The organism is Acinetobacter sp. AG3, assembly GCF_022343575.1.
GTDB lineage: Bacteria > Pseudomonadota > Gammaproteobacteria > Pseudomonadales > Moraxellaceae > Acinetobacter > Acinetobacter guillouiae.
Genome location: NZ_JAKQZD010000001.1, coordinates 922,747 through 980,417, shown reverse-complemented (window position 1 = coordinate 980,417; position 57,671 = coordinate 922,747). Strand labels below are relative to the sequence as shown.

At 37.2% G+C, this 57,671-nt stretch carries 51 protein-coding genes and 1 other RNA gene (1 of these 52 running past the window's edge); 20 read left to right on the top strand and 32 right to left on the bottom strand.

What is annotated here, in order from left to right:
- Nucleotides 1-141: 141 nt before the first annotated feature.
- Both aspT and L3V46_RS04740 read left to right on the top strand, forming a co-directional pair.
- Nucleotides 142-1,827 (top strand): aspartate-alanine antiporter, encoded by a 1,686-nt coding sequence (gene aspT / locus L3V46_RS04745; protein ID WP_004817270.1) that lies wholly within the window; start codon nucleotides 142-144, stop codon nucleotides 1,825-1,827.
- 54 nt (nucleotides 1,828-1,881) lie between these two features.
- A complete protein-coding gene (locus L3V46_RS04740) occupies nucleotides 1,882-3,483 on the top strand; it encodes a bifunctional aspartate transaminase/aspartate 4-decarboxylase (protein WP_096734966.1) in 1,602 nt (533 codons plus the stop codon).
- Nucleotides 3,484-3,613: 130 nt separating this feature from the next.
- Here L3V46_RS04740 and L3V46_RS04735 read toward each other — a convergent pair whose 3' ends face one another.
- The 13 genes from L3V46_RS04735 to paaA all read right to left on the bottom strand — a co-directional run bounded on the left by L3V46_RS04735 (nucleotide 3,614) and on the right by paaA (nucleotide 15,544).
- Nucleotides 3,614-4,072, bottom strand: a complete 459-nt coding sequence (locus L3V46_RS04735; protein ID WP_239045054.1) for a hypothetical protein — start codon at nucleotides 4,070-4,072, stop codon at nucleotides 3,614-3,616.
- 391 nt (nucleotides 4,073-4,463) lie between these two features.
- Nucleotides 4,464-5,051: a gamma carbonic anhydrase family protein gene (locus L3V46_RS04730; protein WP_239045053.1), complete on the bottom strand. Its 588-nt coding sequence runs from the start codon at nucleotides 5,049-5,051 to the stop codon at nucleotides 4,464-4,466.
- A gap of 60 nt (nucleotides 5,052-5,111) precedes the next feature.
- Nucleotides 5,112-6,053: a PaaX family transcriptional regulator C-terminal domain-containing protein gene (locus L3V46_RS04725; protein ID WP_239045052.1), complete on the bottom strand. Its 942-nt coding sequence runs from the start codon at nucleotides 6,051-6,053 to the stop codon at nucleotides 5,112-5,114.
- Nucleotides 6,054-6,102: 49 nt separating this feature from the next.
- On the bottom strand, nucleotides 6,103-7,431 hold the full coding sequence (gene paaK / locus L3V46_RS04720; protein ID WP_239045051.1) for a phenylacetate--CoA ligase PaaK: 1,329 nt from the start codon (nucleotides 7,429-7,431) through the stop codon (nucleotides 6,103-6,105).
- Between the two features lie 69 nt (nucleotides 7,432-7,500).
- Entirely contained in the window at nucleotides 7,501-8,715 is a 1,215-nt protein-coding gene (pcaF, locus tag L3V46_RS04715; protein ID WP_239045050.1) for a 3-oxoadipyl-CoA thiolase, read from the bottom strand.
- Nucleotides 8,716-8,725: 10 nt separating this feature from the next.
- Complete coding sequence (locus L3V46_RS04710) at nucleotides 8,726-10,279, bottom strand: 3-hydroxyacyl-CoA dehydrogenase (RefSeq protein WP_209827582.1); 1,554 nt, start codon at nucleotides 10,277-10,279, stop codon at nucleotides 8,726-8,728.
- A gap of 2 nt (nucleotides 10,280-10,281) precedes the next feature.
- Nucleotides 10,282-11,073 (bottom strand): 2-(1,2-epoxy-1,2-dihydrophenyl)acetyl-CoA isomerase PaaG, encoded by a 792-nt coding sequence (paaG, locus tag L3V46_RS04705; protein ID WP_209827584.1) that lies wholly within the window; start codon nucleotides 11,071-11,073, stop codon nucleotides 10,282-10,284.
- Nucleotides 11,073-11,843 carry an enoyl-CoA hydratase-related protein gene (locus L3V46_RS04700; protein ID WP_209827585.1) on the bottom strand — a complete coding sequence of 257 codons (771 nt, stop codon included), beginning with the start codon at nucleotides 11,841-11,843 and terminating at the stop codon, nucleotides 11,073-11,075. Before L3V46_RS04700 ends, paaG begins: the two co-directional genes overlap by 1 nt.
- A gap of 25 nt (nucleotides 11,844-11,868) precedes the next feature.
- Nucleotides 11,869-12,927, bottom strand: coding sequence for a 2Fe-2S iron-sulfur cluster-binding protein (locus L3V46_RS04695; protein ID WP_096734974.1), 1,059 nt, complete (start codon nucleotides 12,925-12,927; stop codon nucleotides 11,869-11,871).
- A gap of 52 nt (nucleotides 12,928-12,979) precedes the next feature.
- Nucleotides 12,980-13,480 (bottom strand): 1,2-phenylacetyl-CoA epoxidase subunit PaaD, encoded by a 501-nt coding sequence (gene paaD / locus L3V46_RS04690; RefSeq protein WP_151957653.1) that lies wholly within the window; start codon nucleotides 13,478-13,480, stop codon nucleotides 12,980-12,982.
- A 28-nt stretch (nucleotides 13,481-13,508) separates the two neighbouring features.
- On the bottom strand, nucleotides 13,509-14,264 hold the full coding sequence (gene paaC / locus L3V46_RS04685; RefSeq protein WP_096734976.1) for a 1,2-phenylacetyl-CoA epoxidase subunit PaaC: 756 nt from the start codon (nucleotides 14,262-14,264) through the stop codon (nucleotides 13,509-13,511).
- 11 nt (nucleotides 14,265-14,275) lie between these two features.
- The gene (gene paaB / locus L3V46_RS04680; protein ID WP_004817294.1) at nucleotides 14,276-14,566 is read right to left on the bottom strand and encodes a 1,2-phenylacetyl-CoA epoxidase subunit PaaB; all 291 of its coding nucleotides are present in this window, start codon (nucleotides 14,564-14,566) and stop codon (nucleotides 14,276-14,278) included.
- 36 nt (nucleotides 14,567-14,602) lie between these two features.
- The gene (gene paaA / locus L3V46_RS04675; protein ID WP_239045049.1) at nucleotides 14,603-15,544 is read right to left on the bottom strand and encodes a 1,2-phenylacetyl-CoA epoxidase subunit PaaA; all 942 of its coding nucleotides are present in this window, start codon (nucleotides 15,542-15,544) and stop codon (nucleotides 14,603-14,605) included.
- Between the two features lie 304 nt (nucleotides 15,545-15,848).
- Here paaA and paaZ point away from each other — a divergent pair, with 304 nt between their 5' ends.
- From paaZ to L3V46_RS04660, 3 genes are all read left to right on the top strand, one after another.
- Nucleotides 15,849-17,918 (top strand): phenylacetic acid degradation bifunctional protein PaaZ, encoded by a 2,070-nt coding sequence (paaZ, locus tag L3V46_RS04670; protein WP_239046749.1) that lies wholly within the window; start codon nucleotides 15,849-15,851, stop codon nucleotides 17,916-17,918.
- A 783-nt stretch (nucleotides 17,919-18,701) separates the two neighbouring features.
- The gene (locus tag L3V46_RS04665) at nucleotides 18,702-20,078 is read left to right on the top strand and encodes an MFS transporter (protein WP_096734980.1); all 1,377 of its coding nucleotides are present in this window, start codon (nucleotides 18,702-18,704) and stop codon (nucleotides 20,076-20,078) included.
- Nucleotides 20,079-20,098: 20 nt separating this feature from the next.
- Nucleotides 20,099-21,340 (top strand): OprD family outer membrane porin, encoded by a 1,242-nt coding sequence (locus tag L3V46_RS04660; RefSeq protein WP_239045048.1) that lies wholly within the window; start codon nucleotides 20,099-20,101, stop codon nucleotides 21,338-21,340.
- 326 nt (nucleotides 21,341-21,666) lie between these two features.
- Here the strand turns inward: L3V46_RS04660 and L3V46_RS04655 are convergent, their stop codons facing one another.
- Together L3V46_RS04655 and L3V46_RS04650 are read right to left on the bottom strand one after the other, a co-directional pair.
- Entirely contained in the window at nucleotides 21,667-22,416 is a 750-nt protein-coding gene (locus tag L3V46_RS04655; RefSeq protein WP_239045047.1) for an IclR family transcriptional regulator C-terminal domain-containing protein, read from the bottom strand.
- Between the two features lie 12 nt (nucleotides 22,417-22,428).
- Nucleotides 22,429-22,974 carry a VOC family protein gene (locus L3V46_RS04650; RefSeq protein WP_239045046.1) on the bottom strand — a complete coding sequence of 182 codons (546 nt, stop codon included), beginning with the start codon at nucleotides 22,972-22,974 and terminating at the stop codon, nucleotides 22,429-22,431.
- 123 nt (nucleotides 22,975-23,097) lie between these two features.
- Between L3V46_RS04650 and L3V46_RS04645 the strand changes: the two genes are divergently transcribed.
- The 6 genes from L3V46_RS04645 to L3V46_RS04620 all read left to right on the top strand — a co-directional run bounded on the left by L3V46_RS04645 (nucleotide 23,098) and on the right by L3V46_RS04620 (nucleotide 29,622).
- Nucleotides 23,098-23,949: a fumarylacetoacetate hydrolase family protein gene (locus L3V46_RS04645; RefSeq protein WP_239045045.1), complete on the top strand. Its 852-nt coding sequence runs from the start codon at nucleotides 23,098-23,100 to the stop codon at nucleotides 23,947-23,949.
- 47 nt (nucleotides 23,950-23,996) lie between these two features.
- On the top strand, nucleotides 23,997-25,484 hold the full coding sequence (locus tag L3V46_RS04640) for a bifunctional 3-(3-hydroxy-phenyl)propionate/3-hydroxycinnamic acid hydroxylase (protein ID WP_239045044.1): 1,488 nt from the start codon (nucleotides 23,997-23,999) through the stop codon (nucleotides 25,482-25,484).
- Between the two features lie 55 nt (nucleotides 25,485-25,539).
- Nucleotides 25,540-26,934: an MFS transporter gene (locus L3V46_RS04635; RefSeq protein ID WP_239045043.1), complete on the top strand. Its 1,395-nt coding sequence runs from the start codon at nucleotides 25,540-25,542 to the stop codon at nucleotides 26,932-26,934.
- Nucleotide 26,935: 1 nt separating this feature from the next.
- On the top strand, nucleotides 26,936-27,604 hold the full coding sequence (locus L3V46_RS04630) for a 3-oxoacid CoA-transferase subunit A (RefSeq protein WP_239045042.1): 669 nt from the start codon (nucleotides 26,936-26,938) through the stop codon (nucleotides 27,602-27,604).
- An 18-nt stretch (nucleotides 27,605-27,622) separates the two neighbouring features.
- On the top strand, nucleotides 27,623-28,282 hold the full coding sequence (locus L3V46_RS04625; protein ID WP_239045041.1) for a 3-oxoacid CoA-transferase subunit B: 660 nt from the start codon (nucleotides 27,623-27,625) through the stop codon (nucleotides 28,280-28,282).
- Nucleotides 28,283-28,398: 116 nt separating this feature from the next.
- Nucleotides 28,399-29,622 carry an OprD family outer membrane porin gene (locus tag L3V46_RS04620; RefSeq protein WP_239045040.1) on the top strand — a complete coding sequence of 408 codons (1,224 nt, stop codon included), beginning with the start codon at nucleotides 28,399-28,401 and terminating at the stop codon, nucleotides 29,620-29,622.
- Between the two features lie 400 nt (nucleotides 29,623-30,022).
- On the opposite strand, the gene L3V46_RS04615 is transcribed toward L3V46_RS04620, so the two are convergent.
- The 3 genes from L3V46_RS04615 to L3V46_RS04605 form a co-directional block, all read right to left on the bottom strand.
- Nucleotides 30,023-30,466: a hypothetical protein gene (locus tag L3V46_RS04615; protein ID WP_166781925.1), complete on the bottom strand. Its 444-nt coding sequence runs from the start codon at nucleotides 30,464-30,466 to the stop codon at nucleotides 30,023-30,025.
- Nucleotides 30,467-30,477: 11 nt separating this feature from the next.
- Complete coding sequence (locus L3V46_RS04610; RefSeq protein ID WP_239045039.1) at nucleotides 30,478-30,777, bottom strand: hypothetical protein; 300 nt, start codon at nucleotides 30,775-30,777, stop codon at nucleotides 30,478-30,480.
- Between the two features lie 260 nt (nucleotides 30,778-31,037).
- Nucleotides 31,038-31,619 (bottom strand): DUF4189 domain-containing protein, encoded by a 582-nt coding sequence (locus L3V46_RS04605; RefSeq protein WP_239045038.1) that lies wholly within the window; start codon nucleotides 31,617-31,619, stop codon nucleotides 31,038-31,040.
- 446 nt (nucleotides 31,620-32,065) lie between these two features.
- On the opposite strand from L3V46_RS04605, the gene L3V46_RS04600 reads away from it, so the two are divergent.
- The gene (locus L3V46_RS04600) at nucleotides 32,066-32,536 is read left to right on the top strand and encodes a hypothetical protein (RefSeq protein ID WP_239045037.1); all 471 of its coding nucleotides are present in this window, start codon (nucleotides 32,066-32,068) and stop codon (nucleotides 32,534-32,536) included.
- Nucleotides 32,537-32,805: 269 nt separating this feature from the next.
- Nucleotides 32,806-33,252, top strand: coding sequence for a GNAT family N-acetyltransferase (locus L3V46_RS04595; RefSeq protein ID WP_239045036.1), 447 nt, complete (start codon nucleotides 32,806-32,808; stop codon nucleotides 33,250-33,252).
- Nucleotides 33,253-33,477: 225 nt separating this feature from the next.
- Here the strand turns inward: L3V46_RS04595 and L3V46_RS04590 are convergent, their stop codons facing one another.
- Both L3V46_RS04590 and L3V46_RS04585 read right to left on the bottom strand, forming a co-directional pair.
- Nucleotides 33,478-33,939, bottom strand: a complete 462-nt coding sequence (locus L3V46_RS04590) for a hypothetical protein (RefSeq protein WP_239045035.1) — start codon at nucleotides 33,937-33,939, stop codon at nucleotides 33,478-33,480.
- 164 nt (nucleotides 33,940-34,103) lie between these two features.
- Entirely contained in the window at nucleotides 34,104-35,294 is a 1,191-nt protein-coding gene (locus L3V46_RS04585; protein ID WP_239045034.1) for a Fic family protein, read from the bottom strand.
- A 684-nt stretch (nucleotides 35,295-35,978) separates the two neighbouring features.
- On the opposite strand from L3V46_RS04585, the gene L3V46_RS04580 reads away from it, so the two are divergent.
- Nucleotides 35,979-36,866: a LysR family transcriptional regulator gene (locus tag L3V46_RS04580; RefSeq protein WP_239045033.1), complete on the top strand. Its 888-nt coding sequence runs from the start codon at nucleotides 35,979-35,981 to the stop codon at nucleotides 36,864-36,866.
- A gap of 55 nt (nucleotides 36,867-36,921) precedes the next feature.
- Here L3V46_RS04580 and L3V46_RS04575 read toward each other — a convergent pair whose 3' ends face one another.
- From L3V46_RS04575 to ssrA, 8 genes are all read right to left on the bottom strand, one after another.
- Entirely contained in the window at nucleotides 36,922-38,184 is a 1,263-nt protein-coding gene (locus tag L3V46_RS04575) for an OprD family outer membrane porin (protein WP_239045032.1), read from the bottom strand.
- A gap of 87 nt (nucleotides 38,185-38,271) precedes the next feature.
- The gene (locus L3V46_RS04570; RefSeq protein ID WP_239045031.1) at nucleotides 38,272-39,618 is read right to left on the bottom strand and encodes an aromatic acid/H+ symport family MFS transporter; all 1,347 of its coding nucleotides are present in this window, start codon (nucleotides 39,616-39,618) and stop codon (nucleotides 38,272-38,274) included.
- A 63-nt stretch (nucleotides 39,619-39,681) separates the two neighbouring features.
- Nucleotides 39,682-40,665, bottom strand: coding sequence for an amidohydrolase family protein (locus L3V46_RS04565; protein WP_239045030.1), 984 nt, complete (start codon nucleotides 40,663-40,665; stop codon nucleotides 39,682-39,684).
- A 937-nt stretch (nucleotides 40,666-41,602) separates the two neighbouring features.
- The gene (locus L3V46_RS04560) at nucleotides 41,603-43,825 is read right to left on the bottom strand and encodes a YfjI family protein (protein ID WP_239045029.1); all 2,223 of its coding nucleotides are present in this window, start codon (nucleotides 43,823-43,825) and stop codon (nucleotides 41,603-41,605) included.
- A 104-nt stretch (nucleotides 43,826-43,929) separates the two neighbouring features.
- Nucleotides 43,930-44,157: a transcriptional regulator gene (locus L3V46_RS04555; RefSeq protein ID WP_239045028.1), complete on the bottom strand. Its 228-nt coding sequence runs from the start codon at nucleotides 44,155-44,157 to the stop codon at nucleotides 43,930-43,932.
- A gap of 134 nt (nucleotides 44,158-44,291) precedes the next feature.
- Nucleotides 44,292-45,332 carry a hypothetical protein gene (locus L3V46_RS04550; RefSeq protein WP_239045027.1) on the bottom strand — a complete coding sequence of 347 codons (1,041 nt, stop codon included), beginning with the start codon at nucleotides 45,330-45,332 and terminating at the stop codon, nucleotides 44,292-44,294.
- A gap of 127 nt (nucleotides 45,333-45,459) precedes the next feature.
- Nucleotides 45,460-46,689, bottom strand: coding sequence for a tyrosine-type recombinase/integrase (locus tag L3V46_RS04545; protein ID WP_239045026.1), 1,230 nt, complete (start codon nucleotides 46,687-46,689; stop codon nucleotides 45,460-45,462).
- Nucleotides 46,690-46,868: 179 nt separating this feature from the next.
- Nucleotides 46,869-47,227: a transfer-messenger RNA gene (gene ssrA / locus L3V46_RS04540) on the bottom strand.
- A 130-nt stretch (nucleotides 47,228-47,357) separates the two neighbouring features.
- On the opposite strand from ssrA, the gene glpK reads away from it, so the two are divergent.
- Nucleotides 47,358-48,839 (top strand): glycerol kinase GlpK, encoded by a 1,482-nt coding sequence (gene glpK, locus L3V46_RS04535; protein ID WP_239045025.1) that lies wholly within the window; start codon nucleotides 47,358-47,360, stop codon nucleotides 48,837-48,839.
- An 88-nt stretch (nucleotides 48,840-48,927) separates the two neighbouring features.
- On the opposite strand, the gene def is transcribed toward glpK, so the two are convergent.
- Nucleotides 48,928-49,407 (bottom strand): peptide deformylase, encoded by a 480-nt coding sequence (gene def, locus L3V46_RS04530; protein WP_004723626.1) that lies wholly within the window; start codon nucleotides 49,405-49,407, stop codon nucleotides 48,928-48,930.
- A gap of 204 nt (nucleotides 49,408-49,611) precedes the next feature.
- Between def and L3V46_RS04525 the strand changes: the two genes are divergently transcribed.
- Together L3V46_RS04525 and L3V46_RS04520 are read left to right on the top strand one after the other, a co-directional pair.
- Entirely contained in the window at nucleotides 49,612-49,815 is a 204-nt protein-coding gene (locus L3V46_RS04525) for an amino acid transport protein (protein WP_239045024.1), read from the top strand.
- A 194-nt stretch (nucleotides 49,816-50,009) separates the two neighbouring features.
- Nucleotides 50,010-51,284: an MFS transporter gene (locus L3V46_RS04520; protein ID WP_239045023.1), complete on the top strand. Its 1,275-nt coding sequence runs from the start codon at nucleotides 50,010-50,012 to the stop codon at nucleotides 51,282-51,284.
- Here the strand turns inward: L3V46_RS04520 and L3V46_RS04515 are convergent.
- From L3V46_RS04515 to pnuC, 3 genes are all read right to left on the bottom strand, one after another.
- Entirely contained in the window at nucleotides 51,281-52,423 is a 1,143-nt protein-coding gene (locus L3V46_RS04515; RefSeq protein ID WP_239046748.1) for a GGDEF domain-containing protein, read from the bottom strand. The genes L3V46_RS04520 and L3V46_RS04515 overlap by 4 nt on opposite strands.
- A 748-nt stretch (nucleotides 52,424-53,171) precedes the next feature.
- Nucleotides 53,172-53,468, bottom strand: coding sequence for a hypothetical protein (locus L3V46_RS04510; protein WP_034614068.1), 297 nt, complete (start codon nucleotides 53,466-53,468; stop codon nucleotides 53,172-53,174).
- Between the two features lie 22 nt (nucleotides 53,469-53,490).
- Nucleotides 53,491-54,075, bottom strand: a complete 585-nt coding sequence (gene pnuC / locus L3V46_RS04505) for a nicotinamide riboside transporter PnuC (protein WP_034614071.1) — start codon at nucleotides 54,073-54,075, stop codon at nucleotides 53,491-53,493.
- A gap of 964 nt (nucleotides 54,076-55,039) precedes the next feature.
- Here pnuC and L3V46_RS04500 point away from each other — a divergent pair.
- The 3 genes from L3V46_RS04500 to L3V46_RS04490 form a co-directional block, all read left to right on the top strand.
- Nucleotides 55,040-55,684 (top strand): YqiJ family protein, encoded by a 645-nt coding sequence (locus L3V46_RS04500; protein WP_004817527.1) that lies wholly within the window; start codon nucleotides 55,040-55,042, stop codon nucleotides 55,682-55,684.
- Nucleotides 55,685-55,714: 30 nt separating this feature from the next.
- Nucleotides 55,715-57,421: a flotillin family protein gene (locus tag L3V46_RS04495; protein ID WP_034614075.1), complete on the top strand. Its 1,707-nt coding sequence runs from the start codon at nucleotides 55,715-55,717 to the stop codon at nucleotides 57,419-57,421.
- Nucleotides 57,422-57,667: 246 nt separating this feature from the next.
- Nucleotides 57,668-57,671: the start of a sulfite exporter TauE/SafE family protein gene (locus L3V46_RS04490; RefSeq protein ID WP_239045022.1), read on the top strand. 728 nt of this gene lie beyond the right edge of the window; 4 of the gene's 732 nt are visible here — the first part of the coding sequence; its start codon is at nucleotides 57,668-57,670; its stop codon lies beyond the right edge, outside the window.

The following is a 57,671-nucleotide window of genomic DNA, read 5'->3' as shown; positions in this document are numbered from 1 at the left end:
AAAAAAACCATGAAATAATATATTTCAAATATGGATATTTTACACAACCTCGACTGATATAGTATTTTCCATTGAACGTAAAAAAATGAACACTCTATTCATAATCAAATATAGATTAAATAATAAAGGTGGGGCCGCAAAATGATTGAATGGCTACAAGGTGAATTAAAACATAGTCCTGAAATCCTATTATTTTTATCCTTAGCAATAGGGTTTTGGATCGGTCAGTTTCAATTTGGAAAGTTTCAATTTGGTGGTGTTGCAGGATCACTACTTGTCGCTGTTATTCTAAGTCTTATTGGCGTACCAATCGACAATGGTGTAAAAGCGATTCTTTTTGCTTTATTTATTTACGCAGTCGGTTTTGAAAGTGGCCCACAGTTTTTTAAATCGCTTGGGCCACAATCCATTAAAGAAATTTTGCTGGCTATTTTTATGGCTGTATGTGGACTCATTACAGTCTTAGTCATGGCAAAAATCTTTAATCTAGATAAAGGCTTAGCCGCAGGTTTGGCTGCAGGTGGGATGACCCAGTCTGCGATTATTGGTACGGCGGGCGATGCGATTTCTCGCCTAGACTTACCACTTGCAGAAATTCAGAAACTTCAAGCCAATGTTGCGATTGGATATGCCGTGACCTATATCTTTGGTTCTCTAGGCGCAATTATTGTTTGTGTGAATATCTTGCCAAAATTTATGGGACGAGAAATTCATGATGATGCTTTGAAAGCGCAAGCAGAGCAGTTAAAAGGTGCATTTGAACTGGCACCTGGTCAAGAATTGGCTATGCCTGAAATTGTTGGTCGTATTTACAAAGTCAAACAAGCATCAGGACACACCATTGCCGAACTCGAAACACAAGTACCGAGCGTCACTATTGAACGATTAAAACGCAAAGATCAATTTATTGATGTTGCGCCAGAAATTACCTTAGAGAAAGATGATGTTGTTCTGGTCGTTGGTCGCAGGGCTAGTATCGTTTCCATTGCTGAGTTTATTGGATCTGAGTTGCAATCCTCACAAGGCATGGAAATGATCATGGACACCACAGATGTCATATTACGAAACTCAAAATATGCCAACCGTACCCTTGGAGATATCAAAGCCAATACCCCAGATTACTTAAAGCATGGCATTTATGTGCTGGCAATTAAACGTAACAGTGAAGCGCAAGCTTTAAGTGATGATACAGTCCTACGTCAAGGCGATGTGGTCACCGTATATGGAACTAAAAGTGATCTTGAACGCCTAGTCAAAGAAGCGGGTAAAGCTTTACCCGAAAGCTTAAAAACAGACTGGATTTTCCATGGTGCAGGTTTAGTTGTTGGTTTAGTCATTGGCCTCTTTGTTGTCCGTATTGGTGATGTTCCTTTAACCCTTGGTGCAGGTGGCGGTGCGCTGTTATCAGGTCTGTTATTTGGTTGGCTACGCAGCCGAAACCAAGTCCACGGCAATATGCCTTTAGCCGCTTCACAACTTCTCAAAGATTTAGGTCTTGCTGGTTTTGTTGCTGCTGTCGGTTTGCAATCAGGTTTACAGGCCATTCAAACCATTAAAGAAAGTGGCTTGTCCCTGTTTATGATTGGAGTGGTGGTCACGCTAGTACCGCTAATTCTTTCAATGCTGTTTGCCCGTTATGTACTCCGTTATAACAATGTCGCCGTAATGGCTGGAGCATTAACTGGCTCACGCAGTGCAAATCCCGCTTTTGGTGGCGTACTCGACAAAGCTGGCAATTCAATTCCGACCGTCCCATTTGCAATTACCTATGCACTCGCAAATGTATTTTTAACCTTGCTTGGCCCTCTGATTGTCGGTTTAGCATAAATAATTTTATAAATTTCACACTCATTCACTTCAAGATAATTAAGGAGACTTCCCATGGGGAACGTTGATTATTCAAAATACGCAAAACTGAGCCCATTTGAACTCAAAGATGAATTGATTGCTTTAGCACAAAGCCATACCGACCGTATGATGCTCAATGCGGGACGAGGAAATCCAAACTTTCTTGCAACTGTTCCACGGCGTGCCTTTTTCCAATTGGGTTTATTTTCTGCCACTGAATCAGAATTTTCTTTTTCCTATATGCCAGAAGGACTTGGTGGATTTCCTCGTGCGGAAGGATTGCAATCACGCTTTGACCACTTCATCCTAGAAAATCGTGACAAGCCAGGTGTTGTTTTTCTGGGTAAAGCAATTTCTTATGTTCGTGACCAATTGGGACTCGATCCTGATGCATTCTTACTCGAAATGGTCGAAGGTATACTTGGCTGTAATTATCCTGTCCCAGATCGAATGCTAAGAGTCAGCGAAAAGATTATTAAAGAATATGTTTTACGTGAAATGGGCGTACAAGGTATGCCGAAAGAGGAACTCGATTTATTTGCAGTGGAAGGTGGTACAGCTGCAATGGCTTATATTTTTAATTCATTAAAAGAAAATAAAATTATTTCACATGGTGATCGTATTGCCATAGGTTCGCCTATTTTTACCCCTTATCTCGAAATTCCAAAACTTAACGATTATCAGCTCGAAGAAGTACTCATCAAGGCTGATCCTAATCTTGGTTGGCAATACCCAGAATCAGAATTACGCAAATTAGAAGATCCATCGATTAAAGCATTTTTCTTGGTGAATCCAAGCAATCCACCTTCGGTTAAAATGAGTGATGAAGGTTTAGCGATTTTGGCTGATATTGTTAAAAAACGTCCTGACCTGATTATTCTAACAGATGATGTTTATGGCACATTTGCAGATAACTTTAAATCCTTGTTTGCAATTTGCCCTGACAATACCATTCTGGTTTATTCTTTCTCTAAATATTTCGGTGCAACTGGTTGGAGACTTGGGGTCATTGCCTTGAGTAATCATAATATTTTAGATAAAAAAATTGCGGCGCTTTCTAAAAAAGACAAGAAAGAACTCGAAGAACGTTACTCATCCCTCACCACAGATCCATCTAGTATTAAGTTTATTGATCGCCTTGTTGCCGATAGCCGTAATGTTGCTTTAAATCACACGGCTGGATTATCCACACCTCAACAAGTACAAATGGTTCTTTTTGCTTTATTTAATATGATGGATTCTCGTCAAAGCTATAAAAAAGCAGTGAAATCTGTGGTTCGAGAACGCGATGCTGCGCTTTATAGACAGCTTGGGGTTGAAGTTCCACAAGATCCGAATGCCGTTGATTACTATACCTTGGTCAATTTAGAAAATACCTCACGAAAACTATATGGTGATGCGTTTGCTGATTGGGTGATGAAAAATAAGAATCCAACAGAATTACTTTTCCGAGTTGCTGATGAAACAGGTGTCGTACTCCTTCCGGGTTCAGGTTTTGGTGTTCAACACCCTTCTGCACGCGCCTCGCTTGCCAACTTAAATGAATTCCAATATGCTGCAATCGGGACTTCATTACGAAAATTTGCTGAAGAAGCCTATCTGGAATATAAAAAAGTCAGCAAAAAGAATAAATAAGCATGAATAGCTTAGTATCAGTTTAAAAAAAAGATCGCATTAATGCGATCTTTTTTGTTTGCGAATGGATAGCCAAGTTAAGCTCTATTTACCTGTGGCGATCAAATCTCATCACAGTATTCAAACAGTCTTAATTCTGCACTTTACATTTTATTGCTTTTGCAGGAGTAATATTGGTCGCTGAAACTAATTGAGTTGAATCAAAACCTTCAGTTTCCTCTATAAATAAATGATAGTCTTTAATTTGAATCGTTGCCTGTCCTTCATATTGGCAATACCCTTTTTTAATATTGTCTGGTAACTTAAAAGTCTTTTTTGCTGCATCAAAGTTGCTAAAGCAAAACCATACATCTCGTGTATCACCTTTTGGACGCGGAATGAGTGCAGCTGATGTTTTGTTGGGTTCAAAGCAAATACCATCGCCCATATAATCCAAATATTCAGGGTCTAAATTACGTGAAAATTTTCCTGTTAAAGTGGCTAGTCCCTGATAATTTTTAAAACCAGACGCGGTGTTTTTGTATTTGAAGCTTTGTGCTTGTGCAAATACTGGCAATATCCCTAAGGCAATCACTAAAATTTTGTTCATCATCATCCTAATCTACATTTTATAAAGTGCTAAATTTGCAGTAATTTTACCCAATCTTAGCAAATAAAAGAACCACTGAGATATCTATGACAACAGCCTTTTACTCAACAGCTTGGCCTGTTCACTTTGTTGCGTGGTCACCATAAGCTTTGGATAATCGTCAGTAAGAGGATATTTTTCCTGATTTTAAGAGATTGGCGAAAAATGATATGTGTGGAAAAGCAAGAACCGAATTCATTGCTTAACTTGGTTCTCAATGAAATATTGTTAAACTATTTTAGGACAAGACAAAAACAATGTGTTGAACCTATTTTCTGATTGTAAATTCAGTACGCATTGATCCAATTCACAATATTGTGATACTCGCCATCAATGAAGATTAAGCCACAAATTAGTACAACTTATGCTCAGCTTTAAAGTTTGTAAAATCCAACCGATTCTCTAAAGAAATCAAAGGTTCTACCTCTCTTAATGAGCTTATACAACGCTGTGCAAGATGAATATATTCATTTGTTCCATTTCGCTTCCATTCAATTTCTTGTTCTAGTAAATCACGAACGACTTTTGCAGGACTTCCAAGAGCGAGCACATTTGCGGGTATAACAGCCTTGGCTTTAACTGTGCTATTGGCACCAATAATGGTATTTTCACCGATTTCAGCTTCATCAAGAATGACACTATTCATGCCAACCAAAACATTTTTGCCAATCGTACAGCCATGTAAAATAGCAGCATGACCGATATGCCCATACTCTTCGATTAAGGTAATACTTTTCGGAAAGCCATGAATCACACAGTTATCTTGTACATTGGAATTTTTACAGACATGAATCTGTCCAAAATCAGCACGTAACGAAGCAAAAGGGCCAATATAAACGCCCTCTTCAAGAATAACATCACCAATTAATACAGCAGTTGGATGTACAAAGGCGTTAGGGTGTACGACTGGAATTACATTATCAATGGCATAACAAGGCATGTGAATAATCCATATTTTTCAAAGCTCAATTCATTTAAATAATTAAATGCGTTGGTGGGTTTAAGCGTCCATTTCCTCAACTTTTAAACCACCAAATCGCTTATAAAACATAGGATGTAAAGGTGGCATAAAACCTTCTGATGTGCGAGCAAACTGCATAAAGTACTCTTCCCCTGCAAAAACAACCAGTTGATAGAGGTTACTACTTAAGTTTCTCGCATTCAGCGATAACCAGTTTGAAGGTAATAATTCAAATGGTAAATTTGGGTCTTTTAATAAAATTCGGCGGAATTGATGAATAAGCAAAATACGGATTTGAAATGCTTGTGCGGCATCCATATCATCTGAATTTTCCACAAGATTTAAAAACTCTCGAAAATCATGGATAAATTTTTCATAACGTGAATGTAACTCAAGAATTGGCCAATTAACTTCCACCATTCGTTTTACCGTTGGATAAGATTCTTGCCACAGTTGCAAAGTTTCAGCTTTAAAAATCACCACTTGATCTGTCATGTTCTGACTGAGCAATAAATTCTGTAATTTCAATTTATCGCAACTTGGATAAGCCATTACATTACTTGCAATACTGGCAAAACCCAGCCACTCCAATTCTTTCTTTAAAATTTGTTTATTATCAATATCTAATGAACTGAGTAAGACCAAATCCCAACTTTGATCCCATTCTTTATGATTAAAATTATAAATTTTAGTATCTGCCAGTGTAAAACCGTTGAGACTACTTTCAGTCACACGGTAATAACTTGTACGACCAATCTTTTCAGACACTAACCAGCCATTTTGTACCAGTCTAAATACAGCAGTCCGTACCGAACGCTCATTGAGTCCAAAAACACTCATTAACTGAATCAAACTTGCAAGACTGATAATCCCACCGTGATGATGCACACAGTCACCAAAAACCGTCATGATCAGTGAAGTTCCACTTAACATTTCTTTGGTAATAAAATCATCTATAGCAAGTTTTAATTTTGAATTCATAATGTTCGATAGGACCTTAATTTAACAATCTCAAATAACAACACTCAAATTAACCAAGGCTAAGCGTACTTGATGGATGTGTAACATGATTATTGTTGCGCAAATCAAATACACGCTGAGCCTTACCTTCTGAACGTGGCAATGCCCCTTCTGTCAAAATTTCAATGCTTACTGTAATTCCAACCATCGTTTTGATCTTAGTTTTGAGCTGAGTACACAGTTGTGCGTGTATTTCCTGATGTATATCTTGACGCATTTCTGTACGGATGTGCAATCCATCCAGATGACCTTGTTTACAAATTTGAATCTCATAATTAGGAACCAATTCAGGGATTTGTAAAATTTGTTCTTCAATTTGAGATGGAAACACATTTACACCACGAATAATCATCATATCATCACTTCGCCCAACAATTTTATCCATACGGCGCATTGTTCTTGCTGTGCCTGGCAATAAACGAGTCAAATCTCGGGTTCGGTAACGAATGACAGGCATGCCTTCTTTGGTAATCGTGGTAAAAACTAATTCGCCCAATTCACCATCAGCCAATACCTCCCCTGTTTCTGGGTTGATAATTTCAGGATAAAAATGATCTTCCCAAATGGTTAAACCATCTTTAGTCTCTAGACACTCCATCGCCACACCGGGTCCCATCACTTCAGATAGGCCATAGATATCCAGTGCATCAATCCTTAAACGATCTTCAATTTCTTTACGCATCTCATTGGTCCACGGTTCCGCACCAAATATTCCGGTTTTAATGGAGCACTCTTTGGCAGTACCAAATCTTTTTTCCAATGCTTCAATGATATTTAAGCAATAGGATGGTGTCACCATAATTGCCGTGGGTTTAAAGTCATGTATCAATTGTACTTGCTTTTCAGTTTGACCACCTGACATAGGAATGACCGTTGCGCCTAAGCGCTCAACACCATAGTGCGCACCTAGACCACCAGTGAATAGTCCATAGCCATAAGACACTTGAATAATATCTTGATTACTTAAACCTGCAGCACGTAATGAACGCGCCACAACATCAGACCAAACTTGAATATCTTTTTGGGTATATCCCACAACAGTGGGTTGCCCCGTTGTGCCTGACGAGGCATGTACTCTGACTATTTGCTGTTGTGGAACTGCGAACATGCCAAATGGATAATTTTCGCGTAAATCTTTTTTAGAGGTAAATGGAAATTTAGCTAGATCTGCTAAAGTTTTAAAATCATCAGGATGTACCCCAACTTCATCAAATTTCTGACGATAGACGGCACTATTTTGATAAGCATGTTGCAATGTTTGTTTTATACGTTCGAATTGAACATTGCGTAACTCATCAACCGATGCTTTTTCTAAATGTTCCAATGTATTGTTATTCATATTGTTACTCCCTGAACAGCCATCCTTTGGCTGTTTCTTAAAATCCTTGGTTTGGTCTTGCAGTGGCTGTTATGCGTCAAAATTTTCCAAAATAAGCGCAACACCTTGCCCAACACCCACACACATCGTACATAGTGCATATTTTCCATTACGGCGTTTCAACTCTTTCATTGCCGTGATCACCAAACGTGTACCACTCATACCCAATGGATGACCTAAGGCAATTGCTCCGCCATTGGGATTGACCCGTGCATCATCATCGTCCAGACCTAGTTCACGCATTACTGCAAGTGATTGTGCTGCAAATGCTTCATTCAGCTCAATGACATCCATTTGATCCAGACTTAAACCTGTCTGTTTCAGCAGTTTTTGTACTGCTGGTACTGGACCAATTCCCATATATTTTGCTTCAACGCCTGCACTTGCCATCGCAATGACTTTGGCAAGTGGTTTCAACTGATTTGCCGTTGCAAAGCCTTCACTGGTCAATAACACACAAGCGGCACCATCATTTACCCCCGATGCATTTCCTGCTGTGACAGAACCATCTTGTTTGCGGAACGGCGCTTTTAATTTTGCCAAACTTTCCAGTGAGGTATCTGCGCGGGGATGTTCGTCTTCAGTTATACGTGTCAGATTCTTTTTACGATCGATTATTTCTACAGCACATATTTCTTCTGCAAACACGCCATTAAGTTGCGCAGTTGCCGTTTTTTTCTGACTATTGAAAGCAAATAAATCCTGATCTTCACGGCTAATCTGATACTTTTCAGCAACGTTTTCTGCGGTTTCAGGCATGCTGTCCACCCCAAAATTTGCTTTAAATTTTGGATTGATAAAGCGCCAACCAATAGTTGTATCATAAATACTTGGTGTTCGGCTAAAAGCGGTTTCTGGCTTGGACTGTACAAATGGCGCACGACTCATTGACTCAACACCACCTGCCAATACAAATTGTGCTTCACCTGACTTAATAGCACGTGCAGCCAAACCAATCGCATCTAATCCCGAAGCACATAAACGGTTTACCGTAATCGCAGGTACTGAATCTGGTAGTCCTGCAAGTAATGATGCCATTCGAGCGACGTTACGATTATCCTCACCGGCTTGGTTGGCACAACCAAGGATAAGCTCATCTAACTGATCCCAAGCCAACGTTGGATGTTGTTGTTTTAAATATTGAATCGGCAAAGCAGCCAAATCATCTGTACGAATACTACTTAAAGCTCCTGCATAACGACCAATTGGAGTACGAATAGCATCACAAATAAACACTTGTTCCATTTTTTACGCCTTATCCTGCTTGTTTTAATTGTTGTGTTTGCTTTACGGGTAAAGCTGAAGCTGCAACTTTTTTTCTTAAATACAGACTTGGGCGATAGCGTTCTTCACCATAAACTTGATGTAAATTTTCTAAAATCATCAAAATCTGTTGTGCACCCAGTTGCGTCATCCATTGGAATGGACCTTGCGGATAATTCACTCCAAATCTCATGGCAGCATCAATATCGTGTTCTGTCGCGACATCATGCAAAACCGCCTCGCAAGCTTCATTGACTAACATTGCAATGCTTCGCATTACATATAACCCAGGATGATCTTTTGTCCAAATTACATGAACACCAATTGCAGCAAAGAATTGTGTCATTTTATCTTGATCTGCTTGGCAACATGCTGGAGATGCAGTCGCTGCAATTGCTTTAGCTTTATTCCAATCCGCATGCCAATCCATCAGTACAACTTTTTGATGTGTATAAACAATATCGGCAGATTCGCCTTGCGTGAGTCGGAGATCAATATCATCAATTTGAATATAATTTTGTTGAGACACAACTTTGTTGATATTGAATGTCGTTTGATTTTTTAGGCGCTGAATAAAATCAGCTTGATTGGCCCATTCACCATGGATACTCACATTCATGTTCTGTGAGCTATCCTGAGTCATTTCAGGTAAGCGATATACTGGTGTTGGTTGTTCTTGATGATAATTATAGAAGCCTTGTTTATTTTTACGGCCCAAACAGCCTGCATCTACCAGTTGTTTTTGAATAAGAGAGGGGCGATAACGCGGCTCGTAAAAAAATTCCTGATAAACGCTCTGTGTCACTGAAAAATTCACATCTTGACCAATTAAATCCGTCAATTCACATGGTCCCATCGCAAAGCGACCACATTCACGTAAAATGAAATCTAACTGTTCAGGCATCATCACATTTTCCTGTAAAGCACGGAAAGCTTCAGCATAATACGGACGAGCCACGCGGTTCACAATAAAACCGGGCGTAGATTTGGCTAAAACCGGTACTTTGTTCCATGTCTGCATCAGATTAAACAAAGCATCTGCATTCACTTTGGCAGTTTTTAAGCCTTGTACAATTTCAACTAGTTTCATTACTGGTGCAGGGTTAAAAAAGTGTAATCCAATCACACGTTCAGGTTGTGGAATCACAGACGCTATTGCAGTTATTGAAATGGAGGAGGTATTAGAAGCAAAAATAGTCTGTTCAGAGCAAATCGCTGCAAGTTGTTGAAAAATGCTTTGTTTCACTTGTTTATTTTCCACTACAGCTTCAATAATTAATCCTGCTGCCGCAAGCTGCTGAATATCATCCACCACAATTAAATTTGCCAATGTACTGTCCACAAGGGCTTGTGTTATTTTTCCAGCTTGGACACGTTTATTCAGTTGTACTGTTAGCTGTGCAAGTGATGCCTTGGCTGTATTGAGATCAAGGTCAAAGAGCAGCGTTTGATGACCATTCATCGCAGCCAGTTGGGCAATCCCGATGCCCATCGTTCCTGCACCAATAACAGCGACATTTGCTTGCTGTAAATTGAATTGTTGCATGATTAGCATCCTTTAAATTCAGGGCTACGTTTTTGCATAAATGCTTGTACGCCTTCTTTATAATCGCTGGAACGACCGGCTAAACGCTGTAAGTCACACTCTAAAATCAATTGATCATCAAGGCTATTGTCAGCAGCAGCATGGATTGCTTTTTTAATTAAAGACAAGCCATAGGTGGGTTGTGTTGCCAAATGCTCAGCCAATTTTTCTGCTTCAGCTTTGAGTTGTTCATCTGCAACACTTTGCCAAATCATGCCCAGTTGCTCTGCCTTTTCAGCAGGAATTTTATCGCCCAGCATTGCCAAACCCATTGCCTGTGCGCGTCCAACCAAACGGGGTAAAAACCAAGTGCCTCCTGAGTCAGGCACCAAACCTAAGCGACAAAAGGCTTGAATAAATGATGCAGATTTTGCGGCAAGAACAATGTCACAGGCCAAGGCAATATTTGCACCTGCTCCAGCCGCCACACCATTTACTGCACAAATCACGGGTTTCTGCATTTCTGTAATCAGTTTGATTAATGGGTTGTAATATTTTTCAATCGATATCCCCAAATCCGGTGCGTCTGCATTGGGATCAACCACTCGATCAGCTAAATCCTGCCCTGCACAAAAACCACGACCTTCGGCTGAAATCACCACCGCGCGAATATTTGAATCTTTGGCCCAGGCCTTTAACGTTTGTGATACTTCTTGATGCATCGTTTCATTAAAACTATTCAGTTGCTTTGGGCGGTTAAAAGTTAAATAGCCAACTGCATTTTTTTCTTCAACAATTATGGTTTGGTAATCCATTACACACCTCTAAATTCTGGTTTTCTTTTTTCAAAAAATGCATCAATGCCTTCCTTACGGTCTTGAGTTGCCGTAAGCCAGACAAAATGCTGACGTTCTTGCTTCAAGCCTTGGCTTAAAGTCACTTCATGGATGGATTTCAACGATTGTTTAATGACACGGATTGCCAATGGCGCTTGTTTGGCAATTTTTTCAGCCAGTTCAATTGCATATTGCACCGTCAGTGCGCTTGGGCAAATTTGGCTACTAATGCCATGTTGTAATGCAAGCGCTGCAGAAATACGTTCCCCTGTCATTGCCCAACGCATGGCCAATTGCTGTCCGACCAAACGTGCTAAACGCTGTGTACCACCTGCACCAGGCAACATACCCAAACCGATTTCGGGTAAGGCAAATTGTGCATTTTCACCAGTCAGCACAATATCGCCATGCAAGGCGAGCTCAAAGCCTGCACCAAAGGCAAAGCCATTGATCGCCATAATGATTGGTTTTGAAAACTCATCAATGTTTTTCCATAGTAACGGACGTTGATCTTGCTGGATTGTCACCACATCAAGGGCTGCCAATTCTTTTAGATCAGCACCCGCTGCAAAACATGTTTCATTACCGGTAATCACTACGGTTTTAATACTTTGGTCCCGCTCTAAATCTTGCAGCACATCCACAAGTTGTTTTAAGGTGGCATTATTTAGCGCATTATGTTTTTCTGGGCGATTTAACTCGATAAGCATCACGCCTGTTTTCACTAAACTGGTTTTTAAGAAATCCATCTCTCTGCTCCAATGTTATTCCGTTTTATTCATCAAAACTCAAACGCACATTTGGAGTCGTTGGCAATGCTTGACAGCTGAGTACATAACCTTTTGCAAGTTCTTCAGGTTCAAGACTATAGTTAATTGCCATCTCGACCTTGCCTTCAAGTACTTTGCATTTACAGGTTGCGCACACGCCACCTTTGCATGCATAAGGTAAATCAGCACCGGCACGTAATGCAGCATCTAGAATACTGTCATCTTCTTTGGCGACTTCAATGATCAACTCGCGCCCATCCAGCACAATATTGACTTTTTCTTCATTACGATTGCCAATATGCTGCGCTGTGGCTTTTTTCACAGCCCCAGTATTAAAACGTTCAGTATGAATTTTGCTGCGTTCAATACCAAATTCAGGTAAAACCGTTTCGACGGCCTCCATCATTTCATTGGGACCACAGGCAAAACAATGATCAAATTCAGCATGAATCAGATTTGCTTTAAATAACAATTGCAGTTTTTCAGCATCAATCCGACCATTAAACAAAGCACTGTCATTCATTTCACGAGAGAAGACATTGATCAATTGAAAACGCTCTTTAAAACGATCTTTTAAATCCATGATTTGCTCAGCAAACATGGTTTGTTTCCAAGTACGATTGCCATAAATCAGAGTAAAACTGGCAGCTTGTTGCTGTAATAACACTGTTTTTATAATGGACAAAATTGGGGTAATTCCACTGCCTGCGGCAAATCCTAAGTAGTTTTTTCCTCCAGTTTTGGCAACTTTTTGAAAAAAAATCCCTTGCGGTGGCATTACTTCAAGTTGATCACCGGCTTTTAAATTGTCATTTGCCCAAGTTGAAAATTGACCTTGATCAATTTTTTTAATCGCAATACTCATGTCTTCTTGAACATCACTACAAATCGAATAGCAACGACGGATTTCACCACTTTCTGTTAAATGGCGAATGGTTAAATGTTGCCCTGGTTGATACTGAAAGCGCTGTTGTTGTTCTGGGGTAAGATCAAACGCAATACAAATCGCCTGCTCAGTTTGAGGCGTAATTGATTTTATGGTTAATGGTACAAATTGACTCATGTGAAAATCCCTCTTTCATTTTAACTTTTCAAACTGTTGAACAATGTTCAACTTAAATGCATTTGAAATAGTCAAATGGTTCTAAGCAGTCTTGGCATTGATATAAGGCTTTACATGCAGTAGAACTAAATTCGCTTAATAATTTGCTGTGTATGCTGTGGCAATGTGGACATTCAATCCCATCGGTTAATGCGACATGTGTACCACAACTGTGTGCCTCGCCTTTTGGAGGTGCGATACCATATTGTTTCAGCTTGTCTTTGCCATTTTGGCTCATCCAATCAGTGGTCCAAGCTTCAGATAAATCCACCACAACTTGGATCGGTGTGAAACCTTTTGCAGTAAACGCGTGTACGATTTCATCTTTGAGCACGTCTGTTGCAGGGCAACCGCTATAGGTAGGTGTAAGTCGAACCACAATATTATTGTCCTGATTCAACTCCACCCCACGAATCATGCCTAAATCCACAACCGATAACACTGGAATTTCAGGATCAGAAATCTGTTGTAAAATATCCCAGCAATCATCGCTAAATTGTCGAATTAAATTCATGTGCTTCACTCCTTGTGAAAAGCTGAACTTACCAACTCATATTGGGATAAGTGCGTTGCATATATTGCAATTCAGCCAAAACGAAACCTAAATGTTCGGTATGCAGGCCTTGTTTTGCACCACTACGATAAGCCCCTGTTTCAGGTAAACTAAGCTCAAAACGTTGCAGTTCAACTGTTACGACATCCAGCCATTGCGCTTTTAAAGGTTCAATATTTGGAATTAAGCCTTCAGTCACCAAGCCTTGTTCTTCGGTGGTTAAGACAAATAATTCTTTGCTAAAACGCCACAATTCGTTTAAACCTAATTGGGTTTTTGCATGTGCTTCGCTTGTCCCTAAACTTAAACGTTCCATCCAAGCGGTAGAAAAACGTAAGTGATATTTCACTTCACGTAATGATTTCAGCGCAAATGCAGCTAACGCTTTGTGTTGGCTATGGCTTAATGCAGCAAATAACAAATGATGATAATGATCCATTAACCACTGGCGTACCATGGTTTGTGCAAAGTCACCATTGGGTTGTTCACATAACAATAAATTGCGATATTCACGTTCGTTACGGAAAAATGCCAATTGATCTTCGTCACGACCTAAGCCTTCCTCTTCACCGGCAAGACTTAACAATGTTCTGGCTTGACCTAGCAAATCCAAACCAATATTGGCTAATGCAATATCCAGCTCTAGCTCAGGCGCATGACCACACCATTCGGCCAAACGATGCGATAAAATCAGTTGGCTATCACCCAAATGCAATAGGAACTGTGCAAATACTGAATGACTCATCTTCGTCCCCCTTACATATGCTCAATGCCATCTGGAATATGGTAAAACGTCGGATGACGATATACCTTGTCTAATGCTGGATCAAAAAATTCATTTTTTTCATTAGGTTGAGATGAAGTAATCCATTCAGATTTCACCACCCAAATACTGATCCCTTCATTGCGACGGGTATAAACATCACGGGCATTCTGGAGTGCAATTTCTGCATCTGGCGCACGTAAACTGCCCACATGACGATGGCTTAAACCTTGTTTACTTCGTACAAAAACTTCAAATAGCGACCAGTTATTTTTATTGTCCATCATAAAATCCTTATTAAATTTAACTAAAACGCTGAACTAAGCAACTTTGGTAGTAGCTTGTTGTTGCTTTTTTTGTGCATAGACCACAGCGGTATCTCGTACCCATTTGCCACCTTCCCACGCTTTACGGCGTGCTTCGATACGTTCGTGATTACATGGGCCTTTACCTGCAAGAATGTCAAAAAATTCGTCCCAATTAATTTCACCAGACTGGTAATGTCCTGTTGCTTCATTAAAACGTAAGTCAGGATCTGGCACAGTCAAACCCAGCTGTAAAACTTGCGGTACCGTGTTATCCACAAATTTTTGACGGAGTGCGTCATTACTAAAGAGTTTAATTTTCCATTGCATGCTTTGCGCGCTGTTTGGAGAATTATCATCACTCGGACCAAACATCATTTGTGCAGGCCACCAAAAACGATTCACTGCATCTTGTGCCAATTGTTTTTGCTCAGGTGTCCCATTTGCCAACTGCATCATGGCTTCAAAGCCTTGGCGTTGATGGAAACTTTCTTCTTTACATACACGCACCATGGCACGTGCATAGGGGCCATAAGAGGTACGACATAACGCAACTTGATTGACAATTGCAGCACCATCAACCAACCAGCCAATAGCAGCAACATCGGCCCAAGTTAAGGTTGGATAATTAAAAATTGATGAGTACTTCATCTGCCCAGCAATGAGTTTATCCATCATGTCATCACGATCGGCACCCAAAGTTTCAGCCGCACTATATAAATACAATGCATGCCCTGCTTCATCTTGAACTTTAGCAAGTAAAACAGCTTTACGTTTTAAGCTTGGTGCACGCGTGATCCAATTGCCCTCAGGTAACATTCCCACAACTTCTGAGTGTGCATGTTGTCCAATCTGGCGAATTAAAGTTTTACGATATGCATCTGGCATCCAATCTTTAGGCTCAATCGAAATATCCTTTTCGAGAGATTGATCGAAATCTTGTTGATGATTATTCATTGTGTCCTCACTTATCCCAAGTGTTATGCTATTTAAATTAAAACGATACAAATAAAAAATCAATAAATATTTTTATGTATCATAATTATTTTAAAATTTACTTTTCCAAATAACTGTTTTAATTAAAATTATTTTTATTATATTTTTAATATCACAATATTCAGCTAAAAAAATTTGACATTTTAAAATTTAAAAGACAAATTATGAGTCATTAAAAATAGAAAACCATCTAAAACGTATCACAAAAGGAGTTTGAGTAATGCTTGATTTAGATACGGCAATACCCCATACGGAACCCGATGAAATGACCACAAAATCAACCACGCAGCCTGCGATTAAAACATTAAGCTCTTTGGTTTATGGACAAGAATATATCGCTCAACAAGACTTCCGTACTGTCTATCATGCGATAACAGGTGAAGCCATTTATCAAGTGAGTAGTCAAGGAATCAACACGCAAGCCATTGTTGATTATGCAAAACAAAAAGGTGCTGCACTGGCATCACTGACTTTTCATCAACGTGCCAATGCATTAAAACAAGTCGCTCAATATTTGCTGGAACGCAAAGAAAGCTATTATGAACTTGCCAAAGCAACAGGTTGTACCCGTAAAGATGCTTGGATTGATATCGAGGGTGGGATCGGAACTTTATTCGCCTATTCGAGTTTAGTTCGTCGTGAACTCAGCGATGAAACCGCCTTGATTGAAGATGCTTGGATTCCGCTGTCTAAAAACGGTACCTTTGGCGCAAAGCATATTCTTAGCCCAAAGGCTGGTGTCGCTGTGCATATTGATGCTTTTAATTTTCCAATTTGGGGAATGTTAGAAAAAATTGCTCCAACATTATTGGCGGGTGTGCCGTGTATCGTTAAACCGGCCACGGAAGGTGCAGAATTGACCCACGCTGTTGTCAAAGACATTTTGGCTAGCGGCATCTTAGCAGAAGGTGCATTACAGCTTATCTGTGGTCAAACTTATGATTTATTCGAACATTTAAACCCTCAAGATACAGTAACGTTTACAGGTTCTGCATCCACTGGGCAAAAATTACGTGCAACGCCGCATTTAAATCATTATTCAATTCCATTTACCATGGAAGCAGATTCTGTCAATAGTGCTATTTTGACTCAACACGCATCTACGGAAACAACCGATCTATTTGTACGAGAAGTCTTTCGTGAAATGACCACAAAAGCCGGGCAAAAATGTACTGCAATTCGTCGAGCCTTTGTTCCCGTAGAGTTACTTGAAACAGTACAAACACGGTTAATCGCAAAATTAAAAAATGTGGTCGTGGGTAATCCTGAACGTGAAAATGTCACCATGGGGGCATTAGCCAGTGTAAAACAAAAACATGATGTGGCTGAAAAAGTAGAGCAACTCAATCAAGAGGCTGAAATTGTATTTGGTAGCCACCTCCGTCAAGATTTCACCATTCAAGCTGAAAATCCTGAACAAGGTGCATTTTATCCACCGACTGTTTTAGTCTGTAAAAATCCAAGCCAAGCCACGACCATTCATCAAATAGAAGCTTTTGGTCCAGTTGTTACTTTAATGCCTTATGAAAACCTTCAAGAGCTGGCTGATTTAGTTGCATGGGGTGAAGGTAGTTTAGTTGCTTCTGTGGTGCGCAATGCGGATGAAAATGTAGAGCAGATCATTGCCAAAATTGCACCTTGGCATGGTCGTGTACATATCCTAGATAGTGAAAATGCCAAAGAAAGTACAGGTCATGGTTCGCCTCTTCCTTACTTAGTTCATGGTGGTCCAGGTCGTGCTGGTGGTGGTGAGGAATTAGGTGGTTTACGTGCAGTAAAACATTATATGCAACGCACAGCAATCCAAGGTTCACCCAAAGCCATGACACAAATTGGTCATAGTTGGACCATTGGTTCAGAGGTTTTTGAAGATCGAGTTCATCCCTTTAAAAAATCATTTGATGAATTACGTATCGGTGAACGCCTATTGACTGCTCGCCGTACTGTGACAGAAGCTGATATTGTCAATTTTGCTGGCTTAAGTGGAGATCACTTCTATGCACATATGGACAAAATTGCTGCAGCTGACTCAATATTTGGTGATCGTGTTGCGCATGGCTATTTTATCGTATCCGCTGCTGCGGGGTTATTTGTAGATGCAGCACCAGGTCCAGTGATTGCAAACTATGGGATGGACAATTTACGTTTTGTAGAGCCTGTTAAAATCGGAGATACCATTCAAGTCGAATTAACCTGTAAACAAAAAACCCCGAAACCTTTACAAGACCCAAGCCAAAAAGCCCACGGCGTTGTTGTTTGGGACATTAAAGTAAAAAACCAGCGTCATGAATTAGTTGCCACTTACGATATTTTAACCTTAGTCAATCGCGACTAATTAAGCGTTTGTTTAAAACTAATTTTTATTGAATCAGCTCCCCTAAATTTCCAAAGTTAGCCTTAGTCATTGTGTGGCAATCAAGCTAGGCTTTAGGGGAGTTTTTCAAACATATCCTAAAATAAATTACCCCAGAATAAATACTGAACAGATGCAATTTCAGTTAGCGATCTCGGCATTAATAAATCACATTGTTGGTCGTGATGATGTATTTGCCTAAATAAAGATGAAATTCATGGAATTAAACACGACCAAAATAACTTTAGATGAGGGCATTACTCACACGAATACAACGTTGATTGATAACACGACAGCACACATTACAGCTGAATCGATTGGATGACTGAGTGAAGACATAACTTATAAGGGTTTATACAAAACCTGATTCAACTTCGTCTGCAAAATCATATTTACCCAAATCAGTTTATTTGGGTTTTCTTGTTGCAAAAGACTTAATAAAAGACATTAAAAAGATACCAAAAATTGTAATTTAATTAATTTTAGTATCAAATTACAAATAAAAATTAAAACCAATACATCGATAAAAATTACAATCATTTGATTTAAAATATTTTAATATCATTATTTAAAATTAAAAACATTACCAATTTAAATTAAAAAGATACCATTTTTATTTTATTTTAAAAATAGTGTATCCATTTAAAAAATATTCAAGCATAATTATTCGATTGATTCATAATGAGTCAATACGACAAGGATTTTGTTTCAATCAAAAAACCAAGAATAGATTGAAGCATAAGTGAAATACAAAAAGGAAAAGCTATGGAAAACTCTCAAGCAGAATTGCACGGCTCGACGCTTGCACTTCCCACTTCATCGGCATCACGTACTCGCAAAATTGCGATAGCAACGATTGTTGGGACCACCATAGAGTGGTATGACTATTTTATTTATGCCGCTGTAGCAGGCTTAGTTTTTAATCAACTGTTTTTTAAACCCGCAGGTCCAGCCTTTGCCACCCTGTTGGTTTTTGCATCTGTAGGGATCAGTTTTATTTTTCGGCCTTTTGGCGCATTTATCGCAGGTTATTTTGGCGATAAGTTTGGACGTAAAACCGTTCTAGCCGCTACATTAATCATGATGGGTGGAACCACAACTCTGATTGGCTTATTACCCACTTACGACAGCGTGGGTATCATTGCGCCTATCATTTTAATTTTACTGCGTATTTTACAAGGAATTTCCGCAGGCGGTGAATGGGGCGGCGCTGTATTGATGGCCGTTGAACATGCACCAACCCACAAACGTGGATTATTTAGCTCATTCCCACAACTCGGTGTTCCACTTGGTTTATTACTAGCATCACTGGTTTTAGTGATCATGACTGGCTATGTTTCACCAGGAGAAGAGTTTTTAGCATGGGGTTGGAGAATTCCATTTATATGCAGTATTTTTCTCTTTGCTTTAGGCTACTGGATTCGCCGTTCAGTTGAAGAAAGCCCTATTTTTGAGGAATTAAAGCAGAAAGGCACCACACAGAAACCGATCCGTGAACTTTTTGGACAGTATAAAAAAGTCATTTTTAGCTCAGCATTATTGATAGCTGGTACAACTGCGCTGGGCTACATGACTGCTGGTGGCTTTATTCAAAGCTTTACCACCAATCCAAATGGTCTGAATTTAGAGCGTCCAATCATTTTGACCTTGATCAGTATTTCTGCCGTTATTTGGACCTTCTTTACTTGGTTATCTGCAGTGCTTTCAGATAAATTTGGACGTAAACCAGTTTATATTTTCGGCTCATTGATTCAAATCATTACCGCTCTGGTACTTTTCCCACTGATCAGTACAGGCAACTATAGCTACATCATGTCTGGTCTAGCCTTATTATCAATGGGTATTGGAATCACCTATGGTGTGCAAGCTGTCTTTTATTCTGAACTCTTCCCTGCTTCTATTCGCTTTTCAGGTATATCCATCACTTATGCGATTGGCTCGATCATTGGCGGTGCGTTCGCGCCATTAATTGCAGCAGCATTAATCGGCAAAGTAAACGGTATTTATTTAGTCAGTGCATATTTAACCGTGATGTCCGTGATTGCTTTTTTAGCGATTTGTATTTTTAAAGACCGTACAGGTATTGCTTTAGAACCTGATGCTGAAGAAACCCAGAAAAAATCACCTTTCATCTGGAAATAAACTTAAGTCAAGGATGCCTTATGTTATTCAATACACCATTTACAAAGATTTTTACTACGCTCATATTCATCAATACTTGTGCTTTTACACAACTAGCGCTAGCCAAAGATGAATGGAAATTAACTTTAAAAAATGCCTATATTGATCGCAATTTTGACCAAGAAAATGTCAAAGATTCGGGGAGTTGGTCACAAGGCGTATCATTATTTTATCACTCACAATTTTATGACACACCCATTGAAATTTTAAAACATCCTCTGCAAATTGGCGTTGATGGTTCAGTGCAATATGCGGTACGTCTAAGCAATGACAAACATGTCAATGATACCGTATTGCCTTTTGACCCAGTCAAACAAGAACAAGCAGCAGACTATTTAAAATATGGGGGTACACTTAAACTTAAATATGATCAGGCAGAATTGAGAGTGGGTGAGTTATGGCTCAACTTACCCATGACCGCAATCGACACAAGCCGTCAGCTTTTAACGACTTATCAAGGGGTGAACTTAAAATTTCCAATTCAGGAAAAACTTAAAGTCGAACTTGGTCATGTGTCGAAAAACTCTCCTCGCAATGAGGAGGATTTTTATAAATTTTCTTATACGCAGAAAGGTATAAAACATTATTCAGATGGATTGGATTACCTGAATTTATCTTATGATGTAAATAAAGGTTTTAATATCAATTATTACTATGGGCATTTAGAAAATTTATATGATAAACACTATTTAGGTGTGGAGCATCAATACCCAATTGCTAACAATATCGCCCTGCATTCAAAATTACGATATTTTAATTCGCAAGATAATAGCAGTGCTTTAGACATCGATAGCCAAAATGTAGGTTTATTGGAAACATTGAAACTAAACAATCACACTTTAGGTGTCGGTTATCAACGAATTATTGGGGACGCCTACCCTTTGCCTGATGGTTTTTTACCTGAGCTTTATTTTATTAACTGGAATGTCACAGGCTTTTTTAAAGAAAATGAAAAATCATGGCATTTTGTTTATGGTTATGACTTTAAAGATTACATCCTCGGTTTAAACAGCATTGCAAAGTACGCGGTTGGACGAGATATTAAAATGAGCAATGGTGATAAAAATAAAGAGTCCGAGCTTGATGTTCTGACCACCTATAATTTTCAGCAACCTGCGTTAAAAGGACTGTCTTTACAGCACTTATTTACACGTTACCAGCAAGATTATGGGAGTGATTTTACAGAAAATCGTTTCTTTATCAATTATCAATATAAGTTCTAATCGTATCGAAATCGCTTCAATTCATGTCTGATGAATTTCATCAGGCATGGATGAGGAAAAAAGGTTTAGATCTATACATCAACGTTAGAAATTGAAGGGGCTGGATTTAGAAATTAATTGAGCAGCTCCTTCCTCGCTTATAAATAATGATTTTAAAGTATTAGCAGTTTAATTTTTTGTTCTATTTAACTGTGTTCTAATCAATTAAAACACTTCAAAATTTACGTATATTCGTGAAGTTAAATGATTGCCAAAGCATGATTATTGTTAATATCCAATGTCGGTCTAATGACTTTTCAATAACCAAAGAATCATCATAATTTCACTCATGACTCAGTCTTTTTAAACTCACTTTCGATGTGTTTCGCTGCTTTTGTTAACATCTCCACAATCGTTTCGACTTGAATCAAATTAAAGCGTTTTACTGACCCCACTATACTCAAAGCAAGTGGAAATGCCTTACTGGAATAAATAATTGGGACAGCAATTGCACCTAGGTGAGTTTCCAACTCCCCTTTAGAGACGTAATAACCTTGTTTTTTTGTTTGATTCAATTTGTCTAAAAATTCAGTTTCAGTCAGAGCAAATTCACTGGCAATATAATGGTCCTGAAAGTTTCGGAAAATCGATTTCTGAACTTTCGTGGTCGTATTTGCCAAAATAATTTTAGGCGCTGCCCCTGCGTATGCAGGTCGTGGGCGACCACGCCCATAGGACAATAGTGACGATTCCTTATAGCCTTCATGATGAATATCAATGCAATAATCCTCATAAAATTGTGTCAAACAACAATTAAATTCTGTTTGTTCAACTATATCCAGCATAAAAGGAATACTTAACCGTAGTATGGGATTAGATTGTTGTGAAATATAATCCATCACGGAAATTCGAGGTCCAAAGGTATATTGCCCACCATGCAAACGCTGTAAAATTCCGTGTGAAACTAAATCTTTAATATAACGATAACCTGTGGGTTTGGAAAAATTGAGTTTTTCACAAATAATGTCTGCATCCAAAACAGGCTCCTCTATCGAAAATAAAGTCAAAATATTTAACATGTTATTGGATGTGGACATAGACAGCTCAACTTAATTCATCGCCATGAGTTCACGCATTCTACCCTCCCATTCAGCTCTTTGGCAAAAACCTGGAAGTTTTTTGGCATGATTCTCAACTTCAGCCATCAAATCATCTTTAGTTTTGTTTAAATCCAATGGAATTTTCATTGGTTGTGACACATACCATGGCGTATCGATAAATAATTCTAGACGATTCCCTTCAGGATCAGGTGCATAAAACGAAATTGCATTGCCATGCGTAATTGGATCTAAATGTGAAATCTGTAACTCTACAAACTTCACATAGAGTTCTTGCAAAGTTTCCAAACTGTCTGCTTCTAAAGAAATCTGATTAATTGGATTAAAGATTTGCGCTTCAGGGCGACCTGTTGCCAACACAATTTGATGGTGTGTTTTCGGATCTCTGCTGAGAAAGACCAATTGCACATCCCCTCTCGGCGTATTTAAACGTCCGCGATCAGTCACAAAAAAACCAAGAATTTCAGTATAGAACTGTTCCATTTTAGCAATGTCGTTGACATAGATACCAATATGGCTGAATTTAAGACCTTTCATATTTTTCTCAATATTTGATAAAAGTATTGACATAAAATATATTGTTTGCCAGTATTATGTCAATTGTTATTAATTATTGATAATAATTCTAAAGACAATATGTATTTATCAAGGAAGATTTCTATGAAATTATTAAGTTTCAGCATTCAAGGTCAACAATTATTTGGTTTGGTTAAAGACCAGTCTGTGATTAATTTAAAAAAGCATTTAGCAAATAAATATGCAGATTTAAAAAGCTTGTTGGCCGAAGACAATTTTATTGAAATCGTCAAATCTGCTGAAAATGCAGCAGTAGACTATGCTTTAGCAGATATTCAGTTTGAAGCTGTGATTCCAAACCCTGAACAAATTTTTTGTATCGGTTTGAACTATACAGACCATGTACAAGAAACTCAGCAAGAAGTGACTGAAAAGCCGATGATTTTCTTTAGACTTGCACCATCACAAGTTGGTCATAATCAACCCCTACTTCGCCCTGTTGAAGCTGAACAATTTGACTATGAGGGTGAAATTGCCATTGTGATTGGTAAAGGTGGTCGCCGTATTGCCAAAGAAAATGCATGGGATCATATCGCAGGTTACTCTTGTTATAACGATGCTTCTGTACGTGATTGGCAGCGTCATACAGCGCAATGGGGACCGGGTAAGAACTTCTTCCAAACAGGTAGCTTTGGTCCTTGGTTAGTCACTAAAGATGAAATTAAACCCAATGAAATCATGACTTTGACTACCCGCGTCAATGGGCAAGAATTACAACATGCGAAAACTACTCAATTGATTCACGATATTCCTTCATTGATTAACTATATTTCTACATTTACACCGCTTAACGCAGGTGATGTCATTGTCAGCGGCACTCCAGGCGGTATTGGTTTAAAACGTACTCCTCCCATCTTGCTTCAAGAAGGTGATGTGGTTGAAATCGAAGTCGATAAAATTGGCATCCTCAAAAACATCGTAAAAAATGATGGCTAATTGGAAGTGGGGCAAATAAAGCCTCTTTCACTCAGGAGGAGTAAAAAATGGAATTAAAACAATATTATGACGTTGCCATTGTGGGTTATGGACCTACAGGTGTCACCCTTGCCAACTTATTGGTTAAACAAGGTTTAAAAGTCATCGTGCTTGAACGCGAAGCGCAGATATTACAATTACCTCGTGCGGTTCGCTTTGATGCCGAATGTATGAGAATCTTTCAAAGCATTGGTATTTCAGAGAAATTGCAACACGAGCTGGCACCCGGGCCAGGGATGAAATTTGTCGATGCTGAGGGGAATTTACTGATTACTTGGGAACGCCCAACGCAAAAGGGTATGCATCAATGGAGTTCAGCATATCGTATTCATCAACCTGATTTAGAAGCTACATTACGTGAGCATGTAGAACAAAATCCTCTACTCACTGTAAAAATACGCCATGAAGTATTTAAAATTGATGAACAAGCCAAAGACTGCACTTTGTTTTTTGAAAATTTAGCCAATGGTATTTTATACCAAGCAACCGCTAAATTCGTCGTAGGCTGTGATGGAACTCGTTCTTTGGTTCGCCGTTTGATTGGTACAACTTTTGAAGACTTAAATCTGCATAGTCGTTGGCTGGTGGTCGATTTTATTGCCAAGAATAATACCAATGATTTGGGTGATTACAGTATTCAATACTGTAACCCTCAACGTCCAATGAGCTATATCAAAGGCTTAGGCCAACGTCTACGTTGGGAAATCATGGTGATGCCTGAAGATGATGTAAATACACTTACTCAGCCGGAAACCATTTGGAAATTATTAGCAGATTATATACAACCTGAAAATGCCGAAATTGAGCGCGCTACAGTCTATACCTTCCACGCTTTGCTGGCAAAACAATGGTGCAAAAACCGTTTGATCATTGCTGGTGATGCTGCACACCAAACACCACCATTTATGGGACAAGGTATGGCTGCAGGTATCCGTGATGCTTCAAATTTAGCTTGGAAACTCAATGAATTGGTACGAGAGGATCAATCTTTTGAACTGGTTCAAAGTTACCATACTGAACGTATGTCTCATGTCAAAGAATTCATTCAAGGTGCTGTTAATTTTGGAAAAATTATCCAAAATTATTGTGCAAATCATGAGTATCAACAACAAGTTTCTCAACTCAAAAACTTCATTACCCCAACACCAAGACTGGGTGCAGGATTTATTCAAAATACAGATGAGATCAATGGTCAAATTGCTCCACAGTTTATTTTGGACAATCAAATATTGAGTGATGATGCTATTGGCTATCAATTCAGTCTATTTGTCCTACCTGAATATCAGGCTCAAATTAAAGAGCTTGAACTAAATAGCATTCAACGACTGAGTATTATCTATGCCAAGCAAGCAGAAATTTTGGATTGGCTCAATCACAATCAAGCGCATGCCATCTTAGTTCGTCCAGACCGTTATATTTTCGGTAAAGCCTCTCCACAACAAAGTATCGAACAATTAATTAAGGCAACACATTTATACGACGTGATTACGCAGTAAAAACCCTAGGTGATTTTCGGTCACCTATCCATACAGTGTTCAAAGGAAGAAAACTATGGATTCTCAAAAAATTGAAATTCAGGCAACTGATTTGCCAGAACAAAATAAAAAATTGGAAGACACTATACAGAAAGTACGACGTAAGCTTCTATATTTTCTATTAATACTCTTCATTTTCTCATTTTTAGATCGGATCAATATCGGTTTTGTGGGTAAACAACTCAGTGCAGATTTAGGATTAACCGCACTCAGTTTTGGTCTAGCCAATACCATTTTCTATATCTTTTATATTTGCTTTGGCATTCCAAGCAATATGATGTTAAAAAAATTTGGGACGAAACTTTGGATCGGTAGCATCATCATCGTTTGGGGAATTGCTTCGAGCTGTACTGCTTTTGCCACTGATGAAAAGTCACTCTATATCATTCGTGCCATTGTTGGGATTGCTGAAGCTGGCTTTATGCCAGGTATGTTATTGTATTTAACCCAATGGTTCCCAGCCTCACATCGCTCGCGCGCCAATGCCATCTTTATGTTGGCTATGCCGTTTACTGCCATGTTTGGTGCAGTGGTCACAGGTTATATTTTAAATTTACACAATTGGTATGGCTTTACAGGTTGGCAATGGGTGTTTTTACTTGAAGGATTACCTTGTGTCTTTCTTGGACTCTTGGTCTATGCCAAATTACCAAACACGCCTAAAGATGCCAAATGGTTAAATGAAGAAGAAAAGCAAGTTCTCATTCAGGCGCTTAAAGATGAAGAACTGCAAGGTACTCAATTACACAGTCAAAGCAACCCTACTGTTCATGCTGAAACTCTGCTTCACGCTTCAAATAAAACGTCTACTTGGGCATTTCTAAACAGCTCAGTGGTACGTTGTGCTGTCGTGTATTTCTGTATTGTGACAACCTGCGGAATGGTCAATATCTGGGTCCCACAAATTGTTTCTGCATCACTACCGAATTTAAATTCAGTCACTCACGGAATCATTGTCGCGATTCCACATTTAGTCACCATCATTGCCTTGTTTTTACTGTGTTATCACTCGGATAAAACACAAGAAAGATATTGGCATACCTTTTTCCCAATGCTCTTTGGTTTTATCGGTTGGCTCATGGCCGCCTATTTACAAACACCTATCCTGCAAATTATCGGCTTATGTTTGGCATGTATGGCAGGGTTCAGCACCATGGGGATTTTCTGGGCATTTGCCGATGAAAGCTTATCCACTGATCACAAAGCCATCGGTATTGCGTTTATTAATGCCTTTGGTAATTCAGCAACCATTGTCAGTTCATTCTTAATTGGCTTTCTCAAAGATCTGACCTATTCATTTGCAACAGGCATGGTTTATGGCAGTGTTTTGATGCTCATAGGTGCGATCATCATGCTGACATTCACCCTAAAAAGAATGCCACAAAAGTTCGTGATCAAAGGACAGGTTTAATATGAACAAAATTCATCATTCAGCTTATGAACTACTTCGATCTATTCCCAATAGAGCAACTATTCTCATTGGCGGGTTTGGGGCTGCGGGACAACCTACGCAACTGATTGATGCTTTAATCGAAAACGATACTAAGGACTTAACGATTGTCAGTAACAATGCGGGAAATGGTGACTATGGTTTGGCGAAGCTGCTTAAAACAGGTCGAGTCAAGAAAATGGTCTGCTCTTTCCCTCGTCAATCTGATTCGTGGGTCTTTGATGAATTGTACCATGCAGGAAAAATCGAACTGGAACTTGTTCCACAAGGTAATCTGGCTTGTCGCATTCAAGCGGCAGGTATGGGCTTAGGTGCAGTATTTACTCCAACAGGTTTCGGCACTCTGCTCACGGAGGGTAAGGAAATTCGTCAGATCAATGGAAAAGACTATGTACTTGAATTACCAATTAAAGCTGATTTTGCCTTGATCAAAGCACACAAAGGTGATCGTTGGGGAAATTTGATTTACAACAAATCTGCCCGTAACTTTGGCCCAATCATGGCAATGGCGGCGACCACCACCATTGCTCAAGTTTCAGAAATAGTTGAATTGGGTGAACTTGATCCTGAACATATCATCACTCCAGGTATCTTTGTACAACACGTTGTTCAAGTACAGCCAGCCCCATAAGCGATAAGGAGAAATAATATGAGCTACCAGAAACTCAGTCGTGACCAAATTGCAAAACGTGTGGCACAGGATATTCCAGAGGGCGCCTATGTAAACTTAGGGATTGGTTTACCAACCAAGGTTGCCAGTTATTTGCCTGCAGATAAAGATGTCTTCCTTCATTCTGAAAATGGCTTACTTGCGTTTGGCCCACCGCCTACGCCTGATATGGAAGATCCTGAACTGATCAATGCGGGTAAAGAATTTGTGACCATGCTGGAAGGTGGCAGTTATTTTCACCACGGCGACTCATTTGCCATGATGCGTGGAGGTCATCTCGATATATGTGTACTGGGTGCATTTCAAATTGCAGAAAATGGTGATTTAGCAAACTGGCATACAGGTACGGCAGATACAATTCCAGCAGTGGGAGGAGCAATGGATTTAGTTGTAAGTGCCAAGAAAGTATTTATCACCACAGAACACACCACAAAAAAAGGGGAAGCAAAAATTGTCAAACAACTAAGTTATCCATTAACAGGGAAAAACTGTGTAGACCGTATTTACACTGACCTTTGTGTTATTGAAGTAACTGCTGATGGGTTAAAAGTGATTGAAATGGTGGATGGGCTTTCTTTTGAGACATTACAGTCTTTAACTGACGCACCATTAACCAATATGACTGCAATCACTGCATAAATGGAATGATTTTCTTAATAATCGATATCAAAAAACAGATGTGATAAACCAATGGCTGTCTGAAAGCGGAATTTCAGCTGCCAAACTCAAAACTAAAATATTTTCAGGAAGAAAACATGAAACTTAAAACAATCCTTTTGGGTATATTGGCTTCTTATTGCCTAAATTCAGCAACTCATGCAGATTTTATTAAAGATACAACCGCCAATCTTTATTTAAAAAATTTCTATTTCGATCGTAATTTTGACGATGCTCATAGTAAAGATTTAAACAACTGGTCACAAGCCGCAACCTTCAACCTCAATTCTGGTTATACCGATACACCGGTACAACTCGGTTTGGATCTATCTGCACGCTATGCTTATCGTTTAAGTTCAGCTAAAAATATTGTAGATAACATCATGCCTTATGACGCTGTTAAACAACAACAAGCCCAAGATCAACTAAAACTCGGTGCAACAGCAAAATTTAAATATGGCAAAACTGAACTCAAAATCGGTGAAGTTATGCCAAAATTACCCATTGTCCATACTGATGCGGTAATGCAACTCCCTACCACATTTCTTGGTGGTATTTTAGAATCAACGGATTTAGCCAATAGTAAAATCACTGTTGGACGTTTAAACAAAGTCAGTGGTCGTAATACAGAAGATTATTTTAAATTTCATCTGGTCAATGGCAAAAATAAAGCTCAAGCAGATGCTTTAGATTTTGCAGGAATTGATTATGATTTTAACAAGCAACAAGTTCGTTATTTTTATGCAAAATTAGAAGACATTTATGATCAACATTTTTTAAGTTATGAACTTAGACATGATTTCAATAAAAAAACCCATTTAAAATCAAATTTCTATATTTTTGATACCAAGGAATCTGGGAATGCATTGGAAGGAAATATTGATAATCAAGTCTATGCCACTATTCACATGCTAAACCATGGGAATCACACCTTTGGACTGGGTTATAAATATGTTACAGGTGACAATGCCTTTCCTCTTTTAGCAAATTGGGTTCCACAAGTATATTCTGCTAACTGGTCGGTGGGCACTTTTATGCAACAGGATGAACGGTCTTTGCAAATTCGCTATGATTATGACTTTAAGGACACACCATTAAATGGCTTAAAAAGTATCATTCGTTATTATAATGGTGATCATATTAAAACAGCCACTGGTAATAATGGTACTGAAAAAGAGTTTGATCTGATTTTAAATTATGATTTCCAACAGCAAAAGTTTAAAGGTTTGGGTATCTCATGGTTATATGCAGATTATAAAAATTCTGTGTCAAAAGATTATATTGAGAACCGTATTGCACTTTATTACAATCATACCTTTTAAAACCTGAATACGTCATTTTTAAAAACCACCTATAAGCAACTACTAGAATATAATCGAGTAGTTGCTCTTAGTAGTCTTTGTGATAAAGATGAAAATTCAACTGACGGAAAAAGCTTAAGTGCTTTGTTTTTAAAAAATCAAAAGAAATGTAAAGTTTCCCGTGTACAGATGAACAGGTAATGAATGCTTATGATGAACTCATTGGTTTACCTACAGAACAGCAAAAAAATACGATGCAGAACGGCAGATAAACAGATCAAAGCCCATTTCTGAAAACTTACGACTTATTTGATAAAACTATTTCAGCGTGCCGAATTCTAGAGCTGCTTTGACTCAGATATAGATGTTGAAAGTAAGATTTCAAGTCACCTGTATTATGATAATTTTACAGAAATCAGAATTATTGGCATTCTCGTATACTCTTATCCCGACTATTGAAATTCATAATTGAATTTTTTTTACTTAGACAGAAGTAATTTATAAATTCATATTGTCTAAAGGATTTTCCTTTTTTTAACTCAATACGGATCTGAGTCTCTAAATAATTTGACATAAGCATATCTTTTGAAAAGCAAAAAATATACTTACTATCTTTATTAGACAAATTTTCTAAACTTTGTGCATATATTTTCTTTGATAATTCATCATTGAAACTTCCACTTTCATTTTTAAATGATGTGTCAAACATTGAAAACTCATTAGAATCATAAATTTCTTGGGGTTTTAATGAACAAATGCTCTTATCTTCTAATATTTCATATTGGAAATCAGCTACACGTTTCTCTTTACAACCAATTAATATTATTGATATAAAAAAAACACTTAATAAATTAATATTTTTCATGAGATGATAATTCAGTAAATTAAAGGAATTAATGGAGTCGGAGTAGAATTAGAAACCAGTGTATATCCTGAAGGATTACTTATAATCGGTTGCATTACCTGTCTTATATACTGTGAATTATCAGCTATATGATTTCGCCAAGCTAAACTGAAATTAATCTGATTATATCCTTCAATTAATCCAAAATAATCAGCTACAATATTAGCCTGTTGCTCAGGATTCAATTTTTTAAAATCTGTATCTTTATTTAATTCATAATCATATGGGTCATAGACATAATCAGGTAAAGTCCACTCTAATGTTTGTAGCACTAGCCCTCTGCCCATTACATTGATATTAAAGCATAAGAAAGAAACAATACAAAATTTGATCACCCTTGCTCAAAACTTTCTCCATTAACAAAATGATTCCTATACGAAATAGCAGGTATTTCCAGTACCAAACTAGAATCATCCATTAAACAAAAACCACCCGAAGGTGGTTTTATTTGTCTTAAAAACTCGCTTCAGCTCGACTCCGTAAACGTCTTTCTAAGCTTTGTATTTCATATTTTAATCACAAAATAAAACGCTTATGGAAGATTAAGCCTACGGCAATCTTCATAAATAATTTTGCATTGAGCCTCTGGGAAGCCATCATAACGACACGCCTCTAAAACTTTTTTCCGTCCTAAAGCTTTTCTACTTCCTGGGACTAACATTGGAACAACATCGCGCACTTCACCCGCCGTTGTTCGTGCTTTATACAATCTATTTGTTCCTTCAGCTTGCCCTATAGTCGCGCAATGGTTGTCATCATAAGTAAACCAAATTCTGCAATCAGTCCCACCTTTTTTTTCACAAGCTTGCAATGCTTTCTCTTCTAACTTTCCGCGGAAAATTTTTGCAGTAGCCACACCAATTACACCATTTGTACCCGAAGCCACATAACCTTCTGTGCTTGGTGTCCGATAGCTTGGAGCTGAATATCCCCCACTGCTTCCATAATTTGGAATAGGCGCACAGCCTTGTACACCTTGACCACCGACAGGATAATAGCCCGGAGGACAATTCCCCTCAGCATGCGCAACACCTGACATCGTTAAAGAAAATAGAGTAAGAGAAATTAACGATATAAAAAATTGTATGATCTGCGGTCTATTGTATTTAGCCATAATTTTTCATCCATGCCGTAAATTATTTTGTGAAATATCTATCATTTATAAGTTAACTTTTAGTTGTTCTAAATCTTAGAATAATTCATCACTAAACTCAAATTTTGAATTGGCATTACTTATTTTTATTCTGATGTTCGTGCTCACCACAACTTGATATTTATGAAATATTTACAATTAAATCAATATATTGATTAACAAACCCAACATAATAAAGTTTATCCAAAACAGTTCTCAATACGAGGATCTCGCCTTCTAAAAAGATCATCAATGGACTATGAGCAGAGGAAAGTTAACACCAAATTATTTTAGTAAGAATGGGCTTTTGACTATCAATAGTTATGCAATATAATCGTGTGAAATATATACCAAATAATAAATTATGATGAATTAATATCTCGCTCTGCTCTGTACGTATAACATTGATTATTTCAGGAGTCTTTTCCATGCCTTTATTCAAATATAGTTGTATCACCCTCATGGTGCTTAGTATCAGCGCTTGCGCCACCTTGGCCACCAAACCCAATGAAGTCGAAGTGGCTGCACAAAAACTAGTCGGGCAACCAGCCAGTAATGCATTTAAAATATTTGGCAAACCTGATCATGGTCTAGGTCCATCGTCGTATGGTAGTGGTGGCTTCTATGGGTGGAATCGAGTGCAGACTCATGTAACACCAGAAAAAGTTTTCGTGCAGACAGGTGTTGAGTATATTGGCCAAAAGACGACCATGGTTGGAATCGGTGGCGGCGGCGTGGTTGGCCAAATGCCAGTTGGTAGCGAACCAGTATATCGGAAGACTGGATATACAGAAAATCGGACTGTTATCGATTACTTTTGCAATATCACACTGTACACAGACGGTAAGAACATCATCACCGATGCCAGCGTAATCGGTTGTGATAAAAAGAAGAAATAGAGTAGCTTAAGCCTATAATTTCAAATGAGCTTATATCTGATTTAGGCTCACTTGAGCACTTTATTCTTCGCATGATTCAAAGCCCTATACTCATTGTGTTTAGCAACAGTATCAATACCTCAAAGTAAAATATCTTTACTCTGCCCTGATTCTATTTTTTGCGGCAAGGCTATTATTAGGCGATTGATCTATAAAGAAACTATCTAGAATTTCTTATCACGACCATAATTTTAAATTGGTCTATATATTTTGCTATAGTGAATAGCGTAATGACTGATATAAATGAACATATGCTTATTCGCCTAGCGACTGAAACTGACACTAAAGACTTAATCGCTATCGACAGTGTTGCCTCACACGATCCGCAGCGAATATTGCAAATCCACAATTGGTGTATGCAGGGTGTCTGCTTTCTTGTTGAAAAAAATGGAAAAGTAATGGGCTACGGCGTTTTAAATTACCATTTTTTCGGATGCGGTTTTATTGAGATGCTGATGGTCGCAGAACCTTATCGTCGCTGTGGTACGGGACGTGTATTACTGAACGCATTAAAGGCTAAATGCCAACATCCAAAGCTTTTTACCACAACGAATCGATCTAACTTGCCAATGCAGCAGTTATTACTAAATTCTGGATTTATTGCGAGCGGTCACATAGAAAATCTTGATGATGGTGATCCAGAGTTAGTTTATTTTTATTCTAAACCTCTAATATAATTACATTTTAACTTATTTTTTTAGGTAATACGGATGAATCGTAAATACTATGATAAAAACTTAAATCAAAGATAACGAAAGATTATAGAATTGCTTATCACGATTTCAACCTGTAGAGAAGTTGAATTTTTAATGTGTTAAAAAAAGTACCTTAAGGTACTTCTATATAAAAATGAATAATTAAAAAACCCATTCAACGCCAATCACTTTTAAAGATATTCATCATCACTCCCCTACAGGGATTGAATATTTAAGTTGATTATTCTTCTGTTCTAAAGGCATCTGATTTTGCTTAATCATTTTCTGTTGATAATCGCGCTCTGAAATTACCCCTCTATTGCGGGCCTTTTGCAATGATTTTAGCTGTTGTTCGCTTTCATGTGCATTCAAAGCATAAGTATCATTATTTTTCAGAAGATATTGAGATCTTTCAAATGGACTCATATTAGAAGTATTTGCTCGATTTTCATACATTTTTGCGACATTTACATCACGTTGAGCGATACGATCTTGCTCTTGTTGCTTTGACAACTCAAAAAAATCAACATTTTCACTATTTTTATTCCCATATTGAGGTTCTTCATTTTGTAAAAATACATAGGATTGATGTTTTTTCGACCAATCTTCAGCACTATACACAGAACCAGCAATTACAGGACTGATCAGCAACATTAATATTTTTTTCATCAAGTATACTCAACTCAAAATAGTGAAAGTCATAGCGATGTATCATACTCTATTTGTAATGTACGTGATTTTCAAATCGTGCTTGTAGATGTCCATGATAGATATTTAGGCATGAAAAAGCGCTGAAATTGTTGATACAAGAAATTAAAGGATTCACTTATTAATCAATTTCCCATAACGACCAATCCATCCTGTTCAGATAAAAATTTTAATTCAACAAGCTTATCAATATCTCTATAAAATGTTCTTTCGGTTTTTCTATCATATAAAATCTGGATTTGTGGAATACGGTAAAGTTCTGCTTTTGACAAAAATTTATTACTTTCACTCATCACTCGCATCACATTATGAATAAGATTGAATTGTCTATCTGAAATTTCCTTCCTAAATTTAGCGTTATTTAAAGCTGTTTGGTAAAGCAAATATCCGATTAATTTATTACTTTCATCATGAAGATATTCAATTGTTTCAAACATACCATTCAATATAAATTCAATAAATGGCTGATTAGGATTATCTTCCTTTTTATCAGCTAGTTTTCTACACTGATTGAATAAAGCAAAATATTCATGGATATTCGTTTGATAATACTTCCAAATAGCAGATGAACTAAACCGATATCCTGACTGCTCAAGAATAAACATTTCAATCAGACGCCCAGTACGTCCATTACCATCCCAAAATGGGTGAATTAGCTCAAAATAATAATGTGCTAGCCCTGCTCTAATTATCGCTGGTTGATTAATTACGTTTGGACTATTTAACCATTCTATCCACGCCTGAATAAGATATTCAATATCCTCTATGCACTTGGGTGGTCGATAGGTCCCTCCATGAGAATCATTACCAACTATTGTTTTTTGAGTTGGCTGGTTATTTCGTAACTGCCCTGCTGGATTATGTTGCTCTTCTAAATTCTGAGATACCAATATATGTAATTGAAACATCGTAGAAAGTTCAAAAGGCTTACCATCTACAGGCTTTAACTGTTTAGAACTGGTTTTTTTTATCCATTCAATAGATTCTTTTAAATTTGTCAGTCTTCGCTCTTCTGACTTTTGAATAGTCTTAGGGTCTTGTTTTAATATGTTTGCAGTTTCTTGTTCTGTAAATTGCCCTCCCTCAATAGTATTGGAACTGTAAATACTGCTTGCTAATACCTTATCCTGCACTTGATCAATAATTAAGGGCAAACTTGGGGTTTTGTTAAAGCGCTTTTGTGAATCATTGACACGATTAAGCATCGCTTGGACTTGAGTATGTTCAAAACCCAATTGAAAAGTAAAAAAGCCTGATTTATATGTCATGACTTTTAACGTCGTTTCATCTATCCATGTTTTACTTTGTTCAGGCATATTTTGTCAGAAAAAATGTCAAAGAAAATGTCAAATCATTATTATTGTATTTCAGTTATTTAGTCAATTTTTTAATAAAAAAAATCAAAAAAATGTCAAAGAAAGTGTCAGAAAAAATGTCAAAAAGAAGAGTTTTAACTAAAATATATAAATATCATAAACTTAATCATATTGAGAAATTATCTAAAATACATCGTACTTATTACACCGTTTTTAATGTGTTGAAACTGGTCACGCAGTATTTATCTAACCTTCTTGCTAATTTATTGAATGTTATTTGTGCGCACTCCTCTTTTTTTTGCTTTACAGGCTGAGTATTTAATGAAAAATACTTACCATACTGCTCAATACAGAAGTTCTTTGATTTAGTTTTAAAAGAATCATATTTTTCTATGGCATATTTAGCTATAACACTTTTTATTCAATTTTATTTACAGTTTTTAAATTAAACTTATATTTTTCAAAATATTAATTTTTCTCACAACCATCCTAACTACTGTTATAATGACCACTGCAAGTCAAATCGTTATTTTTAAATTTTAATGAAAATGGGATTTTTGAAAAAAATAAAAAGTTAACAACTCATCAAACACTTCAAATTTAATTTTAAAAAGCATCAATTATATTTTGGACAGACGTGTGCTATGCAAAAATTAAATTGATTTATGCTACGGAAAGCAAATTATGCAAAATGAAATTAGTGATTTAGATTTCTTTATAACATTAGCCTCATCAAAATCAATGACGCGTGCTTCCATTGAAATGGATATTCCCCTGCCAACGGTAAGTAGAAAGTTAGCAAAACTTGAATATTTTTATGGTAAGAGGCTTATTAACAGATCTGCTAGACAATTTGATTTAACCGAGGCTGGTAAATTATTATTAGATCGCAGTATTTACATATCATCTTTAATGAAACAAGTTCATGAAGAGGTTTCTCAAAATGTGAATTCTTTTGCAGGTAAATTACGTATTGGTAGCTTAAATTATCTTGGCCGCAGTAAGTTAGGTGATTTAATAGCAAAATTCAGCGTACCACATCCAAATCTAGAAATCGAACTCATTCTTTCTGACTCGAAAATGGATCTTGTGGAAAATGAACTCGATATCCTTTTTCAACTCGAACAACCCAATAATGTAATCTACAACTCAGAGATTTTACTCGACACTAGACGTATATTCTGTGCATCACCCAAATATTTTAATAAATTTGGCTATCCTACACACCCCTTAGACTTACTCAATCATCGCTGCATTTGCCTAATAAGAAATCGCCACATATACCAAGATTGGAAATACAGCATAAATGACGAAATATTTGAGGTTCATGTACACCCTTATTTAAAGAGTAATAATGCTGAAGTTACGCACCAATGGATGATTCAAGGATTTGGTATCGGATATCGTTTATATCACGAGGTCAAACAAGAATTAGAAGATGGTATATTAATTGAGTGTTTTAAAGACAATCATTCATCTGAATTATCACTTTACATGGTGTATTCAAAATTAAAAAAGAGAGAGGTTGTCAAAGATTTTATTAACTTTACCAAAGACAATATTAATTATTGAATTCTCTTGGAATGTTATAAGTGAACCACCAATAACATTCCATTTATTTTATGCTTTAAAATTTCCACGTGTAATCAACATTGACCCTCGTTTCATTGGCAGGTCTGAATACGATTCTCTCATTAGGTAAATCATTACGATAACGCGTATAGCGAGCACGGATACCAACACCCTTGAGCATTCCACGAGGTATGCGATAGTTTAGATCAAAATCGAAAGAGTCTTCTTCAAATACCTCACCCTTTAACCGAGGAATTTCGATATCAGTTCCTTGGCTATATCTCGCCATAAATTTTAAACCATCTAAAGCAGTATCTTTAAAATCATAGTCATATCGAACACTGATAACTTTTTCATTTTGATTGGTGAAATCAGCACTTATACTATCCATAAATACTGCGGGTTCAGCATGACTCAATGTTGGCATTGCAGTATCACCTAAAGAGTGCATATATCCTAAACTCAAGGTATGATTTTGAATATTTAAACCGACGATCCCACTTAAATGCTGATTGTCTATTTTCCCTGCTAATTCTTTTCCAGCATCTTCACTGAGAAACGCTCTAAAATCACCAAGAACATGACCGATTCCGACATCATGTTTGGTTTTGATACCAATAAAATTTTGATAATATACATCATACAAATTTGCGTGATATAGATCTGCTTTAACGCCTTCACTAAATTGATATTCAGCACCAAGCATATATAAGCCTGAAGACTCAGCAGCTGTTTTAAATCGCCCATTGATATTTCCTATACGAATTTTTTCATAGTTCGTAGAGTCCCTATGATTGACTCGATCGACATATAATCCATGAAGTTTAAGATCTTTTATTTCATTAAACTGCACGTGTGCACCATGGTAATTCTGTTGGAATAGCCGTGCGGGGCTTGAAAAAATTACTGGAAACATTGGCGAAAGTGTCCCGATATGAACTGTCGAATCACTTACTTTGGTTTTCAGGGTCCAACGCAACTCTCCTGTCTGATCAGGACGCTCATTGTTTCTATCTACAGGCAATAAACCTGAAGCAGCATAATCTTTATTATTTCCCATAAGATTAAAACCTGCTAAAGCAAGAACATCCAAACCAAATCCTACGTTTCCGCTGGTATATCCAGATTTAGCATTTAGGATAAAACCTTGAGCCCAATCTTTTGCTGCAGGATATGGAACATTATTTATGTAATCTCTATCAAAGTAATAATTTTTTGTCGTTAACGATATTTTACGATCTTTGATAAATTCAGCATTTGTAATTGTAGGAAGCGTTGTCGTGAGGCCGACTAATCCAAGAAAAAATATATTCTTCATGATATGTACCTTTTTTACTTAAATTTTTAAGGTGTAAAAATCCTGACTACCTGAAAATAATTGAGGTAGTCGTTATTGTTTTTTTATTTAAACTTTTGAAGTTTGAGGAATTGTCACGTTAGAAGTTGAATAACGCCCTTTCAAATAAAGCGCTAGCGCCGAAATTAAAATAGGCACTGCAAGTACGAAGAAAATACCACTCATACCGAGATTAAATGTGAAAATATAAGCGCCGAAAAATACCCCGAAAATAGCACCAAAACGGCCTAATCCGTGCATCCATGAAACACCAACTCCACGGCATTCTGCAGGATAAAATATCGCAGCTAAAGATGGCAATGAGGATTGTGCGCCAACCAAACCTGCGCCAGCTAAGAAAATAAACAATGCGAGTAAATAAATATTTTGTGTAAGGAATCCTGTTATGACGAATAATACGGCTGATATAAAATATGCAAAAGTGATGGTTTTATTCACGTCATACTTACTCATAAACCAACCAATGAGGATTGTTCCTGCAACGCCACCAAATGGGAAAACTGCTGTGACTAAACTAAACTGTTCCGGTGTAAATCCTGATTCCTTAAGAAGCGTGGGCATCCAGCTTGTAAGTACATAAAATACCAATAAACTCATAAAGCAGCAGAGCCACATCATTGCAGAGGGTACAATAAACTTGCCGACGACAAGACCAACGGGATTGGTATTTTTTTCATTTAAATCAGCATCTAGAGGTGTAACAGGAACTAATTTTGCATCGATAAATTTACCCTGTATATTTTTTACAATTTCTAATGCTTCGACTTGTCCTTGTTTTTTAATCAAAAAATGTAGCGATTCTTTTAAAAGAAAAATTGATACAACGGCAACCACTACAGGAATAGCCCCGCCTATATAGAGGACCATTTTCCAACCATGATTTGATAGAAGTCCTGCTGATAAAACACCACCAATCGTAATACCAAGCGGTAGTGCACAAAATAATAAATTCACCATCCATGCACGGCGATGTGCTGGCATATATTCAGATACAAGTGTTGCAGCATTTGGCATTGCAGCGCCAAGTCCTAATCCCGTTAGGAATCGATATATCACCATTTCAGTCGTGTTATTTGAAGTACCTGTCAGTATGGTTAAAACGCCAAAAATAAATGCCGAACCAATGATGACCCATTTTCTTCCAATCTTATCTGCTAATATTCCTGCAAATATTGCTCCAATCGCCATTCCTATTAAGGCAACACTCATCACTGGGCGTAGATCATTTTTAGTGATCCCCCAATCATCTAACAATGCAGGAGCGATAAACCCAACTACCCCCGTATCAATACCGTCTGCTAGAATCACCAAAAAACAAAGTATAAATATTATCCACTGTTGCAGAGATAATTTTCTAGTATCAACGGCTTGCTGTATATCTAGTATTATTTTCATCATAAAATCCTTTTACTGCATTAAAAATGCCAATAACAATCATTGTTATTGGCTTGAGCTACTTTAAATGCTTAACTTGAATAATTTGTGTGCATTATGACGGCCTATTTTTTCTCGATCATTCTCACCAATTTCGGCATGATCAAACCAATGTGTCGCTTCTTCCATGTCTTCAAATGGATAATCACTTGAGAATAAAACACGATCAGATCCAATTTCATCAATTGCATTTTTCATGGTAATTGTTCGAAAGTTACCACTTGTTGTTAAATAAAAATTCTTACGGAAATAATCAATAAATGGTTTTTCTGCTTTTACACCGAGTGGATTACGACCATTCGCCGATGCCCAATGCGATGTACGCCAAATATTATTTTGAATTAACTCGCCTAGATGTCCTAAAATAATATTAATATTTGGATACTTATCAAATAAACCGGAACCAATTAAACGCAGTGCATGTACACCTGTTTCAACTGAGAATGACCATGCAGGACCCATTAACCAAGGATGATCTTTGATACCCAATTGCTGACTTAAAAGTGGATTACGCGGATGTAAATAGAATGGTACATCGAGTTTAGCAACCTCAGCCCAAAAATCTAAATACTCCTCAGCATCATAATATTTTGCTGTTTCATCATTATTTAAATTTGAGAAACCATTTACTAAAGCACCCGCAAAACCGAGTTCTGTTACACAGCGATTGAGTTCTTTTGTCGCTGCTTCTGGGTCTTGTAATGGTAAGGCAGCAAAGGCCCCAAAGCGATCGGGATGTTTAGCGATTAATTCAGCTAAGGTGTCATTTGCAATTTCTGCAACTTCAACAGCTCTTTTGGGATCTGGTATCGCTTGAATCGCTGGTGCATTTAAAGAAATGATTGAGTATTCAATACCCGTTTCATCCATACGGCGTAAACGTTCCCCAGTTATATCTAGTAATTGACTCCGCTTAGTTCTCCAAACATCTGGTACAAAGAATCTTTCTGAATCACCAAGTGTCTCTTGAATTGCAAAATGTTCTTCTAAAGCAATCTTCCCTTTCATTTACGACTCCATAATTTATTAAAGGTATAGACGTAGCTTAGGTGGATCAAAAGAACACGAGAACATTAATTATGGAAATTTAACTTTCATTTTATGAAAGTTAAATTAGCTTTGATCGACTTGGAAATTGCTTGCAAATATTAATTAAGCGATATGCAGAATGGATAAGTGATTTTCAAATAATGCCTGTCTATGTCCATGATAGATATTTAGGCATTAAAAAAGCCCTGAAACTGTTAAATTTCAAGGCTTTATTAAGTTTCATGATACATCGTATAACTAAGTGACAGATCATGATTTACAAATTTGGTGGGATGGCGTCAATTGAACAATGGTTTTAAATTATTGTTTTTAATTCACTTATTAAATAATTAAAATTAAGGGATACACACAGGGATACAAATCATCTGTTATTAGATATAAATAGCTTCTTTTATGGACTCAAAAAATGTTAGGTTTTATCAGGTTCTTTAGGGCATTCGGAAATTCAAAAAAATACTTGATAAGTATTATATAAATTAAGCTATTCACGTAATGCTCCGAAAACTCTTTTTATGGACTCCGAAAATTAATAATAGATAAGATTTTTCTGACATCTAACGTGTGCATAAATTCCCTTTTTTATAATGCTCCGAAAAACAAAACGAAACGGTAAGATTACGGTAAGGTCTTTTAGGCATCTAGAGATAGCCGAATACTCCCCAAACGGCTTGATTCAGGTAAGATTTTATTGGAATCTAACGTGTCCGAAAACTATATTATTTTGCTTATCCAAGATTTTTCGGATATCAATCACCACAAGATTACAACAAGGTTTATAAAATACCTTTAGGGACTGAAAAAACTCTTTTTTATGGGGTCGTAAAATTATTATTTTCATACAAACACAAATGACAAAACCGACAAAACTATTTAAGTAATGTCAGTTTTGGCAGTGCTACTTGAGGGAATCGTAAATTTTAGGGTTAATCAAATAGCGTTTACTTGGTCGCCCACCTCTTACTGTTGATTCAATCTCTTGTTCATTCAGCCAATCATAATCGACTAATAATTCTAGGGCTTCATTTACTGTATTTAATTCAGTTAAGCCTTTCCAGTTTTTACGATGCACATCCCTCGCAGTAAAGCCATCTAAACGCCACGCTTCATTGTGATTTAGCTTCTTTAACTTGATTGCTAATGCACTCGCTTTGAACGTAGATGAATGTAAAACCATGCCATAAATGCGCCGTGCGTGACTTTCTAAGTAATCACACCATTTAATCGCCATTTCTACACAATTAAGACTTACACCGCCAACACTCACACCTAATTGAACAGAATCTACAAGGTGAAAAATCAAAGCTAAAGCGGGCATCAATTTCCCAAACTTGGATAAATGTTCTTGAATGATTGTATGTTCTTCTTTGGGAATAATTTGACTATTTAACTGTGTTGACCATGCTTTATAGGCTTGCTGTGCTTCTACTGTAAATCGAAAATAGGGTCTAGCATTAAAATCATCTATTGGCTTTGCTCCTAGTTTCGTTAGCTCATATTCAGTTAATCCATCAAGTTGTTTAAATAAGTTAAATACAGCTTCTTTGGCATCTTTATCTCCCTTAATATCTGCATATTGCCATTGTGCTAAATCAGGATAAATGAGCAATTGAAAACGCTGTAATAAACCATCATTTCCCATACCTTGAATTGTCTTTTCTAAGTAGCTCATTAATTTATCAGGTTGAATCCCTCCCAATACTGACAGGCAGTGATTTTGAATGTATCCCGAACCTCTTGTAATACGGTCAAATTGATATGAGCCTGTACCGTTCCATCCCTCAAGATAAAATGCTCGCCCTGTGTCGGTATCATTTTGATCTAATGAGCTTAATAAGCCTATTAATTCGTCACGAATGACCAAAATACCGTTTGGATTACTTCTTTCTAAATCTGCCAATGCTTCGGGTGAACTGTCATTAGTGAAGTATCTTTTTAATACAGGCGGTTTTTCTGCTTCCGTTTGCATATCTGCAATTTCTTGAGCAAGTTTTAATTTGTCTTGGGCTTCTTCAACTTTATCTAATTTCTTAGCAAGAGATTTTTCAGTCGATTTAAAAACAATGCCTTTAGCAATACTTTCCTTTTGCTCAAGTTCAAATTGTTCTTTGGCTTGTAATACCAGTCGATCTAAATGTCGTGTTCCTGCACTGATAGCGGGGGACTTCTTGCTACTCGGTGGCGCAATTATACCGCCCCATAAGTTCGGGACTATTGAATAATCATCTAACTGCTTTGGTTTAATCGCTACTCGTGCGCCTATCAATGCGCCTAATGAAGTCAATAAACACACGGCGACTAGATCAAAAGTCATGTTATCCGCTCGTTTAGCTTCATCCGCACAGTAGGTATATACATCGGTCGGAAGCATATCTTTTGTGATTTTCTTTACAGGCAATAATTCAGATTTTATTTGTTTGGGTTCTTTCCAAACTTCCTGAAATACTGGTAACTCTTTTACTGCATCATCTATAAACGCTTGTACCTCTTGCGCCGTTTCATACTGTGTAATTTCCATAAAAGTTCCATCATTTCGATATTGATCTATAAGCTGTGCTTTTTGGCTTTGAGCTATTTCGAGCAATATTTCTTTATTCTGTGGTCGAGTCGGTATGTATAGCTGTTTATATCCCGCATTCCACAACTGATTGATGACGGCTTCAATTGTGTTTACATCAGCCTGTTTTAACGCTGTATTCGTTGTTTTGCATATATCAGGTAATACAGCTAAAACAGTGGCGTAATGTGTTTGAGCCAATTTAAAAAATGCCTTGAGTTCATAGCAAATAATGACAGGCTTATCTTTTTTGAGTTCGCCGTAATAGGCAAAGCCACGAGTAAAACCATCAGGCATGATTTGTATATGTTTTTCTTGCTGTAACACGACGCATTGAATCAATTTCAATTGCCCATTGTATATAGGCAAAATCATCGGGTTTTCATATTTCACGCCATTTATATCAATTACAGCCTCATCGACATAAATGGGTTGCTTAGTGTTTCCATAGGTTTGAATAACAGGATGATGCAAATACGCACTATCTTGTGGATTAAGCTTTATGCAATTTGCTAATATATCTTTAGGTTGTTCTAGGCTTGGGGTTTCTTGATATGCAGTCATTTAGCCCCCTCAAATTTTATTCATTGCAAAATCTAAAATAGAACACAACATAATAAAAACTATGCCGTAGCCAATGCCTTGTACTAAATCTTTAATAAAAGTTTTCATGCGTCCACCTCACTTGAATCCTGCGTAAGGTTTTGCATTTTGGATTTATGCCATTCGATGATTTGCATATAGTCGAAATAGACTGGTGACTGACGCTCAGTACCTTTCTTTATCTTAGGCGGGAAGTCAGGGTCTAATTTAATGATGTTGTTTAGGGTTTCACGGCTTACGTCAAGAATTTGGCAAGCTGTTTTAAATGAAATTCGAACTGGATATATAACCATTTTTGCACCTGTATGCGTTAACTTGATAGGCACATCAAAACAAATTAAATATCAGCTAGGGTAAGTGGGGTAAATCAAAAAAATACCCTAGCTTGGGTAGGTAGGGTATATACAAATCAATAACTTAATTTGGGTTATTTTTTAAAATTTTTATCTCGTTGAGGCGACCAAGATTTCAATGGGGATGTAATTTCTCTAATTTTTGATGCTGAACTATTTTGTTTTCTGACATCATAATTAGTATTTAGTTTTAACCAAATATTTGCTTTATTGGTATGACTATCTTCTTCTTTAGGATTTGTTATATAAATTGATTCCCATAATTTTATTGCTAATACTAAATCAGGTGCATAGCTATCATCTCTCTCACAATCAAAAATTTGTTCTAAAAGAGAACTTTCCTCATTTGGCTTTATCACTTTTAGCTTATTAATTTCACTATCTTTATCAACAATAATTTTTTCTAATTCATTTATTCTAAATTTTAAATTTTTCTTTTCATTATCAGAAATACTTTTTACATCTTCATTAAATCCCTTAATAATAATTTCAGAACCAAATAAGTATACTCTTAAATCATCAGCATCAATTGAATGATTAACTTCTTTTAAGTCCCCTGATTTAATTGCAGAATATATGAATTTTTGAGCCATACCAAATTTATCTAAATCAACTATACCTGCTGGGTTTTGTTCAGAAACAATACAAGCACACTCTGTTGAATTTAATGAAGGTTGCTTAAATAAGTAAAATTTATAATCTTTTTTTCTTTGATTGTTTGGTTTATCTTCATGTATATCTAAATAGTTTATTGATGGCTTCAAATTTTCAAGGTTGAGTTCTACCAACGGCTTGAAATTATAAATTTCTTCTTTGAGCCAATAATAGCTATGAACTTTATTTCTCGTTTCCTTTAAACCATCTTCACCAGTCAGCCAATACAAACGTAAATCATCAACTAATGTTCTAATTACTTCAAAAGTTTCTATTTCGTATATTCGCCAAAATTCATCTGTTTTATATAATCTTAGTTCAGTAGCTATATCATAGTATCCTAAAAATGTGCCTATATCTTCCCAATCATGTTTATCCTCATTTTTAAGAAGTTTAATAATGTCCCATACTTTAAAGTATTCCTCATCTATTTTAGCTTTTTCTCTTGATAATAAACTCATATTGCCTCCCACAGCATCCCTTAAAAATAGCTAAGCCAATCGAATTGGGCATTCGACTTTCACTCCGTCGAGCTAGGCTTAACAAACTAAATATAAAAGATATTTAATCAAATTAGTGCAAATTTTGTCATTTAGCTTTCTTAAATTGAATAACTGATTGATCTGCTATTTCTTCTAAATAATTCGCATACCATTGCATCATATTTGCTCTGTCCTGTAGGTATTGAGCCTTGTTATACACACCCGCCACACCATCCTTAACATGAGCTAAAGCAGATTCAATATGACGCTCATCAAAACCCCGATTATTTAAAAGTGTACTGGCTATATGCCTAAAACCGTGAGGCGTTTGTCGCCCCTCATAGCCCATACGGCGCAAAGCCATAATAAAAACTGTATCTGACTTAGGTTTACTCTTATCGGAACGACTCGGAAATAAAAACTCTGAATCCGTTTCATAACTTTTTAATTCATTCAAAATTGCTATGGCTTGAGTCGGTAAAGGTACAACATGCTCACGGCGTTTCTTCATACGCTCTTCGGGAATATTCCACACAGCATGTTCAAAGTCGAACTCATCCCATTTTGCGCCACGTAATTCACTCGGACGACAAAACAACATTGCAAGCAACTGTAAACCCATTCGGACGTTCATCGTTGGATAGTTATTAATTGCTCTAAGCAAAGCAGGCAATTCTTTTTCATCTACATGTGCCATATTGGCTTTTTTACCTTGCTCAAGGTATTTCTGAATCCCCTCTAGAGGGTTGTAATCAATACGCCCTGTGACCTTTGCATAATCATAAATATCACGGCACATTGCCCGCATACGATTCACTTGTTCAAAAATGCCTTTCTCTTGTTGTATCCCTTTTAACAAATTCATCCATTCAATTGGTTTAATCGTGGTGTATAGGCGTTTACCCAAAACAGGAAATATATGTTTTTCCAATGCGCCTTTATTTCTTATCATGGTATCCGCTACCCATGAATTAAGTTTTGTGTCTAACCACTCTCGAGCCAATAATTCAAAAGTCGCATTATTTTGCTCAAGTTCTTGCTGTTTTCTTTCCTGTTTAGAAATGATTGGATTTTCACCTCTAGATACATCATCTAAAAGTTCCTTAGCTTTCTTACGAGCTAACTGCCCACTAATTTCAGGATAACCACCAAGCCCTAACCATGACCATTTACCATTGGGCTTTTTATACCTGAGTTGCCATGACTTATTGCCATCGGGTTTTACTCGAATATATAAGCCATTGCCATCAAGCTCACGATATTCCTTTTCATCCGCTTCAAGGTTAGCAAGTACGGTATCGGACAATGGACGGCGCTTTATTTCAGTTCTTTTCATTAGCCTTGTATCCCTCGGATTCAATTTTTTATCAAGGATACACGGAGGGATACACGAAGCGCAATACTATATGCTTTTATGTTTGGTTATATTCAGGCAAGAAAAAAGGCTTAAACCCTTAAGATTTAAGCCTTTCCGTTTTATATTTCGTCATATTGAGTCATATAAAACTAGGTATTTGGTGGAGATGGCGGGAGTTGAACCCGCGTCCGCCAACACTACACTCGAGAATACTACATGCTTAGATATCGTCAATTATTTTAACATTAAGTGACCCGACGAACAGGGTACAAAACGCGATCCTCTAAGTTTAGTATAAAGCCCCGAGGCTTGACTTTATACGGACTTGTGTGCGTGCGCTACAGTCGGGTCCACTGACCACAAGTATTCAGTGAAGCGGACAAGCTGCCCTTAGGCAGCTAGAGCGTAAGATTCGTCGTTTGCGACTAAAATATGCAAATTTGATTTACGAGAGAAAATGCGCTCTCGGCATGCATCTATGAGCTTCATCATCGGCGTCGAAGCCAATAACATCCCCAGATAACACGGCCATCATAACATAATTGTTGCAAATTAAGCAGATAATTCACTACATTTATATCAAATGATGCGCCTAGTTCTATAATTGCGCTACTATCACTATTTTTCAAGGGACAAATATAAAAAAGATGAGCTATTTACTCTCACTTGATCAAGGAACGACCTCTAGCAGAGCAATTATCTTCGATGAGCACGGAAAGGTATATGCCTCTGCTCAACGGGAAACCCAAATTAAAACCCCACATTCGGGCTGGGTTGAGCAAGATGCCATGGAGATTTGGACCACACAAATCACCGTCGTACAGCAAGCAATCGCATCGGCAAGACTATTGGCCAAAGACATTAAAGCACTTGGTTTAACCAACCAACGTGAAACCACTGTAGTTTGGGATAAGCGAACAGGTAAACCACTTGCCCCTGCCATCGTTTGGCAAGACCGCCGCGCTACAGACTGGTGCAATCAGTTAGTTCAAAACAATTTATCTGAAAAAATTCACAAAAAAACAGGATTAAGAATCGATCCTTATTTTAGTGCTGGAAAACTGGTTTGGTTATTGGAAAATGTGCAAGGCTTAAGAGCACTGGCTGAACAAAATCATGTAGCATTCGGTACAGTCGACAGTTGGTTGATTTGGAATTTAACCCAAGGTTCCGAGCACGTCATCGAGGCAAGTAATGCTTCACGTACCATGTTGATGGATTTAAAAACGCAGCAATGGGATACTGAATTAATTGAATTATTTAATATCCCAGCGAGTGTTCTGCCTAAAATCATTCAATCCGATTGTTATATTGCCAATACCGCCACAGGGCTTCTTGGTGCGGAAATTCCCATTTGTGGCGTATTAGGTGATCAACAGTCTGCTCTCTTTGGACAATCATGCTTTGAAGCTGGAACAGCCAAAAATACCTATGGAACAGGCTGTTTTATGCTGTTCAATACTGGAACAGATATTCAATATAGCAAAAATAAATTACTCACCACCTTAGCATGGAAATGCCAAGACCAATCTCATTATGCCTTAGAAGGCAGTGTATTTATGGCTGGTGCGATTGTGCAATGGTTAAGAGATGGTTTAGGAATTATCAAAAATAGTGCTGAAGTTGAAAAGTTAGCTTGCCAAGTTGACACTACAGATGGTGTCGTTTTGGTTCCAGCCTTCACAGGTTTAGGAGCGCCACATTGGGACAGTGAAGCACGCGCTTTACTCTGTGGAATGTCACGTGGAACCAATAAATCACATATTGCCAGAGCAGCCTTAGAATCCATTGCCTTCCAAGTTTCTGATGTGTTGACTGCGATGCAATCGGATATTGCACAACCCTTAAAACAATTACGTGTAGATGGTGGTGCAAGTCAAAATGATATGCTGATGCAATTTCAGGCAGATATTTTAAATGTACCTGTGCTACGCCCTAAACTTTTAGAGTCTACGGCTTGGGGTGCTGCTGCATTGGCAGGATTAAAGGCAGGTGTTTTTAATAACTTCGGTGAGATTTCCGAATCTTGGCAATTAGATCGTGCTTTTGAGCCGAAGATGAGCGCAGACCAAAGACAATATCATTTAAGCTTATGGAATGGTGCTTTGCAGCGCGCAAAGTCCAATTAACAATATCCAATTAGCAATTCTACGTAGAAAAGCTTGGCTAAAATTAAAGATAAAATTAAAGATATATTTTTAGCCAAGCTTGCTCAGATTAAAGTCTTTCAACAAACAGTATCCCATTTAAATGGTCGATTTCATGTTGCACAATGCGTGCAGGAAAACCATGAAATTGCTGGATAATCTTTTCGCCAGTCAGCGTGAAAAATTGTACAGTAACTGCTTCAGCACGAGCCACTTGCCCTCTTTCATTGGGCACACTTAAACACCCTTCCTCACCCAAGATGGTCTGTTCAGATTTCTCTAAAATTTCAGGATTAATCATTGTGATTGCATCCATTTCAGGTGCGTCTGGATAGCGAGGATTCGCTCTTGAAGCAACAATAATCACCTGTTTAGAAACATAGACTTGTGGTGCGGCGATCCCCACACCATTACGCTCTAACATGGTGGCCTGTAAGGCCTTGGATAATTCGTTTAGCCAAGTACTTGAAAACTCAGCTTCAGCCACAGGCGCTGCGATTAATTTTAAAACGTCTTCACCACGTTGGGCGACAGGTAACACGGCACTCATTATCTTGTACCTTGATCAAATGTAAATTGAATAAAGATGAGTGTAGCATTTGAAATGCGCTTTCCAATTCAATTATTGTGCAAAAGTATGTAGGTTATGTACAAATGAATTTCTATTTACCTAAGCCAAATGACAGCTTGTCTTTTAAGCCATTTTTAATCATGATCGTGTAAATAACAAACGTCCAGTCTATCGTGGAAAATAATGAATACAGCACCCCTATTCTTAGGCTTGATCTTTAGCTCAATTGGCTTAGGCTATTTTATCTATGGGAAAAGACAGCGAATGAACATGCCTTTTATCTGTGGCATTACTTTGATGATTTTTCCTTATTTTATTGAAAATACAATGATTATGTCTGTATGCGGTATTATTCTAAGTGTTATCCCATGGCTGATTCGCCTGTAAGTGATCAATATTTAAATCTATTAGAATCTAGCTTATCGCAATGCTTTTAAAGCAAAAATGATTTTTAAGTCGCCTCGATCACCTATAAAAATAAGTAGGATGCATAAAAATAAATATTGATTTTTTAAGTAAAAAATAGTCAATTAAAATGATTACATTCACATTCAATATCTCTTTTAAGGCATTGCATCATCATGGACGAAAAATTGGGCCTCAATAAAGAAGCAAAAAGAACCCTTGCATTGTCTTCTCTGGGCGGTGCGCTCGAATTTTATGATTTCGTCATTTATGTATTTTACGCAAAAATCATTGCTGAACTATTTTTTCCCAGCTCTTTAAGTCCTTTTTGGGCAATGCTGAATACTTACGGAATTTTTGCCGCAGGATATTTCTTTCGTCCGTTAGGTGGCGTGATCATGGCGCATTTTGGTGATCTCGTAGGACGTAAACGCCTGTTTAGCTTATCCATTTTACTGATGGCACTCCCCACTTTGTTTATCGGTCTAATGCCAACTTATACAGACATTGGTTTAGCTGCCCCACTGTTATTGTTGTTGATGCGCGTGGTTCAAGGTATTGCGATTGGTGGAGAAATTCCTGCAGCATGGACATTTGTTTCAGAGCATGTACCGACAAAGAAAATTGGTTTTGCCAATGGTTTGCTTACCGCTGGTTTGTCACTGGGGATCTTACTGGGCGCACTGATGTCGCTGTTTATTTCACTTAAGTTTAGCGAAGCAGAAATCCATGCTTGGGCTTGGCGTCTCCCGTTTATAGTCGGCGGAGTTTTTGGATTAATTGCCTTATATCTAAGAAGTTATCTGAAAGAAACCCCAGTATTTAAAGCGATGCAGGCGCGTAAAGAACTCTCAAAAGATCTACCTATCAAACAAGTTTTGGCATCCCATAAATCTGCAGTTGTCATCGGGATGCTGTTTACTTGGTTTTTGACCGGTTGTGTTGTGGTGATTATCCTATCTACCCCCAATTTACTGACCACCACCTTTAACTTTCCACGTGCGGATGCATTTCAAATGCAAAGCATGGCAATTCTGATGCAAATGTTGGGTTGTATATTGGCAGGTCTGCTCGCTGATCGTTTTGGTGCTGGGCGCGTAATTTGTTTAGGATCGCTCAGTGTGGCAATCACTGCAGGTCTTTTTTATTACAGTTTAGGTCATGCCGCTCATTCAACCATCTTCGGATTGTACATGTTGCTTGGTCTATTTTCTGGCACAGTCGGTGTAGTTTCCTATAGCTTGGTCAAGATGTTTCCTGCCCCAATTCGCTTTTCAGGAATTTCATTCTCATACAATGTTGCATACGCAATTGCAGGTGGCTTAACCCTACCATTGGTACAATGGTTGAGTTTATATCGCGATATTGGTGCTGTGTACTATATTGTTGTGCTTTGTCTAATTACCCTTATCACAAGTCTAGTTTATCGCAAAAAATTTGAAACGGTTTAACCGCGTTGTTTGTATCCAAATGAATGGGTAAGCTCTATTTCAAAGAAATGACAAACCTGATTACGCCCATTGTTTTTTGCCAGATATAAGGCTTGATCAGCCTGACGAATCAACTCCTCTTTTGTTGTTAAAAAAGGATTCGTTGATACTGCAACACCAAAACTTGCCGTCACTTTGATGGTCTGCTGATGATCTAATCGAATTTTTTCTTTTTCTATTGCTTGGCGACATCGTTCAGCAAGACTCATTGCATTTTCTAATGCGCCATTGCTCATGAGAATAATGAACTCTTCACCCCCAAATCGCCCAACAACATCTTGCTCATGAATATTTTCAGTTAAAATTTTTGCAACCTGTTTTAAAACAGCATCCCCAATATCGTGCCCATATTGATCATTAACACTCTTAAAATAATCTAAATCTAATAACACGATCGCAAAAGGACTTTGCTGTTGTTTTAATAAGTCAATATTCTCACCAATTCTCCTCCGGTTATAAATACCTGTAAGCGGATCGAGTACACTAATTTGCTGAATCATTTGCTCTCTTTTGCGCCACTGAGTCAAGAGAATTTCAAATAAAATCAGGCTTGCTAAAAATATCGGAATATAAAAATACAACATGCAAAACACCCAAAATGTATTTTTATATACCGACATGGATTGTAAGTGTTCACTAAAAATTGGTGCATAGGCTATTTTATGCATCAGACTTAATCCAAGGCTGATTAACATAAAACAAGTGATTGGAATGACGATTATATACACCACTTTTCGTTCAAATAATACCAATGCAACCGTGACCAAACTGACATAACCAGCAACCGATGCTGGGCTAAAAATGCCAATACAATGCGCACCAAAAACAAAGATAAGACCAAAATATCCGATGGTTATATACGGAGTTATAATTTCAAAAATAGAATTTTTATTTAAAGCACGAATAATAAAAATAAGTGCAAAGAAACCAATTGCTGCAAAAAATAATAATCGTAAATAAATAGGGTAAAAATCTTGATTAATCCAAGCTTGTAGCTCAACTTGAGCGTTGCTAAAAAACCACCAGACAATCCACAATAAAACAGCAATACCGCCCAAGAATAGAACAAGGCTACACTTCTTGAGATTACTCCAATTCATGATCATGACATCATGCATGAAGTGTTCCGTTGAGGACTGTGTTGCCATCCTACTTTTTTGTTCCATATAATAACCAATCCATAAAATTGTGAACTTCTATCCGTCGCTTTATTTATCTTTGCTCATCAGTTAAATATAACACTCCAGTAATTTTATATAAGTGTATTTCTAAAATATAGATTTTTATTCTAAATAAACCTGACGATTAGAATATTAATCCTTTATATTATTTGCAAATGTTTTCTGAAGAATAATCATTTTATCACATTTATTTTATCAATTTTAACTTTAATTTTTTCCCAATATTTCAATAAAAAAAATTTTCCGCTGACAGAATTGAATCGTTTTTTATTTTACTGGATATATCCGTCAACATTTAACTTATTTTAGGCTATACGCCAAGTTAGATACAAATACTTTAAAAACAAGATTTTTCACCTTTATAATTTTATTGTTAATTTATCCTAATTTATTTTTAACCTATATTTAAACATACTCAAAAAATCAATTTTAAAGCTCACAATTTGAAACATCATTTTAGCAGAATAAAAACTGGAAATATCCAATGAGATTGGCTTAAATCACTGTATTGATTGTCATACTGTTTTAAACTGCACACCATCAATATGGTCATTTAAATTCAGTGCACACATCAATGTGTCAGCACCACCCAAAAATCATTTGAATTCAGTTTTAAGCTTGATTTAAATAAAATATTTTTTCAAAGGCTTAACCAAAAAACTTGGCTTTATATTTTTTTATAAACTCTGATAGTTTTACTGTTAAATTTTAAACCGATAGACGTTGATTGAATTTCTATATTAAAAATCAGCGCTCTATATTTGATCTGAATACAAAATTCTTCTGCGCCATCATCCAAACCAGAAGTGCTCCACATTGTGCCCTGTGGGAACTGATCTAACCATGGGGCTTTGTAAAAATCAGAGACTGAATCAAAGTCGAGATATTGCTCAGGTTGAGCCATGATTCTTTCAACAAGTTCTTCAAACTTTTGTTTTTGTATTTGAACAAAATCAATAATCATGGCAGCCCCTTAAATAATGATGTTAAATTCCTTTATACATGCTCGCCGATTGTTTCTTTTTAACCTGTTCCCATTGCCACCATCCAAATGCAGCCAGTCCAACAAACGCTGCATATAAAGCAGCTGTTAGGAATAATTCTTTATACATAAACATCCCTACATAGACGATATCAACAAAGACCCAAAGCACCCAAGTCGCAATATGTTTACGGCTGGTCCAATAGGTTGCCAATAAACTAAATGCAGCCAGTTGGGAATCTAACATAGGCAAAGCAGCATCAGTAAAATAGTGTAGCGATAAACCAAATATTACCCCTCCAGCAGCTGCGATGATCATTTGCAGAATCACGGTTTGTACGGCTATCGGCTCTATTCGAATCTCATGATCTTGCTGCTTGCCTTTTAGCCAGTGATAAAAACCATAAAAATTCACCACCATAAAGAACACTTGTAAGATTGTTTCACCATACAATTTAAATTCAAAGAATAAATAGGCATATAAAACAAAGGCAAAGAAGTTAAATACCCAACACCACATATTTCGCTTAATCGTCAATGTGACACCAATAATACTGATAATAACCGCGAATATTTCTAATGGTGACATGGTAAAAAGCTAATCAAGACAGGAAAGGCTATTATGAAAAAATACGGCATGATTGCAAGCAAAACCAGAACTAAAATTGAGAACGAAATCTTTAATATAATTTTTGAATTAAAATTCACAAAAAATGCTGTTGTTTTGTTTTTTGCATAATCGTTACGATAACAATATAAATTCGTAAAAAATTAAATAATTAGCCTTAAATCACAGTTTATAGCGTATTGATTTTTAAAATCGTATTTCTGCATCTCAATCAACATACTCAAACATGACGCGATAGAGTAAATTGAGTTCAATAGCATAGACTAATCAGCACTTTTGAAAGCTGCAATTTAAGCTTTAAACGATAGCAAAATTAACTCAAATAGCTGATAAAAACTGTCACATTTGCATGAAAAAGCAGACAAAAGATTAATCGAGAAAACATAGCGCAAAATTTATTTATTTTAAATAATATGTTTAAAAACATTGATTAACATCTTGTTTTTAGTTAATGTTGTTCACATTTTAATCATGTTTACGAGATTTAACACTTGTTTACGTGAATACCAATGAATTTACAGAGGGGAACCTCTACTATCAAACTTAAGTTATGAACAATCCCCAAAGTTCATAACATTTCTCCTTAACCGAACTGTGAAAGCAGATTCGTTGTTCTACGCAGTGATCACCCCAATCATTGCGTATTTTTTTGTCTTCAGTTCCCTCTGTAAACTCAATCAGTTATAAGGAATAGTTGGCTAAAATGCAAGCATTACTTTTCAAGCAATTTCCAAAATATAAAAGAATATATTAAATTATAAGATATTGATTTTAATTAATATCATAAAATATTTTGTTGCAATACTACGACAAAACCGATAAACTTAATTTATTAATTGAATTAACTGATGATCATTTAATTATTCAGTTCAAATTAAAAATTTTATTTATAAAAACGCGCAACAATAATTTTGAGTAGAACAATATGTGGGAATTATTTACACACTCATCCAACTTACTGTTTAGTGTCAGTCTGTGCCTGATGTTTTTATTGGGTATTGTGGAGTGTTTACTCCTTATTATTGGTTCAACCTCACAAGGTTTTTTAGACCAATTTATTCCAGATCAACTGTTAGAAACCCATCATGCGGATCTAGACATCCATACAGATCACAACCTTTTAGTGCAACTGTTAGATTGGCTCTATCTTGGTCGTGTCCCCGTCTTGGTTTGGTTGATCATTTTTCTGACTGTTTATGCGCTATTTGGTTTTATTGTGCAAAGTATATTTTTCAATTTCACTGGAAATTATTTTTCTATTTGGTTGATTGCGCCAGCCAGTCTTTTTTTATCTATGCCAATTGTCCGAGTGTGTGCAGCACTCGTTGCAAAAATTTTACCGAAAGATGAAACCACTGCGATTCACAGTGATGAACTGATTGGGCGTACTGCTCAGATTATTTTAGGTGAAGCAAAACAAAACTACCCTGCACAAGCCAAAGTCATCGATCAATTTGGACAGACCCATTATATTTTGGTTGAACCAGAATTAGATGAAATCTTTCAACAAGGTCAAAGTGTGATTTTGACACAAAGAACAAAACTAGGCTTTCAAGCAACGCCACTTTAATTTTTCAATAACAAACCTGGGTATAATAAAATGTTGAATTCAAACTTATATCAAATCCTTGTTTTAGCAGGCATTATATTGGTGGCACTGATTGTCATCGGGGTTATTATCGCCCGCCTGTATAAACGCTCAAGTAAAGAAGTTTCTTTTGTCCGTACTGGTTTTGGCGGTGAAAAAGTCATTTTAAATGGCGGTGCAATTGTATTGCCGGTTTTACATGAAGTGATTCCCGTCAATATGAATACCCTTCGTCTTGAAGTCAAACGTGCCACAGATCAAGCGTTAATTACTCGTGATCGTATGCGTGTAGATGTGATGGCTGAATTTTATGTACGGGTTAAACCAACTGCTGAATCTATTGCAACAGCTGCCCAAACCTTGGGTAAAAAAACCATGTCACCACAAGAACTCAAAGATTTGGTGGAAGGTAAATTTGTAGACTCACTGCGTGCTGTTGCCGCTGAAATGGCAATGGAAGAGCTACATGAAAAACGCGTTGATTTTGTTCAAAAAGTTCAACAAGTAGTTTCTGAAGATCTGTTTAAAAATGGCTTAGAATTAGAAACGGTTTCACTGACAGGTTTAGACCAAACCAGTTTTGAATATTTTAACCCTCAAAACGCTTTCGATGCAGAAGGTTTAACCAAACTGACTGAAACCATTGAAGACCGCCGTAAAAAACGCAATGACATTGAACAAGACAATGACTTAGCCATTAAAGCAAAAAACTTAGAAACAGAACAAGCACGCTTGCAAATTCTACGTGAAGAAGAATATGCAAAACTTCAACAAGAGCGTGAAATCGCCATTCGTAAAGCTGAGCAATCGGCAGAAATTGCAACACAAGAAGCCGCAAAAAAACGTGAAGCAGAAGAAGCTCAAATTGCTGCTGAACGTGAAGTCGAATTAAAGCGTATTGCATCTGCACGTGATGTTGAAAATGAAAATATTCAAAAAGCGCAGTTGATCCAAAAAGCCCAAGTCGAACAAAAGAAAACCATTGAATTGGCCGAGCAAGATCGTGCAATTGCGATTGCTGAAAAATCACGTGCTGAATCTGAAGCCAAAGCGTTGGCTGACCAAGCACGTGCACAAGCGGTAAAAGCGGAAGAAGAAGTGACAACTGTTCGTGAAACTCAGCGTGCAGAGCGTTTAAAAGCCGTTGAATTGGTGGCTGCAAAGCAAGTCGCTGAAACAGATGCAATTGCGATTACAGTAGCAGCAGAAGCCGCTAAACAAGCAGCTGCAGATGATGCTGAAGCAGTGCGTATTGCAGCACAAGCGGATGCTGAAAAAATACGTTTAAAAGCCAAAGGTGAAGCAGATGCAAAAATGTTGCTTGCTGCGGCACAAGAAAAGCAATATCAAGTTGATGCTGAAGGTACGCGTGCAGTCAATGAAGCCAATAACGTGCTTTCAACAGAACAAGTTGAGATGCAAATTCGTTTAGCTTTATTGAAATACTTGCCTGAAATCATTCGTGAAAGTGTTAAACCAATGGAAAATATTGATGATATCAAGATTCTTCAAGTCAATGGTTTAGGCGGTATGGCAGGTTCCAATACAACAAGTGAATCTGGTGAACAAAATCAAATCGCTTTGTCTGATCAAGTGGTCAATAGTGCGCTGCGCTATCGTTCTCAAGCTCCACTGATTGATAGCTTAATGAATGAGTTAGGCATTAAAGGCGGTGATATTAATGGTTTAACGCAATCCTTAAAACCAAGTAATGATTAATACAAATCATCTCCTATTCGCTTAATTACCAGCCTCTGTCATCAGAGGCTTTTTATTACATGGATTTTTATTCATGATCTAATACACCTGATCGTTTTTAATGGTATAGATGTTAACGATACAGATATGCTTATCTCAATAAGTCATGATGGAAACTCACGATTTCTTTTAAAATCAGCTGATTCAACCAAGATCGACTATCTCAATGCTATGCTCTAACCCTATTCAGTTTTGTTTAATTTAAAAATGA

Excerpts from the sequence above, each read along its gene's own strand:
- L3V46_RS04590 (WP_239045035.1), bottom strand. The coding sequence starts at position 33,939 with ATGAAAAAAATATTAATGTTGCTGATCAGTCCTGTAATTGCTGGTTCT.
- paaA (WP_239045049.1), bottom strand. The coding sequence starts at position 15,544 with ATGAATAATCATCAACAAGATTTCGATCAATCTCTCGAAAAGGATATT.
- L3V46_RS04645 (WP_239045045.1), top strand. The coding sequence starts at position 23,098 with ATGAAATTATTAAGTTTCAGCATTCAAGGTCAACAATTATTTGGTTTG.
- paaK (WP_239045051.1), bottom strand. The coding sequence starts at position 7,431 with ATGAATAACAATACATTGGAACATTTAGAAAAAGCATCGGTTGATGAG.
- L3V46_RS04665 (WP_096734980.1), top strand. The coding sequence starts at position 18,702 with ATGGAAAACTCTCAAGCAGAATTGCACGGCTCGACGCTTGCACTTCCC.
- glpK (WP_239045025.1), top strand. The coding sequence starts at position 47,358 with ATGAGCTATTTACTCTCACTTGATCAAGGAACGACCTCTAGCAGAGCA.
- L3V46_RS04735 (WP_239045054.1), bottom strand. The coding sequence starts at position 4,072 with ATGAACAAAATTTTAGTGATTGCCTTAGGGATATTGCCAGTATTTGCA.
- L3V46_RS04700 (WP_209827585.1), bottom strand. The coding sequence starts at position 11,843 with ATGGATTTCTTAAAAACCAGTTTAGTGAAAACAGGCGTGATGCTTATC.
- pnuC (WP_034614071.1), bottom strand. The coding sequence starts at position 54,075 with ATGTCACCATTAGAAATATTCGCGGTTATTATCAGTATTATTGGTGTC.
- L3V46_RS04730 (WP_239045053.1), bottom strand. The coding sequence starts at position 5,051 with ATGCCTTGTTATGCCATTGATAATGTAATTCCAGTCGTACACCCTAAC.
- L3V46_RS04620 (WP_239045040.1), top strand. The coding sequence starts at position 28,399 with ATGAAACTTAAAACAATCCTTTTGGGTATATTGGCTTCTTATTGCCTA.
- L3V46_RS04725 (WP_239045052.1), bottom strand. The coding sequence starts at position 6,053 with ATGAATTCAAAATTAAAACTTGCTATAGATGATTTTATTACCAAAGAA.
- L3V46_RS04585 (WP_239045034.1), bottom strand. The coding sequence starts at position 35,294 with ATGCCTGAACAAAGTAAAACATGGATAGATGAAACGACGTTAAAAGTC.
- aspT (WP_004817270.1), top strand. The coding sequence starts at position 142 with ATGATTGAATGGCTACAAGGTGAATTAAAACATAGTCCTGAAATCCTA.
- L3V46_RS04580 (WP_239045033.1), top strand. The coding sequence starts at position 35,979 with ATGCAAAATGAAATTAGTGATTTAGATTTCTTTATAACATTAGCCTCA.
- L3V46_RS04560 (WP_239045029.1), bottom strand. The coding sequence starts at position 43,825 with ATGACTGCATATCAAGAAACCCCAAGCCTAGAACAACCTAAAGATATA.
- L3V46_RS04500 (WP_004817527.1), top strand. The coding sequence starts at position 55,040 with ATGTGGGAATTATTTACACACTCATCCAACTTACTGTTTAGTGTCAGT.
- L3V46_RS04600 (WP_239045037.1), top strand. The coding sequence starts at position 32,066 with ATGCCTTTATTCAAATATAGTTGTATCACCCTCATGGTGCTTAGTATC.
- L3V46_RS04495 (WP_034614075.1), top strand. The coding sequence starts at position 55,715 with ATGTTGAATTCAAACTTATATCAAATCCTTGTTTTAGCAGGCATTATA.
- paaB (WP_004817294.1), bottom strand. The coding sequence starts at position 14,566 with ATGGACAATAAAAATAACTGGTCGCTATTTGAAGTTTTTGTACGAAGT.
- L3V46_RS04625 (WP_239045041.1), top strand. The coding sequence starts at position 27,623 with ATGAGCTACCAGAAACTCAGTCGTGACCAAATTGCAAAACGTGTGGCA.
- L3V46_RS04660 (WP_239045048.1), top strand. The coding sequence starts at position 20,099 with ATGTTATTCAATACACCATTTACAAAGATTTTTACTACGCTCATATTC.
- L3V46_RS04635 (WP_239045043.1), top strand. The coding sequence starts at position 25,540 with ATGGATTCTCAAAAAATTGAAATTCAGGCAACTGATTTGCCAGAACAA.
- L3V46_RS04555 (WP_239045028.1), bottom strand. The coding sequence starts at position 44,157 with ATGGTTATATATCCAGTTCGAATTTCATTTAAAACAGCTTGCCAAATT.
- L3V46_RS04570 (WP_239045031.1), bottom strand. The coding sequence starts at position 39,618 with ATGAAAATAATACTAGATATACAGCAAGCCGTTGATACTAGAAAATTA.
- paaG (WP_209827584.1), bottom strand. The coding sequence starts at position 11,073 with ATGGATTACCAAACCATAATTGTTGAAGAAAAAAATGCAGTTGGCTAT.
- L3V46_RS04575 (WP_239045032.1), bottom strand. The coding sequence starts at position 38,184 with ATGAAGAATATATTTTTTCTTGGATTAGTCGGCCTCACGACAACGCTT.
- L3V46_RS04545 (WP_239045026.1), bottom strand. The coding sequence starts at position 46,689 with ATGAAAAGAACTGAAATAAAGCGCCGTCCATTGTCCGATACCGTACTT.
- paaD (WP_151957653.1), bottom strand. The coding sequence starts at position 13,480 with ATGAATTTAATTCGACAATTTAGCGATGATTGCTGGGATATTTTACAA.
- L3V46_RS04525 (WP_239045024.1), top strand. The coding sequence starts at position 49,612 with ATGAATACAGCACCCCTATTCTTAGGCTTGATCTTTAGCTCAATTGGC.
- L3V46_RS04630 (WP_239045042.1), top strand. The coding sequence starts at position 26,936 with ATGAACAAAATTCATCATTCAGCTTATGAACTACTTCGATCTATTCCC.
- L3V46_RS04615 (WP_166781925.1), bottom strand. The coding sequence starts at position 30,466 with ATGAAAAATATTAATTTATTAAGTGTTTTTTTTATATCAATAATATTA.
- paaC (WP_096734976.1), bottom strand. The coding sequence starts at position 14,264 with ATGAGTCATTCAGTATTTGCACAGTTCCTATTGCATTTGGGTGATAGC.
- L3V46_RS04655 (WP_239045047.1), bottom strand. The coding sequence starts at position 22,416 with ATGTCCACATCCAATAACATGTTAAATATTTTGACTTTATTTTCGATA.
- paaZ (WP_239046749.1), top strand. The coding sequence starts at position 15,849 with ATGACCACAAAATCAACCACGCAGCCTGCGATTAAAACATTAAGCTCT.
- L3V46_RS04510 (WP_034614068.1), bottom strand. The coding sequence starts at position 53,468 with ATGATTATTGATTTTGTTCAAATACAAAAACAAAAGTTTGAAGAACTT.
- L3V46_RS04595 (WP_239045036.1), top strand. The coding sequence starts at position 32,806 with ATGACTGATATAAATGAACATATGCTTATTCGCCTAGCGACTGAAACT.
- L3V46_RS04640 (WP_239045044.1), top strand. The coding sequence starts at position 23,997 with ATGGAATTAAAACAATATTATGACGTTGCCATTGTGGGTTATGGACCT.
- L3V46_RS04520 (WP_239045023.1), top strand. The coding sequence starts at position 50,010 with ATGGACGAAAAATTGGGCCTCAATAAAGAAGCAAAAAGAACCCTTGCA.
- L3V46_RS04605 (WP_239045038.1), bottom strand. The coding sequence starts at position 31,619 with ATGGCTAAATACAATAGACCGCAGATCATACAATTTTTTATATCGTTA.
- L3V46_RS04565 (WP_239045030.1), bottom strand. The coding sequence starts at position 40,665 with ATGAAAGGGAAGATTGCTTTAGAAGAACATTTTGCAATTCAAGAGACA.
- L3V46_RS04740 (WP_096734966.1), top strand. The coding sequence starts at position 1,882 with ATGGGGAACGTTGATTATTCAAAATACGCAAAACTGAGCCCATTTGAA.
- pcaF (WP_239045050.1), bottom strand. The coding sequence starts at position 8,715 with ATGGAACAAGTGTTTATTTGTGATGCTATTCGTACTCCAATTGGTCGT.
- L3V46_RS04695 (WP_096734974.1), bottom strand. The coding sequence starts at position 12,927 with ATGAGTCAATTTGTACCATTAACCATAAAATCAATTACGCCTCAAACT.
- L3V46_RS04650 (WP_239045046.1), bottom strand. The coding sequence starts at position 22,974 with ATGAAAGGTCTTAAATTCAGCCATATTGGTATCTATGTCAACGACATT.
- L3V46_RS04515 (WP_239046748.1), bottom strand. The coding sequence starts at position 52,423 with ATGAATTGGAGTAATCTCAAGAAGTGTAGCCTTGTTCTATTCTTGGGC.
- L3V46_RS04550 (WP_239045027.1), bottom strand. The coding sequence starts at position 45,332 with ATGAGTTTATTATCAAGAGAAAAAGCTAAAATAGATGAGGAATACTTT.
- def (WP_004723626.1), bottom strand. The coding sequence starts at position 49,407 with ATGAGTGCCGTGTTACCTGTCGCCCAACGTGGTGAAGACGTTTTAAAA.
- L3V46_RS04710 (WP_209827582.1), bottom strand. The coding sequence starts at position 10,279 with ATGCAACAATTCAATTTACAGCAAGCAAATGTCGCTGTTATTGGTGCA.